Raw genomic sequence first — 57,332 nt, 5'->3', positions numbered from 1 at the left:
CGAAGCGCCGGTCGTCGTCGGACAGCACCGAGCGCTGGCCCGGCAGCCCGGGCCCCATGTAGCCCATCTCGCGCCCGCCCATCGCGTTCGGCTGGCCGGTCAGCGAGAACGGCCCGCTGCCAGGCCGGCAGATCGTGCCCGTCGCGAGATGCAGGTTGCAGATCGCGTTGGTGTTCCACACGCCGTGCGTGCTCTGGTTGAGCCCCATCGTCCAGCAGCTCATCCATTCCTGCGCGTCGCCGATCCATTGCGCGGCCGTGCGGATGTCGGCTTCGGCGAGGCCAGTGATCTCGGCGACGCGTTCGGGCGTGTAGTCGGCGAGGAACGCGGGCATCGCGTCCCAGCCTTCGGTGTACGCATCGATGAACGCGGCATCGATGCGGCCGTTCGCATGCAGCAGGTGCAGCAATCCGTTCGTCAGCGCGAGATCGGTGCCCGGCCGGATCTGCAGGAACAGGCCGGCCTTGTCGGCGGTGCCGGTGCGGCGCGGATCGACGACGATCAGCTTCGCGCCGGCCTTCACGCGATCCATCATCCGCAGGAACAGGATCGGGTGGCAGTCGGCCATGTTCGCGCCGATCACGACGAACAGGTTCGCGCGATCGAAGTCCTGGTACGAGCCGGGCGGGCCGTCCGCGCCGAGCGACTGCTTGTAGCCGGTGCCCGCGCTCGCCATGCACAGGCGCGAGTTCGACTCGATGTTGTTGGTGCCGACGAAGCCCTTCGCGAGCTTGTTCACCAGGTATTGCGCCTCGATCGACATCTGCCCCGACACGTAGAACGACAGCGCGTCGGGACCGTGCGCGTCGAGCACCGCGCGCAGCCGCCGCGCGGTTTCGGCGATCGCGTCGCGGGCCGGCAGCGGCACGAGGTCGTCCTCGCGCGCGCGCCGCACGAACGCGCGGTCGAGCCGCCCCGAGCGGCGCAGCGCGACATGCGCCGACGAACCCTTCGTGCACAGCCGTCCGAAGTTGGCCGGATGGTCGGAGTCGCCCGATACCTTGACGACTTCGTCATCCTCGACGTGCAGCACCATCCCGCAGCCGACGCCGCAGTACGGGCACACGCTCTTGACGGGGGTGGCGCTCATGCGTGCTCCGGGGCGTTCAGGCGGCGATCCACACGAAACCGTCCTCGACCCGCGACGGATACGCGCTCACCGATTTCTCGGGCGCTTCGAGGCATTCGCCGGTCCGCAGGTCGAAATGCTGCTTGTACAGCGGCGACGCGACCACCACGCGCTCGCCGAGGCTGCCGATCAGCCCGCGCGACATCACCGCCGCCTGCGACACCGGGTCGACGTTGTCGATCGCGAACACGCCGCCTTCCTCGGCATGCGCGACGTGAAACACGGCGACCTGCTCGCCGTTGACGAGCGCGCACACGCCGGTGTTCGGCACGATGTCGTCGAGCGGGCACACGCGGGTCCAGGACAGGGGATGACGATCGTTCATGATGGGCTCCTTGGAAAAGACGCTGGTGTCGGCCGAAGTCACACGGTGGCGGGTTCGGCGACGACGGGAATCGCAACGGGCTTGCCGCCCGCGCGCTCGGCGAGCGTGGCAGGCCGGATCTGCCCGCGCGTCTCGACGAATGCGATGGTCGTGTCCGGCGCGTCGCTGTTCACGAAGTGGCGGAAGCGCTTGCGCGTGTCCGGATCGGTGACGGCCTTCTTCCATTCGCATTCGTAGGTGTCGACCACGTGCTGCATGTCGGCTTCGAGTTCGGCCGCGATCCCAAGCGTGTCGCGCACGACGACGTCGGCCAGGTAGTCGAGCCCGCCTTCGAGGTTGTCGCGCCACACGCTGGTGCGCTGCAGCCGGTCGGCGGTGCGCACGTAGAACATCAGGAAGCGGTCGATGTAGCGGATCAGCGTGGCGCGGTCGAGGTCGGACGCGAGCAGCTCCGCGTGGCGCGGCTTCATCCCGCCGTTGCCGCACACGTACAGGTTCCAGCCCTTCTCGGTCGCGATGATCCCGACGTCCTTGCCTTGCGCTTCCGCGCACTCGCGCGTGCAGCCCGACACGCCGAACTTGATCTTGTGCGGCGCGCGCAGGCCCTTGTAGCGGTTCTCGAGGTCGATCGCGAGGCCGACCGAATCGTCGACCCCGTAGCGGCACCACGTCGAGCCGACGCACGACTTCACGGTACGAAGCGCCTTGCCGTACGCATGCCCCGATTCGAAGCCGGCCGCGATCAGTTCCTCCCATATCGACGGCAGCTGCTCGACGCGCGCGCCGAACAGGTCGACGCGCTGGCCGCCGGTGATCTTCGTGTAGAGCCCGTACTTCTTCGCGACCTGGCCCACCGCGATCAGCCCTTCCGGCGTCACCTCGCCGCCCGGCATGCGCGGCACGACCGAGTAGGTGCCGTCGCGCTGGATGTTCGCGAGATAGTAGTCGTTTGAATCCTGCAGCCCCGCATGCTCCTTCTTCAGCACGAACTCGTTGAAGCACGACGCGAGGATGCCCGCCACCGCCGGCTTGCACACGTCGCAGCCGAGCCCGTGGCCGTGCTTCGCGAGCAGTGTGTCGAAGGTCGTGATGCGCTCGACGCGGATCAGGTGGAACAGCTCCTGGCGCGAATACGGGAAGTGCTCGCACAGATGGTTGTTGACCGCGAGGCCCTGCTTCTTCATCTCGGCCTTCATGATCTGCGTGACGAGCGGTACGCAGCCGCCGCACGACGTGCCCGCGCCCGTGCACGACTTCAGTGCGCCCAGGCTCGTCGCGCCGTCGGCCACCGCCGCGCAGATCTGCGACTTCGACACGTTGTTGCACGAGCAGATCTGCGCGCCTTCCGGCAATGCGTCGACGCCGATCGCGGGCTTCGCCGCGCCGTCCGACGACGGCAGGATCAGGAATTCCGGCGACTCGGGCAGCTCGATGCGGTTCAGCATCATCTGCAGCAGCGTGCCGTATTCGGCCGCGTCGCCGACCATCACCGCGCCGTGCAGGAACTTGCCGCAGTCCGACACCACCAGCTTCTTGTAGACCTGGCGGCGCTCGTCCGCGTACTGGTAGGTGCGGCTGCCGGCCGTCGCGCCGTGCGCGTCGCCGATGCTCGCGACGTCGACGCCCATCAGCTTCAGCTTGGTGCTCATGTCGGCACCGGCGAATGCGGCGTCGGCCGCTTCTTCCGGGGCGCCGCCGAGCTGCTTCGCGACCACGCGCGCCATGTCGTAGCCCGGTGCGACGAGCCCGTACACCATCCCGTTCCAGGCCGCGCATTCGCCGATCGCGTAGATGTCGGCGTCGCTCGTGCGGCACGCGTCGTCGATCGCGACGCCGCCGCGCGGACCGATTTCGAGGCCGCACGCTCGCGCCAGTTCGTCGCGTGCGCGGATGCCGGCCGAGAACACGATCATGTCGGCATCGAGATGCGAACCGTCGGCAAACGCCATCCGGTGCGTGCCTTCCTCGCCGTCGACGATTTCGAGCGTGTTCTTGCCCGTATGCACGGTCACGCCGAGCGCCTCGATCTTCGCGCGCAGCATCCGGCCGCCGCCGTCGTCGACCTGCACCGCCATCAGCCGCGGCGCGAATTCGACGACGTGCGTGTCGAGCCCCATGTCGCGCAGCGCCTTCGCGCATTCGAGGCCGAGCAGCCCGCCGCCGATCACCACGCCGCGCTTCGCGTGCGTGCCGCACGCCTGCATCGCTTCGAGATCCTCGATCGTCCGGTACACGAAGCAGCCCGCGCGATCGCGCCCCGGCACCGGCGGCACGAACGGACGCGAGCCCGTCGCGAGCACCAGCTTCTCGTATGCGAGCGTTTCGCCGGACGCGAGCGTGACCGTGTGCGCGTCGCGATCGATCGACGCGACGCACGCGTTCAGGCGCAGGTCGAACTGCGGATGCCGTTCGAAGAAGCCGGGCTCGACGAGCGACAGGTCGTCGGCCGACTTGCCCGCGAAGAATTCCGACAGGTGCACGCGGTCGTACGCCGGACGCGGTTCCTCGCCGAGCACCGTGACCTGCAGCGCGCCCGCCGCGCCGGCTTGCGCGGCGACGCATTCGAGGAGCTTGTGGCCGACCATCCCGTGGCCGATGACGATGAGTTTCATGATGACGTTTCCTTCGGTCGATCAGTTCGCGGCGCCGGCGGCGGCGAGCGCGCGGTCGCGCAGCTCGGCCTCGCGTGCCTTGTGTTCCTCGCTGAAGCGCACGGCCATCGCGCACAGCGCGGTCGCGGTGACGGCGAGCCCGAGCAGGCTCAGCGTGTGCTGCACGTCGCCGACGCCCTTCAGCAGGAACGCCGCGGCCACCGCGCCGACGTTGCCGCCCGCGCCGACGATCCCGGCGACGCCGCCGAGCGCCTTGCGGTCGATGAACGGCACCAGCGCATAGGTCGCGCCGCAGGCCATGTGCGTGAAGAGGCCGAAGGTCAGCATCGCGACGAGCGCCATGCCGATGCCCTGCGCATGCGAGAACCAGACCAGCCCGAGCCCTTCGCCGACGATCAGCGCGCACAGCAGCGTCGCGCGCACGTCGAGGCTGCGGCGCGCGGCGATCTTGTCCGACAGCCAGCCGCCGAGCGCGCGGGCGAACAGCGCGAGCAGCCCGAACATCCCGACCGCGAAGCCGGCGTCCTTCAGCGATAAATTGAAGTGATCGACGTAGTACAGCGCGGCGATGTTGTGGATGAACACCTCGACGCCGAAGCACGCGCCGTACGTGACGAACAGCATCCACACGCGATAGTTGCCGCACGCGGCGAAGAAGCTCGCCCAGCCGCCCTTCTTGCCGCTGTCGACCGTCACGCCCTGCTTGCGCAGCGCGACGAAGTCGCCTTGCGGGCAGTCCTGCGTGAAGCGCCAGTACGCCCAGGCCATCGCGAGCATCGCGACGCCCGGCACGACGAGCGCGATGCGCCACGACGTGTCGTCGCCGAAGCCGAGCATCAGGCCGGCCGCGACGAGCAGCGGCATCATCGCCTGCGTCGCGCCCGCGCCCGCGTTGCCCCAGCCGGCGGTGGTCGCGTTCGCGGTGCCGACCACGTTCGGCGCGAACATCACCGACGTGTGGTACTGCGTGATCACGAAGCCCGCGCCGATCGCGCCGATGCCGAGCCGGCAGATCAGGAACGTCACATAGTCGTGCGAGAACGACACCGCGAACACCGGAATCGCGCCGAGCACGAGCAGCCCGACATACACGCGGCGCGGGCCGAAGCGGTCGCACATCGGGCCGACCAGCAGCCGCACGGCGATCGTCGCGGCCACCGCGGCGATGTTGATGTTCGCGACCTGTGCCGCGGTGAGGTGGAACTCGCGCGCAATCAGCGGCATCAGCGGCGCGCATGCGAACCACGCGAAGAAGCATACGAAGAACGCCATCCACGTCATGTGGAACGCGCGCATCGGCGCGGTGCGGAAGCTGAAGAGATCGATACGGGTAGCTTTGTCGGTCATGTCATCCGCCAAACGAAAAACGGCGTCCTGCACACCCGGTCTCGTCGAGACCCGATGTGTAGGACGCCGTTGCCCATGAAGCCCGTTGCCGGGCGCGTCGGTAATCGGTACTGCGGACGAATCGTCGTTGATTCGCCCGAGCCAGCTTACGCAAGCGCCGTGCCATATCCGCCCGAATCGCAGTTGCAGCCCCGCCGCACAAGGCTCGCCGGCCGTTGCACGCATCGCTGCACGACGCCGCGCATGATGCGTCGGGATGCAGCGAGGCACAGATACGGTGCGCTGCAGCACTGTCGCCGTGCGACATCGCGGTGCGCGTGGATGGGGCCGCGATGCACGCCGATGCGGCATCGCGTGCGCCGCGGCCCCGCGGTCGCATGCGGGCCGGCGTCTGTCGTGGCGGTCGCGCCGTGTGTATCGCCGCGCTTATTGCCGCACTTGTCGCCATGCCTGTTGCGATGCTCGCCGCCCGGTTCAATCAGGTTGGCCCGGATATTGCTGATTCCGGACCACACCGGCAACGGCGCCGGTGGGCAGTCCCCGCAAGTCGGGCCCGCCGTTGCAGGCGGGCGCAACAGATCAGGACAACGACGTCCCCCCGTGCCCGGCACGGCCGGATGTCGCGATCGCGTCGACCGCCCGCCGCCGCCGCAAGCAACAACGCGTTATCGATCGCCGCACGCACGCGGCACTGGAACACGACATGACGACTGGAAAAGTCACGCTGCTGGGCGCCGGGCCCGGCGATCCCGATCTCCTCACCCTGAAGGCCGTGAAGGCGCTGGCGGCCGCCGACGTGCTGCTGCTCGACGATCTCGTCGCGCCCGGCATCGTCGAACTCGCGCCGCACGCGCGCGTGATCCGCGTCGGCAAGCGCGGCGGTTGCCGCTCCACGCCGCAGGCGTTCATCGAGAAACTGATGCGCCGCTACGCGCTGCGCGGCGCGCACGTCGTGCGCGTCAAGGGTGGCGACGCGCTGCTGTTCGGCCGCGCCGGCGAGGAACTCGCGACGCTGCGCGCCGCCGCGATTCCCGTCGACATCGTCAACGGCATCTCGTCGGGCTTCGCGGCCGCCGCGAGCCTCGGCATCTCGCTCACGCACCGCGAGCACTGCCAGGGCGTCACGTTCGTCACCGCACACCGCCAGGACCACGGCGAACCCGACTGGGCGGCGCTCGCGGCGACCGGCACCACGCTCGCGATCTACATGGGCATGAGCCGCGTCGACAGCATCGCGGCGGGCCTGCTCGCCGCCTTGCCCGCGTCGACGCCGGCCGCCGCCGTGCAGTGGGCCGGCACGCCGCACGAGCGCCGCTGGACCGGCACGCTCGGCGGCCTCGCGCGCGGCGTCGCGGCGGCCGGGCTCGGCAGCCCGGCCGTGATGCTGGTCGGCGCGGCAATCGGCGAAGCCGCCGTGCAGCGCACCGATGTCGCCGGCGAGGCGCTCCTGTCGCGGGCGGCGTAGCATGGGTCACGTCACGCGGCACCGTCCGCACGCCCGTTCCGCTCACCGCGGCCGCGTTCGCGCCGGCTGCCGGGGATGCATGCGCGAGGTTCCGGGTACATCGACTTCCGCCCGCACCCCGCAACCCCCGCTCAACCCTTGTACCGAAGCCGGTCCGTCCCCGTTCGCGTCATGAGTTCGTCCGCCCCGCCCGCACGCCTGCGCGTGCTGCTCGTCACCGACACCGACAAGCCGATCGGCGAACTCGGCGACGCGCTCGCGCGCCTCGGCTACGAGATGCTCAACGACGTCGCAACGCCCGCGCGCCTGCCCGCGGCCGTCGAGGAGCAGCGCCCCGACGTCGTGATCATCGATACCGATTCGCCGTCGCGCGACACGCTCGAGCAACTGGCCGTGATGCACGCGACTGCGCCGCGCCCCGTGCTGATGTTCAGCCACGACGCCGACCAGGCGCTGATTCACGCGGCGGTCGGCGCCGGCGTCAGCGCGTATCTCGTCGAGGGCCTGTCGGCCGAGCGCCTCGCGCCGATCCTCGAAGTCGCGCTTGCGCGCTTCTCGCACGACGATGCGCTGCGCCGCCGGCTCGCCGACGTCGAGCGCGAGCTCGCCGAACGCAAGCTGATCGATCGCGCGAAGCGCCTGCTGATGGATCAGCGCAGGCTGTCCGAGCACGATGCGTATGCGTTGCTGCGCAAGCGCGCGATGGACCAGGGCCTGCGCATCGTCGACGTCGCGCGGCAACTGCTCGATGCGACCCAACCGTCATGAATGCCATGAACCCTTCGCCTCCCGCCGCGCCGGAACGCGCGCATCTTCGTCTCGGGTTCGTCGCGCTGAGCGACGCGGCCCCGCTGATCGTCGCGCAGCAGCTGAATCTCGGCGCGCGCCACGGCCTGACGCTGGAACTGAGCCGCCAGCCGTCCTGGGCCGCCGTGCGCGACAAGCTGCTGAGCGGCGAACTCGACGCCGCGCACGCGCTGTACGGGCTCGTGTGCGGGCTGCAGCTCGGCATCGGCGGCCCGCAGGCCGACATGGCCGCGCTGATGGTGCTGAACCGCAACGGCCAGGCGATCACGTTCGCCCGCGGCCTCGCCGACGCCTACCGCGCAAGCGGCGACGTCCGCGCGGCGCTCGCGACGCTCGGCCGCAAGCCGCTGCTCGCGCAGACCTTCCCGACCGGCACGCATGCGATGTGGCTGAACCACTGGCTCGCGTCGCACGGCATCGATCCGCTGCGCGACGTGCGCAGCGTCGTGATTCCGCCGCCCGAGATGGTCGCGGCGCTCGCGAGCGGCGAACTCGACGGCTTCTGCGCGGGCGAGCCGTGGCACGCGGTGGCCGAAGCGTGCGGCGCCGGCCGGACCGTCGCCGTCACCAGCGAGATCTGGCCCGATCATCCGGAGAAGGTGCTCGCGGCCCGGCGCGATTTCGTCGCGCTGTATCCGGCCACCGCGCGCGCGCTGATCCGCACGCTCGTCGATGCGTGCGCGTGGCTCGACAGCGCCGCGCACCGTCGCGACGCGGCCGGCTGGCTCGCGTCGCCCGATGCGCTCGGCGTGCCGGCCCGGCTGATCGCGCCGCGCCTGCTCGGCGACTACGGCCCCGGGCCGTTCGCGCAGCCGCCGCTGCCGATCCGCTTCCACGACGGCGGCGCCGTGAACCGGCCGGATCCGCAGGAAGGCCGGTGGTTCTTGTTGCAATACCGCCGCTGGGGCATGCTCGAGGGCACGCACGACGACGTGGCGATCGCCGCGGCGATCGCGCAGACGGCGTTGTATGATGCTGCGATCGCCGAAGGCGGTGCGGCGGACCGGTGATCCCGGCACGGGATGCCGGGGCCCTCGCGCAGCACCATGCCGCGCCCCGCGGAATGCCTGACGCGATGCGCCGGTCCGCTCCGGCTCGCCGCGCCGCATGGACGCGTTTGCATCCCGCCGCCAGTCCGTCCCCGTCCAGAATCGATGCCGAAACGAACGCGCACGCCGCTCGACGTGCTGCTCACCGAAATTCGCGCGTGCCGCGCCTGCGAAGCCGACCTGCCGCTCGGCCCGCGCCCCGTCGTGCGCGCCCATCGCGACGCCCGCATCCTGATCGTCGGGCAGGCGCCCGGCGCACGCGTCCATGCGAGCGGCATCCCGTGGGACGATGCCAGCGGCAAGCGGCTGCGCGACTGGCTCGGTGTCGACGCCGACACGTTCTACGACGAGACCCGCTTCGCGATCGTGCCGATGGGTTTCTGCTACCCCGGCCGCGGCGCGAGCGGCGACAACCCGCCGCGTCCTGAATGCGCACCACTGTGGATCGACCGGCTGCTCGCCGAATTGCCGTCGATCCGGCTGACGCTGCTGATCGGCCAGTACGCGCAGCGGCATTTCCTGCGCGACACGCGCAAGGCGAAGCTGACCGACACCGTGCAGGCGTGGCGCGACTACGGCCCCGACGTGCTGCCGCTGCCGCATCCGTCGCCGCGCAACCAGGCATGGTTCAAGCACCATCCGTGGTTCGATGCCGAGGTCGTGCCGGAACTGCGGCGGCGCGTCGCGCCGCTGATCGCCGGCTGACGGAAACCGGCCGCGCCCCTGCTCCCTGTCGCGACGAACCGGAACGACATCGACTTTGTTCGGCCGCCTGATTGCGGTGTCGCCGGGCCGGGCGGAGTGTGTCCCCGCCCGTCCGGCCTGCGCGGATCGGCCCGCGGATTCCGGCCGCGCCCGGTTCGCTGTACCATCGCGGCTCAACCGCGTCACCAACAGCAGAATCCTTCATGCCCTCCACCGCCCCGCCGCGCCTGTACGGGATGCCCGAACGCAGCGATCGGCTCGATTTCTACATCCGCGACCAGGCGTCGCGCCAGGCGATCACCGAGCCGCACCGGCACGCGTATTTCCAGATCCAGTTCAACCTCGGCGGCGACACCGAGCAGCGGATCGGCGGCGTCACGCGGCCGTTTCCGCGCGGCGCGCTCGCGTTCGTGCTGCCGCACCGCGAGCACCTGATTCCGCATCCGGAAGGCGCGCACTTCATCGTCATCAACTTCAGCCAGGCGTTCCTGCGCGCCGATCTCGACGTCGATCCGCTCGATCTCGAGGATGTCCCCGCGCAGCGCTTTCCGGAGCTGACGCCGTTCCGCTTCCAGGAACATCTCGACTTCATCCTGACCGGCGACGCGTTCGACGAGGCGCGGCGCCTCGCGCTGTGCATGCTCGATGCCGACCGCGTGCGCACCTTCGGCTCGACCACGTTGCTGCGCGGCTACCTGCTGCAGCTGATCGGCCTCGTCTGCACGCAGTACGCGGGCGCGCTCGACAAGCTCGCGCAGCGTGGCGCCCAGCGCGCGGGCCGGCGCGACGCCCTCGCTCGCGTGCTGCGCCACGTGCGCGCGAACCTGACCCGCGAGGACCTGACGCTCGCGGCCACCGCCGAGGCCGCGTTCCTGTCGCCGAACTACCTCGCGCACCTGGTGCGCAAGGAAACCGGCAGCACCTTCACCGATCTCGTGACCGAGCGCCGGATCGCGCTCGCGCAGTCGCTGCTCGCGCATACGAGCCGGCGCATCGCCGACATCGCGCGCTCGGTCGGCTTCCGCGACGAAGGGTATTTCGCGCGGCGCTTCCGCGCACGGGTCGGCGTGTCGCCGAAGGCGTACCGGGATGCCAACGCCGCGCTGCCGGACGCCGACGCAGCGCCGACGGCCGGCGACGCGTAGATTTGTCCGGTTAAAGCGCAGTTGCGTCGCATCCCGGCGCGCGTGCGTCGGGTATCGTTCCATGCATGCCGGCCCGCGGCGCATTGCGCGGGCAACGGCATCCGTCTATTCATCGAACGAGGTCATCCGATGTCCGCATACGTCATCGACGCTTCCGAGCGTCCTTCCGTCGAAGTCGAACAGTCGTCCGCGCGCTTTCCGGTGCGCCGCGTGTTCTGCGTCGGCCGCAACTACGCCGACCACGCACGCGAAATGGGCGCCGATCCCGACCGTGAACCGCCGTTCTTTTTCACGAAGCCGGCCGACGCGATCGTCCCGGCCGCCGGCACCGTCCCGTATCCGCCCCTGACTGGCGACCTCCATCATGAAATCGAGCTGGTCGTCGCGATCGGCAAGGACGGCCGGTCGATCGACCCGGCCGATGCGCTGTCGCACGTGTGGGGCTACGGCGTCGGCGTCGACCTCACGCGCCGCGACCTGCAGGCCGAAGCGAAGAAGCTGAGCCGGCCGTGGGACTGGGCGAAGGGCTTCGACGCGTCGGGCCCCGTGACCGCGCTGCGCGCGGCGACCGCGACCGGCCATCCGGCAAGCGGCCGGATCTGGCTCGCGGTCAATGGCGAAACGCGCCAGCAAGGCGATCTCGCCGACATGATCTGGGCCGTGCCGGACGTGATCGCGTACGTGTCGCGCTCGGTCGAGCTGAAGGCCGGCGACCTGATCTTCACCGGCACGCCGGCCGGCGTCGGCGCGCTGCAGCCGGGCGACCGCGTGACGGGTGGTGTCGACGGCATCGCGACGTTCGAGTTCGTGATGGGGGCGAAGCCGTAAGGCATCGTGCGGGCGCATGCGATGCGCAGTCGGTCCGACGGCTGTCGGGTCGCTCCTTGCCGATCCGGGCAGCGATCGCATCGCGCCGGATCGGCGTGCCGATCCTATCCTGTCGATCAAGCGCCCCGTTCGCGGGCGTCGAAGATTCGTACGCACACCGCGGCCGCCAGCGCGATCGCCGTGGACAGCAACATCATGACCAGCGGCGCACGACCGGCGTTGCCGACAGTCAGCACCGCCCCCGTCAACGACGACAGCGCGGCCCCGCCCGCGATCGTCATCGCGCCGGCTAGCCCCGATGCACTGCCGGCCAGTTCCGGCCGCACCGACATCGCGCCTGCATGTGCGCCCGGATTCGACAGCCCGTTGCCGATGCCGATCAGCACGCACGGCCCGAACCATGCGATCGCGTGCGTCGCACCGCCGAACCACAGCGCGAGCGCGATCGCCGGCCCCATGCAAGCGACGATGCGTCCGTACAGGATCGTCGTGGCGAGCGGATAGCGGTGCGCGTAACGCGCGGCCAGAAAGCTGCCGCATACGAAGCCGGCCGTGATCGTCCCCATGTAGAAGCCGATTTCCGCGGGCGAAATGCGGAACACCGTTTGCGCGGCGAGTGGCGCGCCGGCCAGGAACGCGTAGAACGCACCGGTCGAAAACGCCATGCAAAGCGCATAGGCCCAGAAGCGTCGCGCACGCAGCAGCGCGGGATACGCGCGAAGCTGCTGGGCAAGCGTCGTGGCGCGCTTCGTATGGGTCTCCGCGAGATCGAACGCGCACCAGCCGAGCAGCACGATGCCGGCCGCGCCAAGCAGCCAGAAGCTCGGGCGCCAGCCGACTGTCTGATCGAGCACGCCACCGAGCGTCGGGCCGATCATCGGCGCGAACGCGGCCGCCATCGCCGCATAGCCGATCCGGCTCGCCGCACGCGCGCCGCCCCCGGTGTCGCGCAGCGTCGCCATCGACACCGGATAGACCGACGTAATCGCCGCCTGCATCAGCCGGCAGGCAAGGAACCCGCGGATATCGGTCGCCATCGCGCAGCCGAGCGACCCGAGCGTGAAGATGCCGAGGCTCGTCAGCATGATCGGCCTCCGCCCGAACCGGTCCGACAGCGGCCCCATCACGAACTCGAGCGACGCGGCAACCGCCGCGTAGCCGCCGAGCGACAGCGCGACGAGCGCATAGTCGGCGCGCAGGTCGCGCGCGATCGCAGGCAGCGACGGCAGGAACAGGCTCAACGGCAGCACCGAGAACGCGCACAGCAGGATCAGCGTTGCGTGTCGCGGTGCGGCTGGTTCGGAAGCGATCGGCAGGTTTGGATGCAAGCAGGTGCCCTCCGCGCACGCGTCGGGTGGACGTGCGCAATGCAAAAAGACGTTCTTCGTGGATTTCCGGGGGAGGTCGTTTGTCGACCCTGAACTGCCCTTCGGGCCCGCGTACCCTTAACGGCGGCTTCCAAGGGTGGATTCAACCGCCCGACGCGGTCGGCCGTAGCCGACCCTCTGCAGTCTATCGTCACCGAGGGCTTGCGATGGCCGTTCGCAACCCTGGAACGGCCGTTCGCGTGTCGTCTCTGTCAATTCCGCCATTTTTTGTTCTATATCTGACGATCACCTTGAATTCCTACGAACTTGTTGTACCTTTATCCCTAGACCATTGACCTAAACGCTACCCTAACAGTACGGACTCAATAAACCTTTCCGGAGGGTTTATGAAGCTCGCGCTACGCGCTACGTCCATAATTGTGTCGGCGTCAATTGCTATCGCGGGAATAGCGCAACCTGCTTTCTCCGATTCTACATCCTCCCAATCCAATGAAACAAGCGATGGCAAGACTGCTCTATTGCGCGTTACTGTTGTCGACCCCGTCGCACTGCAGAGCGCGAGCTTCGGTGTCGGACAGAAGATTATAGGTGAAGCGGCGATCGAAAAGGCCGAGGCATTTGGTGCGATTAAAAAGTCTACCTTCGCCACATATCTCGCACGAAACAATGTCGTTTCTTTTTGGAAATCCGACCTTGCACAAAAAGGCAGCGATATCTTCAACAACGAGATGCTGCAGAATCTTTCGGCTACCAAGCCTGACGTTGTCAACAAACTAAAGAAAACTTACCCAAAGTTGTTTAATGGTACGTCGTTTAATAACGATCTGCCTTCGCGTACATGGACAACGTCGCCTTTATCCCTAACCAAGACGATACCTCAAGCTGACGGCGGCCGCTCCGTGACGGAACTAACGCTGCTCGAGTCGAATGATCCTCGGGCACAGACACTTACCGCAATCGCGAAACGGAATGGCATGCTCAGCGCTGACGCGAATGCTGCGATCGCGGCTCTGTCGACTCAGCCGCCAGCACCGAGCTCTCCGGTGCATGTCTACTATGTGCGTGTGCCCGCGACAGAGGCGCACGATTGGGTTAGCGCAATTAATAAAGAAGCGGGCGCCAATGCTGCGGTACAGATCACTAATCCACTTGATATTTTTGTCATTCATCCGGCCGAAACCACTCCATCAGCGCAACCCACTCCATTTCAGTTCGCAAAGAAGACCGCATCACATCTAAAATCGATATTCGACCACCCTCCTGTAATGGGGTTCGACAAGCGACCCGTCTTAATCATCCTGGACGACGCATTTCCGTCGCAACAGGCGTGGGAGGATTCGAAGAAATTTTTTTCCGACGCAGTGGATAAAATTTATACGACCTATGCAAGCAAAGATGACTCACAATGGCTGACTCCATTCAAAAACATCCCTGATGCGCAGAATGAGCCAGCTAAAATCGATGCCCCTCGAAATCTCATTGGATGCGAGGCAGGGCTCGCAACCGCAACATGTAAATTTCACGCTAAATCTATAGAACAAGCATTGAGTAATCTACAGACCATCGAGACACCGGATAAGCAACCGGTCCGCGTTGTATGGCTGCCTTTGCTTAACAGTCAAAAAGGTTCGTTTGCGCAGATTGCCAAGGTCTTTCGAATTGCAGAAACAGTAACCGGCATGAATCAGCTTGGATATGGCAATATCAGAAAGTATTCACCAACCGGATTTGCGTGGCTACAAGAGGATCTTAAGAGCCTCCAAGATAATCTCCAAAACAGCTACCCAGATTCGGTTAATGACTGGCGCGCTCCAACGCCAATTTTGGCAGCAGTGACGAATTTCGCTCAATGGTATAGCCACGCCACTACCACGCCCGTTTTTATAAATTTTTCGTGGACATTCGACGCAAAAATCGATGGTCCACGTCCCGAGAGTGGGTTTTACAAGACGGCTCTCATCGTTGCAGCCGGAAATCCATGCACACAAAAAGCAAATTGTAATGGATATACGGAGGACATAAACGGCGTAGGAGACTATGATTTTTTGAGGACATTTATTAGCTACCCCAATCGATATATTTTCGCGGCTAACGTCGATGCTTCTGGCAATGCGACGTGTGCGTCGGCTCAACCCCGACCCCAATCAGGTGTTTTCGCGTTTCCTGGAAACATACCTGGCGACTGTGGCAGTAGTTTTTCCGCACCCCGTGTAGCATGGCTTCTCGCGGCGAGAGAGGCTTACAGAAAACTTGATGCATCCTATAGCGACGAGGTTGGCAAATGGTTTCCATTTGTTTATAAATTGTGGTTCGAAAAAAGAAATATGAAAGCCTGCAAAAATCCCACAGATCTTAGTTGCGCCGTGCTTGATATTGACAGCCTTTTTTCTGACATTGATCCTTTATAAAAATTAGGGGTTTAAAATGAAAAGAATAGTGACTACGGTATGCGCTGCTGGATTCGCATCAGGCCTTTTATCCGGCTGCCCGGATAGGAATAATATAACCACCCTGAACCCAGTTCTTCTATCCCAATGCATTAACTCAGCTCTATTTTCGAAAGACCAAATCGTCTTTATGGGCCCCGTAACATATGACGTAGGTGATGTTTGAAAAAAAAATGGCAGCGGCAGTGACGTAACTTACGATCCAACCTTTTCTTACGCCAGCATCTTAAGTGATGCAACAGGGGTCAAGCCTGAAATTATTACAGGTCAAAAAACCACATGCTCCGCATCGCAAAATATGGAAACAAAAGGAAGCTTTTCTCTTGGTGGAGGCGCCACCATCTTAACGGCCCTTCCAATTTCCGCGAGTGCTGCAGCCGGCTTGGAGAATGGGAAGGTCACGAAGATAACATTTGATAGCATGGAAATCGATCAAGTCAAGATGCCGCAGGACTACATCAATATGTATGCGTCTATTCCATCTGGAAGGCCGGAGCGCACTAACGTCAAAGGTGGAAGTTATTATTGGGCCTATGCTATGGTAAAGGTCACTAACTATGCGGTGACCGCGACGTACACATCGAGCAAAGATGCGACATTGGGAGCAAGCGCGACGATACCCGCGTCTGCTGGGCTATCCGGAAATCTAAACACACAGGTTTCCGTTACCAAAACCGGTCATAACCAATACCAATACTCGGTTCCTGGAACCGTCTATATCGCTGCAATAATGAGACCATTTGGACCAGGCGGACTCCCTCAGTCTGGCTCACAAAGCTATTCCGACGCCAAGGAGATTTACGCAGAATCGATCGGTGAGCGCGGGAGATGAACCTTATGTCGTTCATGTACATCGTGGAGAAGGATCAATTGAGCACGCGTCGCACTCCGACTCGGGTGCACGACTAACTTTTAGATGCCCGCTCGAAGCTTCGCATTCTGTACGAGCGGGCCTACCACCGTCGGCAGCAAGGGTTCTCGTTCACGCGGACAATTCGCATGTAGCCATCCTCTGAGCCGAAACAGCGACGGCACGACCGTCGTGGATAGCTCGCCGAAGGCAACCCATCAATTTGGGCATTCGCGCAAGGCAGTGCAAACCAGCACGCTCTCGCGGGCGCTATAAATTAATGAAAAAAGGACATCTCGCTGCCGGACAAATCTGGTATCTAAATGTCAGCCATGGCTGAAATATGTGCTCGACTCGTCAGTGAGGTTCCGGAGTATTTCGGCCGTCCTAACGACTGATTTCTCCTCTCACTGAATGACAAGTCTTGGACGAATACTGCCCAATTAGCCGTCAATTCATAAAGCAGTCGCTCGAAGAACCTCCCCCGAAGATGCCACCGATCGCGGTCGAGTTCCGCATTCGCAAGCCCGGTCCCCCACCAGCACTCACTGGCGCAGCCCGAACACGCCGTGCCACAGAGCGCTGAAAAAGTCCGTATGCGCGTGTTCGTCACTCCTTCGTGCGTCGCTCTTTGACGCCTGCTCCGATGCCTCCTGTGTCGCCCTCTCGTCGCCTTGCGGCATCTGCTGATCACGCTGCCCGTCCCGCGATGCGTCCGGCTGGCGAGACGCATGCAGCTCGACCACGCTGCCGGCAATGCGCTCGGCGAGTTGAACATCGCAATCACGGCCGAGCAGAACACCGAAGACGACGTCGCGATTGTGCCCTTGCTCGGCGAAGCGCATCGCCAATGCCACGAACCGCGCATATTCCGCTTCGCGCTCTGCCTTCAGGCGTTCCTCTTCTTCGCGAAGCCGTGCATGACGGAGCATTTCCTCTGCGTAAACGGTGTCATAGACGCGGCGCAGCTTCGGGTCCGAGAGAATCGCGTATGCTTCCTTGATCTCCTGAAATCGCGCATGCGCGTCCGCTTCGCACCCGACGTTGCGGTCGGGATGCGCTTTCATCGCTGCTTTCCGGTAGCCGCGCTTGATTTCCTCGTCGGTGGCGTTCTCGCGCACACCGAGCAATTCATACATTGTCGTCATGGTGCGTCGGGATGAAAGTCGGATCGCGTTGATCGTAGCATGTCGCCGCGGCGCCCATCCGTCGGGTTGAGCATTCACCAGGTTCTGAACACCCTGAGTGCAGGTCAGGGGCACCGCCTTCGAGCGGCTATCGAAACACAGCCGCCACCCAGGTTCGTCGCAGTCGACGAGCCAATCCGTTCAACCCTGCCTCTTCGTGAAGCGCTCCCGTTTTGTATCTCCATGCTGGAACAACGGTGCGTACTCGTGCAATTCTCGTGGCGAGATGTCGAAGGCGCGACGGAATGCACGAGTAAAGCTTGATGCATCATTGAAGCCCAACCCCGAGGCAACGTCCTGTACCTCCACATGGGGAAAGCGCACCAGTTCATCGGCCGCCATTCGCAGCCTGCGGTTACGGATATAAGCGGCCAAGCCCCCTTCATGCTCGAATATGCGGTACACGCTGGCGCGTGAGAGATTAAGCGACGCCAACACGCTGTCGGGCGACAGATTCGGATCATGCAGATTTGCCTCGACGTGCCGCCGCACTTGCCCGTATACAGCAGCGCGGACCGCCGCGCGGGCATTGCCGGCAAGACCCGCCTGGCGGCAGAAGGCTGCAACGATCAACTCTACCGCCGTGAGCAAGGACCGATGCGCTTCATCCTTGCTCAGTCCGACGATGGTCTTATTGAGCGCCACCACATGCTCGATCAGCATGCGCGTCAGCGGATCGGTGGCGTGAATCCAGCGGCCATGCAGCGAGGCCGCATCGGGGAATGACTTTTCCACCAGTGCGCGTGGCACAAACAGGAGAAGTATCCGGCTATGAAAACTCCGGATCGTGCACGGCTGATCCATGTCCAGGGCGAGGATACTTGGCACGTGCGGCGCGTCGGACCGTGGTTTGCCGCCCAGGAACTGCCCCGGCGACCCTTCAAGATATATGCTGAACGAGACGTCCCGCACGCTCTCGGTCGAAACCCGACCCAACGATCGCACGGCCAGGTTCGGCCCCGTGCGAAAGTCGAAGATACTCAGATTGTCGATCGTGTAACGGGACATCGATGCATCGAACGTATCCTCGGCTTGCTTCGACGAAGGCAATATGTCGTAGACGGGACTCATGCGCTCTTGCCAGGCCAGCAAGCTTCGACGGGCGTCGCCGTGAACGCTGAAACTGCTGTGCACGATGCCGGGCGCGAGCACCGGCTGCTCCGGCGGCAACAACAGGCGGGCTGGCGGTATCGCAGTGTGTAATGGGTCGTCGTTCAATGCGGCGCTCTTCGCTGATTTTCGTCCGGCTTTGATCTGCCCAGCACTCCTGAACGCCATATCGATCCAATCGCTCGCCCGGAACGCGCTAGTGCAGCATGGGAAGCATACCAGTAGGTGCTTTGCCGTAGCACACGGCGCGTCCCCTCCCGCTTCTTCAGCATCACGCAATCGTTTGCGAATCGCGATTTCACCACCTGCGCGAAGGCGAGCCTGATCGCTCGTGCTTCCGGCAATTCGACCGGGCCCAGCGCATCCGATAGAAGTTCCGATTTTTTGAGACGGAGTGTCAAGCCGACCCGACCGCCCTTTCTAGAATTCTCGGGGCCGCATGTCCGCGGGTGCTTGCCTGTTTCAGGCGGCCATAGGCTGTCGAATCCGGCCACGCGATAGTTGTCGAAGGCCGCCAGTAAGGCATGCGTCAACGGCTTCGAGTTGCAGAGCCCGAAGCGGGCCGCTGCCGGTCAACAACATCCTTGGGGAATCACCGATGGAATCGGAGCACTCCACCATGTCTCGCTCGCGGATGCCCACCGCAGGGGCGCCGACGCGAGTCGACATTGTGCTGTCCAACGGATTTGCACTGCACGACGTCGCGGCGATCATCGAGATTTTTCATAAAGCAAGTGCGCTGACGACAGCTCGTCCGTCCGGCGAGGCGCGCTATGACGTATCGCTGGTGTCCGCTGCCGGCGGCAGAATTGCCGCCTCTTCATCGGTCTTCGTCTGGACGGAAAGCATCGATTCGCGGCAGCGCGTGGAAGGCAAGCAGATCATGTTCGTCGCCGGTGGAGCGGCTGCTGATCCGGCCTGTCGCGACAAGCGGCTGATCGATTGGCTGCGCCGCCAGCATCCACTATGCGAAACCGTTCATCCGATCGCAAACGGAAAGCTTCTTCTGGATGCGGCCGGTCTTCCGAGCGGATTTCGTGCCGCCAACGACACACCCGAGATGCATGCCGCCAGATCGCCTGGCGGCGAGCCTGATGCCATTCGCATTGCGTTGCGCGTGGTCGAAGACGATTTGGGCGGCGAGCTCGCGCGGCAAGTGTCCGGATCTCTGGCGATGCCGGCGCCTGCACCGTCGGATGCGTTCGTTGCGGCGAGCCACGCGCCACGTGTGAGCGAGCAGATCACAGCATCCGCGCGCTGGCTGGAGGCGAACGTCGACCGGCCCGTCTCGATCGATGCCGCGGCGCAAGTCGCGGCCATGAGCGAGCGCAACTTCCTGAGAAGGTTCAAGAGCGAGATCGGCATGACGCCATCCGACTACCTGCAACGCGCGCGCTTGAACATGAGCTGCAGGATGCTGGTGGAATCGAGCTTGCCGGTCGACAAGGTCGCGCGTCGCTGCGGCATCAACAGTGGCGCCCAACTGGCGAGGCTGTTCCGGAAATACCTGTCGACAACGCCGACTGAATATCGCATGCGTAACGATGCGACTGCTGGCATGGCGTGAGTGCAACGTACATCGGCCGACGTGCGCTCGATTCCGGTGCCACGCGTTGCGCGTCGTCGCGATCAGGGGCGCCCATGAAGCGCGTCGCAACCTGTTCGCCGTTTCCGGTCAAGCCGTCGCATGCGCTGCATCGTCTACATGACGAATCGACGGAGCGCCGCCGCTCTTCCCCGCGCCCCCGTCGACACCCTACCGCGCCCGCACCGACACGAACTTGCGTGCGTTCTCGCGCTGAATCAGCACGGCGATCACGCCGCCTTTCGCTTCGAGCGCCTGCACGTCGTCCGGCGTTTCGAGCAGCGTGTCGTTGAGTTCGAGCACGACGTCGCCGGGCCGGATGCCCGCATTCGCGGCCGGCCCGTGCACCGCATCCACCATCATCCCGACCGCGAGCCCGGTCGAACGCCGTTCGGCGTCGCTCAGCGGATGCATCGTCAGCCCGAGCCGATCGCCGGAGTCTGCCGGCCGCGCGGCGGCCATCGCCACGCCGGCGGCACCGGCCGCGCCGACCGTGCCCGCGCTGCCCGCACTGCTGCCCGTCGCGGCCGCGTTGTCGATCGCGTCGCCGGCCCCCGCTCCAGCTCCCGCTCCCGTGACCGTCAGCATCATCGGCGTGCGGTTGCGGATCAGCCGCAGCGGCGCCTTTCCGCCGGGCGGCAACGCGGCGGCCAGGTCGTTCAGCTCGGCCGACCGTCCGATCGGCTTGCCGCCGAACTTCACGATCACGTCACCGGGCTTCACGCCGGCCGCGGCGGCGGGCGAACCGGCATCGACGCCGTTGACGAGCGCGCCCGCCGGACGTGGCAGGCCGAACGCCGCGGCCAGCCCGACGCCGACATCCTGCACGTCGACGCCCAGCGCATTGCCGGACGACGTGCGCTGCGCCGCCTGCGCATTGGCCCGCATCTGCGCCTGCACCTGCGCACGCACCTTGATGGCGAGCGCGATCGGAATCGCGAACGTCGTGCTCGCATAGCGGTCGGCGTCCGTATAGACCTGCACCGCGATGCCGATCACGTCGCCCGCGCGATTGAACACGGGGCCGCCCGAGTTGTCGGGGTTCACCGCGATATCGGTCTGGAAGAACGGAAACGCGCTGCCGTCCGGCAGCGCATGCGACGTCGCGCTGACGATGCCGGCCGTGACCGTGTTGCCGGAGCCGTCCGGCGCGCCGATCGTCATCACCGGTTCGCCGGCACGCACCCGCGACGAATCGCCGATATGCACGACCGGCAGCTTTGTCGCGTCGATGTGCAGCACGGCGACGTCGCTCTGCGGATCGACGGTCAACACCGTCGCCTTCAACTCTCGACGATCGGCCAGTCGCACCGTCACGTCGGTCGCATCGGCGACGACATGCGCGGAAGTCAGGATCACGCCGTCGGCGCCGACGATGAAGCCCGAGCCGATGCCCGCGATCGCGCGCGGCGACGTGTCAGGCGCAGGCGCCTGCGCGCCTTGCGCGGGCGGCAGCGGCGCGCCGCGGCGGAAGAACGCGGCAAGCGGATCGTCGGGATCGAGGTACACGAAGGACGGCCCGCCGGCCTGCTGGTCGGTCGCCGCGGTCATGATGGTCACGATCGCCGGCCCGTAGCGGTCGACGATCGCCGAGAAGTCGACCGGCATCGAGTAAGACCGCGCGGCGGGCCTGTTCTTCATCACCGGTGGCGTGGCGGGCGGCGCGACGGTCCCGGCATCGGCCGGCGGCGACGCCAAAACCAGGGCGAATACGCCCCCGATCAACGCGGTGCGAAGCACGGCGCGAGCAAGCGTCTGGCGAACCACAGTGCACCTCCCCCGGGCAGTCGCAGCGCCGACCCGCGCGAGACGCGCGGACGCCCGACAAGCACCGGTACACCCCTCCATTTATAGTCCACGCCACCTCCGGAACATACGAATCGAAACCCGCATGCCGGGTGATCGGGCAGCGGCGGAACCGCGACAGCGTTCGTTCCGGACAAAGTTCGCGGTTCGTCAATCGGAACATTCCCCCGACGCGGCGGCGAGGCGCGACGCAATGCGTCCCGCGCTACCAGGCCAGCGCCAGAAAATTGCGCACCACCGCCGACGGATCGTCGCGCCGCGACGCAATCGCGAGCCTCGCGCGCAGCCCGTTGCCCGCGACCGGCCGATACACGACGCCCGCGACCTGCACCTGCGTGATCGCCTTCGGCACGATCGACACGCCGAGCCCGGCCGCGACGAGCGTCACCGCCGAAGCGATTTGCGGCGCGGGCTGCGCCATGCGCGGCTGAAAGCCGGCGGCATTGCACGCGGCGACGATGTCGTCGAACAGCGCGCTGCCCGCTTCGCGCGGCACCTGCACGAACGCCTCGTCGGCCAGCTCCGCCAGATCGATCCGACGCCGCTGCGCGAGCCGATGCGCGACCGGCAGCGCGATGAACATCGGCTCCTCGTCCCAGTCCGCAGCCAGCAACGTGTCCGCGATGCGGCGCTCCGGACGCACGATCGCGACGTCGAGCCGCCCGGCCGCCAGCGCGTCGAGCAGCACGCCGGAGGTCGCCTCCAGCAACGTCAGATCCGTATCGGGAAACGCCTCGCGAAAGCGGCGAATCAGGTCCGCCACTTTCGAATTGAAGGCCGCCGTCCCGGTGAACCCGACCCGCAATTGCCCGATCTCCCCGCGCGCCGCCCGTCTTGCCGCCCGCGCCGCGCGCTCCGCGTCGTCGAGCACGCGCCGTGCCTCTTCCGCGAACACCTCTCCGGCCACGGTCAGTTCGGCGCCGCGTGCGGTCCGCTTGAACAACGCCACGCCGAGTTCGTTCTCGAGCGCCTTGATCTGCTGGCTCAGCGGCGGCTGTCCCATGCCGAGCGTTTCCGCGGCCTTCGTGAAGTTGGACGTGGCCGCCACGGCCAGAAAGTATCGGAGATGCCGAAGTTCCATGCGTTGATGTGATCCCGGGGTAGATGGAAGCGGCTTTCGAGCCAGTCGCAAAACGTATCGCTACGGTTCATTTCATATATTGGACATATACATGAGCGTGCGCAAGAATTCGGGCATTCCCTGACCCATCGGGCACCTGTCATGTCCACTCCCGCAATGTCACCCGCCACGAATCGCGCCGCGAACGCCGCGCCGGATGCGCTGCCTGCCGGCGTGTCGCCGCGCTCGGCAGCCTACAAGCGCATCGCGCTCGCGCTGTTCCTCGCCGGCTTTTCCACCTTCTCGCTGCTGTACTGCGTGCAGCCGCTGCTGCCCGCGTTCGCACGCGAGTTCAACATCGGCGCGGCGTCGAGCTCGCTGTCCCTGTCGCTGTCGACCGGGCTGCTGGCGGTTTCCATCCTGTGCGCCGGCGCGCTGTCCGAACGCGTCGGACGACGCGGGCTGATGTTCGCGTCGATGACGCTGGCCGCGCTGTTCAACCTGCTCGCCGCGATTTCGCCGAACTGGAACCTGCTGCTGCTCTGGCGCGCGCTCGAAGGGTTCGCGCTCGGCGGCGTTCCGGCGGTGGCGATGGCCTATCTCGCCGAGGAAATCGCCGCCGACGGGCTGGGCCTGGCGATGGGGCTTTACGTCGGCGGCACCGCGTTCGGCGGCATGATCGGGCGGATCGGGATGAGCGCGCTCGAAGAGTATTTCTCGTGGCGCACCGCGATGCTGACGATCGGCGTGGTCGACCTCGTCGCGGCGGTCGCGTTCGTGATGCTGCTGCCGCAGTCGCGACGCTTCGTGAAGCGCACCGACCTGACGCTGCGTCACCATCTGCGGCTGTGGAACGCGCAGCTGCATCACGCGCGGCTGCCGTTCGTGTTCGCGATCGGCTTCCTCGTGATGGGCGCGTTCGTGACCGTCTACAACTACGCCGGGTTCCGGCTGACGGCCGCGCCGTTCAACCTGAGTGCGACCGCCTGCGGGCTGATTTTCGGCGCGTACCTGTTCGGGATGGTGTCTTCGTCGAGCGCCGGTGCGCTCGCCGATCGTCTCGGGCGCGCGCCCGTCCTCGTCAGCGGCATGCTCGTGTTCGCGGCCGGCCTCGCGCTGACGCTGTCGCATTCGCTCGTCGCGATCATCGTCGGGATCGTGCTGATCACGATCGGCTTCTTCGTCGCCCATGCGGTCGCGAGCGGCTGGGTCGGGCATCTCGCCGGTTCCGCGAAGGGGCACGCCGCGTCGCTCTACCTGCTGGCCTATTACCTCGGGTCGAGCGTGCTGGGCTCGATAGGCGGCTCGTTCTGGCAACACGGTGCGTGGAGCGCGGTCGTCGCGTATGTCGCGGTGCTGCTCGTGCTCGGCCTTGCAGCGGCGCACCGGATCATGCGCGCGGAACGCGTGCGGTAAGCGCCGGCTCGCCCGCTGCGCCTCCCGGCGATTTGCGGCGGATCTGTGGCGGATTTGTGGCAGAGATTCGCGGCGATGCGACTGCGCCTCACTCGCCCGCGACCCGATGCGCGATCGTCGACAGCGTCCGCAGCATCGGCGCGAACGCATCGGCCGACGTATTGCCGAACCCGAGCACGAGCCCGTTGGCCGGCGACGTCGCGTGAATCGAGAACCCCGACAGCGGGAACGGCCCGATCCCGTGCGCGCGCGCCGCTTCGACGATCGCGCGGTCGCGATAACGGGCCGGCAGCCGCAACGCCAGATGCAGCCCGCACGGCCCGCCCTCGACCTGATGCGGCACGGTGAACGCGTCGTCCAGCGCGGCGAGCAGCGAGCGCCGCCGGTCGCGATACAGCCGTCGCATCCGCCCGAGATGGCGCCCGTACTCCCCCGTCTCGATGAAATCGGCGAGCGCGAGCTGCACGTGGCGCGTCCCGCCGCGCAGCATCTCCGGCAACGCTGGCCGCACTGCGGCGAGCAGCGCGTCGGGCAACACGAGAAAGCCGATCCGCAAGGCCGGAAACATCGTCTTGCTGAACGAGCCGAGATAGACGACCGGCGAATCGGCCGCGAGCCCGTGCAACGCGCCGATCGGCTCGCCGGTATGCCGAAACTCGCTGTCGTAATCGTCCTCGATGATCCACGCGCGATGCCGGCGTGCGGCGTCGATGAGCGCGAGCCGGCGCGAGATCGACAGCACCGCGCCGGTCGGGAACTGGTTCGACGGCGTGGTGTAGACGAGCCGGGGCGTCCGTTCGCGCCAGTCCGTGTCTGCCGCGCGCAGCCCCTCCGCGTCGACCGGCATCGGCACGACGTCGAGATCGGCCGCCTGCATCGCGGTGCGCGCACCGCGATAGCCGGGCTCCTCGACCCAGACCGTGTCGCCGGGGTTCGTCAGCAACTGCGCGCACAGCGCGATCGCGCCCTGCGCGCCTTCGGTGATCACGATCTGCTCCGGATCGCAGCGCACGCCGCGCGTCACGGCCAGGTGGCGCGCGATCGACTCGCGCAGCGCGCGTTCGCCGAGCGGGTCGCCATACGCGAGCAGGTCGCGGCCGGCGCGGCGCAGCGCGCGGTCGATCGCATGCCGCCACGCATCCACCGGGAAATGCGACAGCGCGGGCACGCCCGGCCGGAAGCCTTCCGACTCGCCGGCGCCGATCAGGCTCGGGCGAATCCGGCCGAGCCGCTGCGCGACGGCCGGCGGTGCGACCCGCCGGCGCGGCGTGGCCGGCCGCGACAGGCCGACCACGCGCGTGCCGCGGCGATCGGATTGCAGGAAGCCTTCGGCGACGAGTTGCTCGTAGACGGCCGCCGTCGTGTTGCGCGACACGCCGAGCGTCTCGGCCAGCGCGCGCGTGCCGGGCAGCCGCGTGCCGGCCGGCATTGCACCGCCGAGAATCGCGTCGCGCACGCGGCGCAGCAGTTGCCGCTGCAACGAAGGCGCGCCGGCCGTGCGCGCGAGCGGCGCGTCGAGCGGCAACAGCGGTGCGTCGCCGGAAGGAAAAGCAGTCGTCATCGGGATATCGCAGTGTGGAAGCCTCGGGGCATCGCGCGTCGAGCGCGGCGCCGGCATGGCACCGGCGCGGCGCGTTCATGGCGCGTTCATGGCGCGTTCGTGGCGCGTTCGTGGCACCTCGGCAGCACCTTCGTGGCACCATAAATTTGCTGTCGGCTGGCGCTTCTCATGGTACCTCGCCGGGACTACGATCGTCTGCATGCCGGCATGTCGCCGGCCGCCAACCGAAGCGAGATCGACCTTGTCCACGCTCACCAACGACTTCCAGCAGCCCATCGGCCACCCCGTTCCCGACTGGTCCGCGCGCCCTCGCCCGGAGCGCATCGTGCTCGAGGGCCGCTACTGCCGCCTCGAACCGCTCGACGCCGACCGCCATGCCGCCGACCTGTACGCCGCGTACGCGCAGGCGCCGGACGGCAGCGACTGGACCTATCTCGCGCACGGGCCGTACGCCGACGAGTCGAGCTACCGCGACTACGCGCGCGGCGCGGCGGCCAGCGCCGATCCGCTGCACTACACGGTGATCGACCGCGCGACGAACCGCGCGGTCGGCACGCTCGCGCTGATGCGCATCGACCCGGCCAACGGCGTGATCGAGGTCGGTTCCGTCACCTTCTCGCCGCTGCTGAAGCGCACGCCGATTTCGACCGAAGCGCAGTACCTGCTGATGAAGTACGCGTTCGACACGCTCGGCTACCGGCGCTACGAATGGAAGTGCGACGACCTCAACGAACCGTCGCGCAAGGCGGCCGCGCGGCTCGGCTTCCGTTACGAAGGCACGTTCCGGCAGGCGATCATCTACAAGGGCCGCAACCGCGACACGGCATGGTTCTCGATCGTCGACGGCGAATGGCCGGACGTGCGCGCCGCGTTCGAAGCCTGGCTCGCGCCGGAGAACTTCGACGCCAGCGGTACGCAGCGCGAGACGCTCGTCGCGATCCGCCACGCGCGGGCGCGTGCGCGCGACGCGGCCGGCCGCGCGAACGACGCGACGCGCGTCACGGTCCGGCCGCTCGTGGCCGCCGACGAAGCCGCGTGGCGCCCGCTGTGGCAGGGCTACCAGACTTTCTACGAGACCGCGCTGAGCGACGCCGTGTTCGCGACGACATGGGCGCGCCTGATGGATCCCGCCGAACCGATGTTCGCGCTCGGCGCCTTCGACGCGTCGGGTACGCTGGTCGGCATCGTGCACGCGATCTATCACCGCTCGTGCTGGACCGAAGGGCCGTACTGCTATCTGCAGGACCTGTTCACGGCCGCGGACGCCCGCGGGCAAGGCGCGGGCGGCGCACTGATCGAAGCCGTGTACGAGCGGGCCCGCGAAGCCGGCGCAAGCCGCGTGTACTGGCTCACGCACGAAACCAACACGACCGCCCGCGCGCTGTACGACAAGCTCGCGAACAACGCGGGGTTCATCCAGTACCGGAAGGATCTCAAGTAACGCGAGAGTGCAACTGGTCGCTCAGCCCGGGGCATCGACCGGATCCGTCGCCTCGCCGCGGGCTGGTGCCGCGCGACACGCGGCGCCAGCCGCAGGCGGCACCGACGCGGGGTGGATCATCTCGTCGCCGTTGACCGGCACCGGCCGCCGCACCGGCCGGTACACCGGTTCGCCCGGCTCGATCGCCTGCCCGGAGATCGCGCAGCGGCCCGCCTGCAACGCGACGCGCAAGCGCCAGCGTTGCTCGCCGTAATGGCAGCGCCCGCTTTCGCTCCAGCGCACCAGCAGGCCGTCGTCGCCCGCTTCCAGAACCGACACGAACAGTTGCGGCCGCAACGGTGAAACGCCCGGTGCGACAGGCTCCGAAGACGGCACGCGATCGGCACGCTCCGATGGCCGGGCCATCCTGACGTCTGCCGGTAACGGCATCGCGTCCCGCTCGTCGGCTACCAGCATGTGGTACGACACGTACTCGCAGATGGGGCATTCGATAACGTTTGGCATGCTTGACGACATTCCGTGAAGATTGAGACGAGCCGCGCTCGGCCGTTCGCACGGCAGCAACGACCGATTCGGTCATGCCCCCGCTTCCGGTGCAACCACCATGCACGCATGGCGATCGGACATTGCCGCAGATGATACAAATTGAAGTTAACTTCAAGTAAAGGGGAAACATGCGCAACGATGCGTTTCGCTGATCGCCACAATGGACCGCAACGACCGCGGCTACGGCTATGGCGACCCCGACCGAACCGCGCGTCTCGCGTTTCGTCTCAAACGGCTGAGACGAATGTCCCGGCGTCTCACCTACCGCGCCCCGTCGCAATCGCAGCAAATTTCGCATGTGATTCGCTCGGTTCCGGCTGATGTCAACGCAAGGCGGCCTGCTGCATCGCACACCGCCCGCCCGACGCCTTCGCCACCCGAGCGCCGATTCAAGCTGGCCCCGTTCCTGCATGTCGGTCGCTCGCGCAATCGCGCGACGGACGAACCGGCCCTTGGCCGCGCGTCCGACGACAACCTGACGGAGACAGCAACGTGAGTACACCGGCATCGAACCCCGCTCCCAGCATGAAGGCCGCCGTCTGGCATGGCCGCCACGACATCCGCGTCGAAGAAGTTCCCGTTCCGGCGCATCCGCCGGCCGGCTGGGTCCAGATCCGCGTGCACTGGTGCGGGATCTGCGGCTCCGACCTGCACGAGTACGTCGCCGGGCCCGTGTTCATTCCCGTCGACGCACCGCACCCGCTGACGGGCCTGAAGGGCCAGTGCATCCTCGGCCACGAGTTCAGCGGCGAGATCGCGGCGCTCGGCGCGGGCGTGACGGGCTTCGCGGTCGGCGAGCGCGTGACGGCCGACGCGTGCCAGCATTGCGGCACCTGCTGGTATTGCCGGCACGGGCTGTACAACATCTGCGAGAACCTCGCGTTCACCGGGCTGATGAACAACGGCGCGTTCGCCGAATTCGTGAACGTGCCGGCCGAGCTGCTGTACAAGCTGCCCGACAACTTCCCGACGGAGGCCGGCGCGCTGATCGAGCCGCTCGCGGTCGGGCTGCATGCGGTGAAGAAGGCCGGCAACATCGTCGGCCAGACCGTCGTCGTGGTCGGCGCCGGCACGATCGGCCTGTGCACGATCATGTGCGCGAAGGCCGCGGGCGCCGGACGCGTGATCGCGCTGGAAATGTCGGCCGCGCGCAAGCAGAAGGCGCTGGAGGTCGGCGCGACGGTCGTGATCGATCCGAAGGCGTCCGACGCGGTCGCGGAAGTCAAGGCGCTGACGGGCGGCTACGGCGCCGACGTGTCGTTCGAGTGCATCGGGCACACGGCCACCGCGCAGCTCGCGATCGACGTGATCCGCAAGGCCGGCAAGTCGGTGATGGTCGGCATCTTCGAGGAGCCGACCTCGTTCAACTTCTTCGACATCGTGTCGACCGAGAAGGAAGTGATCGGCTCGCTCGCGTACAACGGCGAATTCGCGGACGTGATCCGCTTCATCGCGGACGGCCGCATCGACGTGCAGCCGCTGATCACCGGCCGGATCACGCTCGGCGACATCGTCACGCACGGCTTCGAGGAGCTGGTCAACCACAAGGACCGGAACGTGAAGATCATCGTCCAGCCCGCGGCCGCCTGACGAACCGTTGACAGGACGATGACGGCCGCGCGGCGGCCGGAAGCGGCACCGAACGGTCCCGGGGCGGCCCCGGTGCATCCCGGGCGCGGCCCGCCGCCGGCCGCCGCGTGTTGCTGCCCGTTTTCGGTGCGTGCACAACCGCGGCGGGTGCGGCGCGCGGGGTCGGACTTCGATATACTCGAAGCGACATCAACGCCCCGCGCGCCACCCGCGCGCTCGCTTCCGTGAAACCACGAGCCGGCCTGATCCTCGAACTCTTCGTCAACCTGCTGCTGCCTTGGGTCGCATACCGGGTCGCGCATCCGTATTTCGGCGAAACCGGCGCGCTGTACGCGTCGGCGATTCCGCCCATCGTCTGGTCCGTCGTCGAATTCATCCGCTCGCGCCGCATCGATGCGGTGGCCGCCATCGTGCTGCTCGGTATCGCGCTGTCGATCGCCGGCATGGCGCTCGGCGGCAGCGCGCGCACGCTGCTGATGCGCGAATCGCTCGCGTCCGGCACGATCGGCGTCGTGTTCCTGCTGTCGTTGTTCCGCGATCGTCCGCTGATCTTCTACCTCGCGCGCGCGACGGTGGCCCGCGAGATGGCCGGCGGCGCCGCGCGTTTCGAGACGGTCTGGGCCGAGCAGCCGGGGCTGCGCCAGATGCTGCGCCTGATGACCTTCGTGTGGGGCGCCTGCATGACGCTGGAGATGCTGCTGCGCCTGTGGATGGTCGTCACCTGGCCGGTCGAGCGCGTGCTCGTCGTGTCGCCGATCATGGGCTACACGGTGTTCGGCACGCTGCTGCTGTGGACCTTCTGGTACCGGCGGCGGATGCGCGAGCGCAACAGCGTCGACATCCCGACCCGCGACGGCGTCACCGAGATCGCCGGCCGCTGAGCGCCCGCCCCGTCCGCCCCGCGCGGCCGGCCCGGCGGCCGTCACGGCCGCTGGGGTATGATGCGCGGCTCTCGTTCGCCCCCTGCATCGCCCCATGTCTCTCTCGCTTCTCCCGTGTGCCACGATCTGGCTCGCACTGTTCGCGGCCGCCGCGTTCGCGTGGCAGCGCCCGCTGCATGGCCTGAGCATCGCCGTTGCCGCGCTCGGCTATGCCGGCGCGCTGGCGTTCGGCAAGCTCGAACCGATCGTGCTCGCGCCGCTCGCGCTGCTCGCGGCCGCCGCCTGGGGCGTCGCGCCGGGCCGCCCGCTCGCGATGCGGATCGTCGCGCACGTCGTGTTTGCCGCGCTCGCGATCGCGCTGAGCCTGCACCTGCTTCCCGGCTTCCACAATCCGCGCGTGATCGAGCCGACGCGTTTCACGCCGGATGCCGTGCCGTTCACGATGTACCTGAATTTCGACAAGCCGCTCGTCGGCCTGTGGCTGCTGTGGGCGCTGCCGTGGGTGGCGCCGGACGTCCCGCCGGCACGCGCGCTGCGCACCGGCGCCGTGGCGGCCGTCGCGACGGCGGCGGCCTGCCTGGCCGGCGCGCTCGCGTTCGGCATGGTCGGCTGGGCGCCGAAATGGCCGGCGTCGGGCTGGATGTGGCTCGTCAACAACGTGCTGCTCGTCACGCTCGCCGAGGAAGCGCTGTTCCGCGGCTACGTGCAAGGCGGGCTCACGCGCGTGCTCGGCCGGTTCGGCTGGGGGCCGTGGGCCGCGCTCGCGATCGGCGCGGGGCTGTTCGGCGCCGCGCACGCGGCCGGCGGCTGGCCCTGGATCGTGCTCGGCACGGTGGCCGGCATCGGCTACGGCCTCGCATGGCGGCGCGGCGGCCTGCTCGCATCCGCGCTCGCGCATGCGGGGCTGAACGTGATCCACTTCGCGCTGTTCACCTACCCGATGCTCGCCGCCGCACGCTGAACGCCGCACGCGGCGGCATCCCGCCGGTTTCGCGCGGTCGAACTCAGTTGAAGCCGGCTACCGCGTGCGGCACGTAAGGGCCTTCGAGCGTCGCGATTTCATCGTCCGTCAGCTTCAGCTGCAGCGCGCCGAGCGCATCGTCCAGATGATGCGGCTTCGAGATGCCGACGATCGGCGCGGTGACGCCGCGCTTGTGCGCGACCCATGCGAGCGCGACCTGCGCACGCGGCACGTTGCGTGCGGCGGCGATCGCCGCGACGGCCTCGACGACCGCGCGATCGGCACCGGCCGTCGCGTCGTACATCCTCTGACCGACCTCGTCGCTCTGCTGCCGGCCGGACGACTCGTCCCAGTTGCGCGTCAGCCGGCCGCGCGCGAGCGGGCTCCACGGAATCACCGCGATGCCTTCGGCCTCGCACAGCGGCAGCATTTCCCGTTCTTCCTCGCGATACAGCAGGTTCAGGTGGTTCTGCATGCTGACGAAGCGGGTCCAGCCGTTCTGCTTCGACGTATACAGCGCCTTCGCGAACTGCCACGCGAACATCGACGACGCACCGATGTAGCGCGCCTTGCCGGCCTTCACGACGTCGTGCAGCGCCTCGAGCGTCTCCTCGATCGGCGTGCCGTAGTCCCAGCGGTGGATCTGGTACAGGTCGACGTAGTCGGTGCCGAGCCGCTTCAGGCTCTGGTCGATGTCCGTCATGATCGCCTTGCGCGACAATCCCGCGCCGTTCGGCCCGGGGCGCATCCGGTAGAACACCTTGGTCGCGATCACGACGTCGTCGCGCTTCGCGAAGTCGCGCAACGCACGGCCGACGATCTCCTCGGACGTGCCGTCCGAATACATGTTCGCGGTATCGAAGAAATTGATGCCGGACTCGATCGCGCGCTGGATGATCGGGCGGCTTTCCGCTTCCGGCAGCGTCCACGGGTGGGTGCCGCGCGACGGCTCGCCGAACGTCATGCAGCCCAGCACCAGCTTCGACACGTCCATCCCGGTCGACCCGAATTTCACGTATTCCATCGCTCGCCTCGTCATTGAAGTGGGGTTGCGGCCGGATGCGCGGCCCGGTTCGGTGCACCGGGTACGAACGCCGTGCACTGCATCGGCCAGACGTCGCATGGTATCGCGCAGCGCGCGAACGCGTAGTCGACGCGACGGCCTGCTGCGGCCGGGTCGCCCAGGAACGCCGACGCGCCGGAACCGCAGCCCAATCCCACTCGAGCAAGGCTTCGACGGCGCACACCGACGCGCCACGCAGCATCCATGGTCAGAATACGTGGTGCCGCGCCGGCTGCCGCTCGACGAACGAACGGATTACTCGCGAACGACGAACGGCTTACTTGATCTGGTCGGCGAGCGGCTGCAGGAATTCGGAGAAGCCGGTCAGCATGATCTGCACGCCGATGCACAGCAGCAGGAATGCCGACACGCGCTTCGCGACCTTGGTGCCTTCGGTGCCGAGATAGCGGGAGAGCAGCGCGGCACGGCTGTAGGTCAGCCAGATCACGACCGCGACGAGCGCCGACACCGAGATCGACACGATGCTCGACAGCATGAATTCCGACAGCTTGTGCGTGCGGTTCGCGTTCAGCGCGATCGCGGTGGCGATCGAGCCGGGGCCGACGGTCAGCGGCACGGTCAGCGGGAAGAACGCGCGGGTCATGATCGCGTTCGCATCGATCGGCTTGATCGGCGTATCGCCGCCGCCCGCCGGCCCGTCCGGCTCGTTCAGCATCTGCCAGCCCGCGACGGCGACCGCGAAGCCGCCGCCGATCCGCAGCGCTTCCATCGAGATCCCGAAGAAATGCAGCACCGGCGTGCCGGCGAAGAACGCGACCAGCAACACGATGAACGCGTTGAACGCCACCTTCTTCGCGAGCAGGTTGCGCTCGTGCTCGGTCAGCGCCTCGGTGCGTTCGAGAAACAGGAACGCGATGCCGATCGGATTGATGATGCCGATCAGGCCGGTAAAGCCGAACAGGATCTCGGAGATAAGGCGATTGACGATCATCGGGTGCGAAGAAGCGGTCGGGGCTGGGCCGGCGGCGCGCCGGGGGTCACGCATTGTAGAGCAAGCGCCCGCGCCCGAGACGCAAATCGCGCCCCGGGCCCGGCGGCCCGCGCCGCCGCCTTATTCGGCGCCCGGCTCCCAGGCCGGCGGCCGCTTCGCGAAGAACGCGGCGAAGCCCTCCTTCGCTTCCGGCGTCGCCCGCACGCGGGAGATCGTCTGCGCGGTGAACGCCGCGCGTTCGTCCGACGGCGGGTACTCGCCGATCGCGTCGAAAAAGCGCTTGATCTCCATCAGTGCGTTCGGGCCGTTGCGGCTCAGCTCGGCGAGCGTCTTGTCGAGTGCGGCGTCGAGCGCGTCGAGCGGCACGGCCTGGTGGATCAGCCCGATCGCGGCGGCTTCGGCGGCCGCGAGTTGCGTCGCGGTCAGCGCGAGCCGGCGCGCCTGGCGCTGACCGACCGCCTCGACCAGATACGGGCCGATCACCGACGGCAGGATCCCGAAGCGGGCCTCGCTGACCGAAAAGCGCGCGTGATCGCTCGCGATCACGATGTCGCAGGCCGCGCACAGGCCGACGCCGCCGCCGAACGCGTGGCCCTGCACGCGCGCGACCGTCGGCTTCGGGCACTGCCGGATCGCTCGCATCATCGCGGCGAACCGCTCGGCGTCGCGCAGGTTCGCGGCCGCGTCGTTCGCGCTCGCGCGCTGCATCCACTGCAGGTCGGCGCCCGCGCAGAACGCGCGACCGTCCGAGCGCAGCACGATCGCGCGCACGTCGTCGCGCCGGCCGAGCGTCGTGAACGCGTCGGTCAGCTCGGCGATCATCGTCTCGTCGAACGCGTTGAGCACGTCGCCGCGCTGCAGCGCGACAGTCGCGATGCCGCGCGCATCGACGCCAACGGCCAGGGTTTTCAATCCATCCATCGAACAGGTTTCCTCGGGGTAGAAACAGGGAACGGCGAAACTCAGGCGGCCTGCCGGCGGTCGATCACGCGCCGGGCCTTGCCGGTCGCGCTCGCGGGAATGCCGCCCGCGGCGAGCACCGTCACCCCGGCCGACACGCCGATCATCGTCTTGATCCGGTGCTGCAGCTCGCGCGCGATCGCCGCGCGCTCGGCGTCGGTCACGCACGCGACGGCCTCGGAGCGCAGCTCGACCGCGAGATCCAGCCGGTCCATGTGGCCGTCGCGCGAAAGCGTGATCTGGAACTGCCCCGACAGCTTCGTCTGCGCGACGACGATTTCCTCGATCTGGCTCGGGAACACGTTCACGCCGCGCACGATCAGCATGTCGTCGGAGCGGCCCGTGATCTTCGCGAGCCGGCGCATCGTGCGCGCGGTCGGCGGCAGCAGCGCGGTGAGGTCGCGCGTGCGGTAGCGGATCATCGGCATCGCCTCCTTCGTCAGCGACGTGAACACGAGCTCGCCCTCGCTGCCGTCCGGCAGCACTTCGCCGGTCACGGGGTCGATGATCTCCGGATAGAAATGGTCTTCCCAGATCACCGGGCCGTCCTTCGTCTCGACGCATTCGCACGCGACGCCCGGGCCCATCACTTCCGACAGCCCGTAGATGTCGAGCGCGTCGATGCCCACGCGCGTCTCCACTTCGTCGCGCAGCGCCTGCGTCCACGGCTCCGCGCCGAAGATGCCGATCTTCAGCGACGACTCGGCCGGGTCCATGCCCTGCCGCACCATCTCGTCGATCAGGTTCAGCATGTACGACGGCGTGACGAGGATGATCTTCGGCTCGAAATCGCGGATCAGCTGCACCTGCTTTTCAGTCTGCCCGCCCGACATCGGCACGACCATGCAGCCGAGCCGCTCCGCGCCGTAGTGAATCCCGAGGCCGCCCGTGAAGAGCCCGTAGCCGAATGCGTTGTGCAGCGTGTCGCCCGGGCGGCCGCCGGCCGCGCGGATCGAACGCGCGGTCACGTTCGCCCACGTGTCGATGTCGCGCGCGGTGTAGCCGACCACGGTCGGCTTGCCGGTCGTGCCGCTCGACGCATGCACGCGCACGACCTGCTCGCGGGGCACTGCGAAGAGGCCGAACGGATAGTTGTCGCGCAGGTCGTGCTTGGTCGAGAACGGGAATTTCGCGAGATCGGCGAGCGTCTTCAGGTCGTCCGGATGCACGCCCGCCGCGTCGAACGTGCGGCGATAGTGCGGGACGTTGTCGTACGCGTGGCGCAGCGACCACTTGAGGCGCTCGAGCTGCAGCGCCTGCAGTTCGTCGCGGCTGGCGGTCTCGATCGGCTCGAGGGCGGCGGCGGGGTGCGTCGGGTGAGTCATCGGGGTGCTCCTCCAGTGGAGTGATGTCGTTATCGTGATCGGGGTGACGGGGCCGGCGGCTAGCGGAACGTGCGGCCGGCCGCGTGCAGCGCGGCGATGCGCGGCGACACGCGATAGCGGTCCTCGCCGTAGCTCGCCGCCAGGTTCGACAGCACGCGAAACACGCGACCGATGCCGATCGCATCGGCCCACGCGAGCGGGCCGCACGGGTAGTTCACGCCCTTCTCCATCGCGAGATCGAGATCGGCGGGCGAGCACACGCCCTGGTTCACCGTGTCGGCCGCCTCGTTCGCGAGCATCGCGACGGTGCGCATCGCGACCATGCCCGGCACGTCGGCGATGCCGACGACGCGAAAACCCGCTTGCTGGAACAGCCCGACCGCATCCGCATAGGCAGCGTCGCTGCACTGCAGCGCGCGCGTCAGCGCGACGAGCCCGGCCTGCGCGTAATCGCGCGCGAGATCGACGAGCACGAGGTCGGCCACGCCGGTTTGCGCGGCGCGCATGGTCGCGGTGCGGCCGTCGGTCAGCGCGATCGACGCGCGGCCGGCCACGGCGAGCAGTTCGTCGGCATGCGCGCCGTTCTGCCGCGCGAGCGCGATGCGTTCGACAACGCGGGCATGCAGCGCGGCGGCCGGGCCGTCCTGCGCGAACAGCACGACGTCGGCCGGCGCATCGCACGGCGGTTCGAACTCGGGCGCGGGCGGCGTCGCGCCGTCCGCATACGAATAGAAGCCGCGGCCCGACTTGCGCCCGAGGAAGCCCGCGTTCACGAGTTCCTGCTGGATCAGCGACGGCGTATAGCGCGGATCGTTGAAGTACGCGCGGAACACCGACTCGGTCACGGCGAAGTTCACGTCGTGGCCGATCAGGTCCATCAGCTCGAACGGCCCCATCCGGAAGCCGCCGGCGTCACGCATCACCGCATCGATCGAGGCCGGCGTGCCGCCCTGCTCGTTCAGCACGCGCAGCGCCTCCGCGTAATACGGCCGCGCGACGCGATTCACGATGAAGCCGGGCGTCGACTTCGCCAGCACCGGCCGCTTGCCCCACGCGGCGGCCGTGTCGTAGAGCGCCTGTGCGACGTCCGGTGCGGTCGCGAGCCCGCTGACCACCTCGACGAGCGCCATCAGCGGCGCCGGATTGAAGAAATGCAGGCCGGCCACGCGCTGCGGCGCACGCAGCCCGGCCGCGATCGACGTGATCGAGATCGACGACGTGTTGGTCGCCAGCACGCAGCTGTCGTCGACATGGCGTTCGAGCGTCGCGAAGATCTCGCGCTTCACGTCGAGCCGCTCGGCCGCCGCCTCGACGATCAGCGCGGCGCCCGTGAAGTCGGCCAGCGCGCGCACCGCGCGAATCCGGCTGCCGGCCGCGTCGGCCTGGGCCGGTTCCATCCGGCCCTTTTCCGCGAGCCGTGCGAACTGCGCGCGGATGCCGGCCAGCGCCTTGTCGCATGCGGCTTCGTTCAGGTCGTACAGCAGCACCGCATGACCGGCCGCCGCGGCCACCTGCGCGATGCCCGCGCCCATCGCGCCCGCGCCGATCACGCCGACGACCGCCGACGGCGCCAGCGCGCCCGAATTCACCGAATGTGCAGAAGAAACAGCCATCGCTTGCGATCCGTCATGAAGTGGAAGTGCGAGCGATTATAAACCGACCGGTCGGTAAATTTATGTCAGGGCGAGCCCGAATTTGTCGTGCAAGAGACCGTTACGAAAAGCGCAAGAACAAAAAATCGAACGATCGGGGCACTTTTTTGAAACCGAAAGGTCAATGAAAGCGTCCGATTATGAGATAGTGTCCCCCGAACGCCTGATAAAATTCGACAAATCGCCGGATTTCAGGGGGAAACCGCGTGTCACGCCGCTGCCGTCCACCGCCTGCCGTCCTTTCGGGGTCGGACTCGCGCCACCCGCCTGTCGTGACGTACCCGCGCCCCGCCCTCGGCACCCGGTCGCATCGAACCGTTTCATCCAGCGACGGGCTTCGGCCCGCCCGCGCCCCTCGCCGCTTCACGGCGGCGAATCCAGGGCAGCACGGCTCCGCGCTGCCGCCCATCAGCATCATCGTCCACGTTCGGCGGATCATCCGGCCGGGCTTCGTCAACCCGTGACGGCGCGTCGCGCGCCGCCACTCGCATAGGAAACCGTCCATGCCGCTCTCGTCCAACCAGCTCCCGCGCTGGACCCTCGTCGCCCCGCTTGCCGCGTGGCTGGTACTCGCGCTGTCGCGCGTCGTGCCGGCCGAAGGCCTCGTCATCGCCGTGTTCGCCGCCGCCCTCGCCGGCGCCGTGTTCGCCGCCGTCCACCATGCCGAAGTCGTCGCGCACCGCGTCGGCGAGCCGTTCGGCACGCTCGTGCTGGCGGTCGCCGTGACCGTCATCGAGGTCGCGCTGATCGTGTCGGTGATGCTCGGCGCCGGCCCCGAGAAATCGGGCCTCGCGCGCGATACCGTGTTCGCCGCGGTGATGATCATCTGCAACGGCATCGTCGGCCTGTGCCTGCTGGTCGGGGCGTGGAAGCATGGCGAGCAGGATTTCCAGGGGCGCGGCGCGAGCAAGGCGCTCGCGGTGCTCGCGTCGCTGTCGGTGCTGTCGCTCGTGATGCCGAACTACCTGAACGCCGCGCCGGGCCCGTTCTTTTCGAAATCGCAGCTTGCGTTCGCCGGCGTGTCGTCGCTCGTGCTGTACGGCGCATTCGTATTCGTGCAAACCGTGCGCCACCGCGACTACTTCCTCACCGAGCACGACAGCGCGAACGAATCAGTGCATGCGGCGCCGCCGAGCGGCCGAACCGCGCTGATCAGCCTCGTACTGCTGTTCGTGAGCCTCGTCGCGGTCGTGCTGCTCGCGAAGCTGCTGTCGCCTGCCGTCGAGCATGCGGTGATGAAGCTCGGCGCGCCGGAAGCGGCGGTCGGTATCGTGATCGCCGCGCTGGTGCTGCTGCCCGAAGGGCTCGCGGCCGTCACCGCCGCGCGGGCGAATCGCCTGCAGACCAGCATGAACCTCGCGCTCGGTTCGGCGCTCGCGAGCATCGGGCTCACGATCCCGACCGTCGCGGCCGTGTTCATCTGGGTCGGCCAGCCGCTCACGCTCGGCATCGGCGCGATGGAAACCGTGCTGCTGTCGCTGACGCTGCTCGTCAGCACGCTGACGCTCAGCCAGGGACGCACGACGGTGCTGCACGGCGTCGTGCATCTGTCGCTGTTCGCGGCGTACCTGTTCCTGTCGGTCACGCACTGATGCAAACGGCGCGGGGCCCGGCGGATCCTCTCCGCCGGGGCCCGCGCGCCGCTCACCTTCCTCCGCTCCACCTTCCTCCGCTCCACCTTCCTCCGCTCCACCTTCCTCCGCTCCACCTTCCTCCGCTCCACCTTCCTCCGCTCCACCTTCCTTCGCTTCACCTTCTTCGCTTCACACCGCCGCTACCGGACCGGAATCACCAGATGCTGGCCGGCCAGGATCAGGTTCGGGTTCGCGAGGTTGTTGCGACGCTGGATCTCGCGATAGCGCTGGCCGCTGCCGAGCTTGCTCGCCGCGATCAGGTCCAGCGTGTCGCCGGCCTTCACCACGTACGTATGCTCGCCGGACGCGGCCGCGGTCGTCATCGTCTGGTCGCTGACGAAGTACTTGCGCAGCAGGTCCAGATACTGCGGCGACTGCTTGAGCTTCGCGATCGCGGCGTTCAGGTAGATCAGCAGGTCCTGGTCGTCGGCGCGCACGCCGATCTTGTACGCGATGTTCGAGCCGTCGAGCTTGGTCACCGCGAACTTCAGGTCGGTCCCCTTGATCGAGCTGACCGCGAACGGATAGTCGTAGACGAACGCGTCGACCGCACGGCCGTCGAGGCTCTTCGCGATGAATGCCGGATCGGAATCGTCGATCTCGACGAAACGGACGTTCGGATACTGGCGCGTGACGAACGCACGCACGTCCGGGTCGCCCTTCAGGATGCCGACCGTCTTGCCGGCCAGATCGTCCGCCGAGCGGATCGCTGAGCCTTGCCGCACGATCAGCGAATAGCCGAAATCGTCGACGTACGGCACCGAGTAGACGACGCCCGCCGGCGTGTTGTCCGGGAACGTCAGCCCGTCCATCGCGACGTCGACGACATGATTGCCCTTCGCATCGGTGTCGAGCAGTTGCTTCGGCACGCCCGGATACGTGTCGACTTCGTGACGCGTATCGACGACGATCGGCTTGCCGCCGCGCGAGAACGACGGATCGGCGAACAGCAGCCGCGCGAATTCGACGTTGAAGCCGTGCGGCGCGCCCTTGTCCTCGCCGAAGAACGGCTCGCTCGGGTTCTGCACCGAGACCCGCACGATGCCGTTTTCCGCGATCGATTTCAGCGTGTCGGCCTGCGGCGTGAAGCCGGCCGGCAGCACGTTGCCCGACCCCGAAGGCGGCGCGGGCTGGCCTGCGCCGGCCGACTGCGCGGAGGTCGCGCCAGGCGCCGCGTCGTGCGCGGGAATCAGTGTCGATAGGCCGCCCTGGTGGACGATCCATACGCCGACGAGCACCACCAGGAACACGACTGCACCGAGAAGTTTTTTCATGGTTGCGTGCCTGCGGAAAGTTATTGTTGTTTCGACGGCAATGCGGCGGCCCGTGCCGCATCGGGGCCGGGCACGGGGGTGCCGTTCATCACCGCCTGCTGTTGCGCCTGCTTGACCTCGGGGTTGTCCAGCAGCGACGTCTCCATTTCGGAGAACGCCTTGTTCACCGAGCGCATCACCGAATCGACGGCCACGTCGGTCTTGATCTGCTCGAACGTATCGGCCGTCTGCCGGCCCGCGAGCTTGTTCATGTGCTGCGCCGCCTGCGACATGTCCCACATCGCCTTCGCGCGGTCGATCGCCGATGCGAAATTCTTCAGCTCGACCTGCACCTGCTTGTAGCGGCCTTCGCGGAACGCGAGCAGCTGCTTCATCGTGTCGAGCTGCGCGCGAAAGCGTGGCGCGTCGTCCGGATACTGCTTCTCGAACAGCTCGGTCTTGTCCTCGAAGTTCTTCACTTCGGTGCGGAACGCGGTGATGCTGTCCGCGAATTTCTGCGCCGCGTGGCGCTTTTCCGCGAGCTGGTTGATCAGCGTCTCGATCGGATTCGCCTGTGCTTCCTCGACGATCATCTTCACCTTCTGGTTCGCGAACTTCATCGCGACGACCGGCGCGAAATAGATCGCCCCGAGGCCGATCACGGCCGCGGTGACCAGCGCGATCACCCCCTTCAGGATGAACAGCGCGGCCGGTGCCGCGATCGCGACGCCGGCGATGATGATCGCCCATTTGATCAGCCTTGCCTTGCCACTCCCCGAACTGCCGTTTGCTTCATTCGAAAGCTGCGACATGAGTTTCTCTCCTTGAACCTCGAACTGAACTGCGTGCGTGTGCTACGTCATGCTCAATCGAAATGCTTCGGACTCCAGTGGCGCCGCGCGCGCGGGGCGGTCGGCGCCACGATGCGTGGACGCGTGGCGGCGGCGTCACGAGACACCGGTGCAGGCGTCATGCGCGATACGGTATTCGGGTGCGGCGGGCTGGCGCGCGACACGGCGGCGCCGATCGGCACCGTTCATCGGCGCGGCCAGCGCGCGAACGGGAAAGTGTACCGACGCACGGTACGAAACGGGATGACGGATACGTGACGCGACGGGCGTCGGGAGGATCGTGGTTCCGGCGGGCCGGTGGCTGCGGCGCCGGGATTCCGGTACGAGTGCGTGAAGGCTCATCGTTGTTCTTGTGCGCGTCGCTGATGCGGGAACGCGCGGCCAGCGCGCCCCGCTCCAAATGCACGCACGTATCCTGCGCCGACCGGCATGCAGCGTCAAGCGATCGGCGCGGTGCGTTGCCTTTCGCGAGCGCAAGCGTGCACGACGCGTCAGCTTTCGGAACGGTAAGGATGTTGCCGACGCAGCGATTCGCCGCGCTCGGTCCGACTGCCTCTAAACGACGCCGCCGTCCGTCCCTTCCGTCAGAAACTGCTCGACCATCGCGTTGAACACCGGCAGCGCCGGATTGTCGTTGTCCGCGCGCCACGCGAGATACAGCTCCGCCGCGACGTCGACGTCCGCAAGCGGCCGGAACACCACGCCGTCCACATGCAGCTCGCGCGCCGACGCCGGCACCAGCGCCGCACCCAGCCCGGCGCGCACCAGACCGAGGATCGTATGCGTCTGCCCAACGTAATGCAGGTAGTTCGGCAAGCGCCCGGCGCCGGCGAACATCCCTGAGATCATGTCGTGGAAGTACTTGCCTTCGTTCGGCGAATACGCGATGAACGGCTGGCGGTCGAGCTGGTCCGGGCCGATCCGCTCGTACGCGGCCAGCGGCGCGCCCTGCGCGACCGCGACGAGCATCGGCTCGCGTTGCACGAGCCGGTATTCGAGCGGATGGCGCGCCGCGCGCTGGCGCACGAAGCCCGCATCGAGCATGCGCGACGCCAGCGCGTCGATCTGCACCGTCGACACCATTTCACGCAGTTCGACGTCGACGTCGGGCAGCGCGTGCGCCGCATGCGCGAGCAGCGCCGGAATCATCCGGTACGCGCTGACGGCCGTGAAGCCGAGCGTGATGCGGCCGGCCCCGCCATGCGCGACGCGCTGCGCGGCCTGTTCGGCCCGCGCGGAAAACTCGAGGATGTGCCGTGCGTCGCGCAAGAAGCGCTCGCCGGCCGCGGTCAGCCTGACCTGCCGGCTGCTGCGTTCGAGCAGCGCGATGCCGAGCGCGTGCTCGAGCAACTGGATCTGCCGGCTGAGCGGCGGCTGCGTCATGAAGAGCCGCCTGGCCGCGCGCCCGAAATGCAGTTCCTCGGCCACGGCGACGAAGCAGCGAAGCTGGTTCAGTTCAATCATTCAAATCTTGAATCAATTGATAGCGTCTTGATGTTAGACCGATATCGATTCGATTCCTATACTCGGTTGCACCTGATGCGCGGCCCGCGCCGCGCACGCCGACCGAGACCCTCATGACCATCGACCTTCTGCTCACCCAGCCGCTTCCCGACACCATCGACGCCGAACTGTCCGCCCGCTACGCGGTGCATCGGCTGTATGCGGCCGACCAGCCCGACGCGCTGCTCGATCGCGTCGCATCGCGCATCCGCGGCGTCGTCACGGGCGGCGCGAACGGGTTGCCGGCCGCGTTGATGGCGCGGCTGAGCGCGCTCGAGATCATCGCGATCAACGGCATCGGCACCGACGCCGTCGATCTCGAGCTCGCCCGCGCACGCGGCATTCACGTGACGACGACGCCCGACGTGCTGACCGACGACGTCGCCGACATGGCGCTGGGGCTGATCCTGATGACGCTGCGCGACCTCGGCGCCGGCGAGCGCATCGTGCGCGCCGGCCGCTGGGGCAAGGCGGCGCAGCCGCTCGCGACGCAGGTGACGGGCAAGCGGCTCGGCATCGTCGGCCTTGGCCGCGTAGGACGTGCGATCGCGCAGCGCGCGCAGGCGTTCCGGATGCCGGTCAGCTATTTCGGCCCGCGCGAACACCGCGACAGCGGCTATCGCTACGTGCCCGACCTCGCCGCGCTCGCGCGCGACAGCGACGTGCTCGTGCTCGCGGCGTCCGCCGATCACGGCAACGTGCTCGTGACCGCCGACGTGCTCGCCGCGCTCGGCAGCAAAGGATTCCTGATCAACGTCGCGCGCGGCAAGCTCGTCGACGAAGCCGCGCTCGTGCGCGCGCTCGCAGACGGCACGATCGCCGGCGCGGGGCTCGACGTGTTCGCCGACGAACCGCGCGTGCCGGCCGCGCTGCTCGAACTCGAGCGCGTCGTCGTGCAGCCGCACCGCGCGAGCGCCACGCACGAGACACGCGAACGAATGGGCCGGATCGTGCTCGCCAACCTCGCCGCGTGCTTCGCGGGCCAGCGGCCGCCGACGAGCGTTACAGGCTGACCGCCGCACGCCCCTCCCCGACCAAGACAACATCCAATGAAACGCCTCCGCACGACGGAGGCCAGGAGACTCGCATGCCCAATCGATCCAGCGGCGGCGCAGCCGTCGCCGCCTCTTCCACCTCTCCCGCCTCATCCGCCGCGTCGCGCACGATCGGCCGCGTCCGTTACACGGTCCTCGCGCTGATCTTCGCCGTCACCGTCGTCAACTATGCGGACCGCGCGACGATGTCGATCGCCGGTACCGGCGTCGCGCACGCCCTCGGTCTCACGCCCATGCAGCTCGGCATCGTGTTTTCGGCGTTCGCGTGGGCCTATGCGCTCGGCCAGATCCCGGGCGGCTGGCTGCTCGACCGTTTCGGCGCGCGCCGCGTGTATGGCCTGAGCTTGCTGCTGTGGTCGATCTTCACGATGCTGCAGGGCACGGTCGGCTGGTTCGCCGTGCAGGGGGCGGCCGCGACGCTCGCGCTGTTCGCGATGCGCTTCATGCTCGGCCTCGTCGAATCGCCGGCGTTCCCGGCCAATTCGCGGATCGTCGCGTGCTGGTTTCCGACCGCGGAGCGCGGCACCGCATCCGCACTGTTCAACTCCGCGCAGTACATGGCCGTCGTGCTGTTCACGCCCGCGATGGCGTGGCTCACGCATGCGCTCGGTTGGGAACACGTGTTCCTGTGGATGGGGATGCTCGGTGTCGCGCTGTCGGCGCTCTGGTTCGCGTGGTATCGCGAGCCGCACGGCCATCCGCGCGTGAGCGACGCCGAGCGCGACTACCTGCGCGCGCACGGTGCGCTCGTCGATCTCGAAGCGAACCGCGTCCGCGAGCGCTCGCGCCTATCGTGGCGCGACGCGTCGCAGCTGTTCCGCCACCGCAACCTGTGGGCGATCTACATCGGCCAGTACTGCATCACCGCGCTCACCTACTTCTTCATCACGTGGTTCCCGATCTACCTGATCAAGGGGCGCGGGATGACGATCATGGAAGCCGGCTGGGTGGCCGCGCTGCCGGCGCTCTGCGGCTTCACGGGCGGCGTGCTCGGCGGCGTGCTGTCGGACTGGCTGATCCGGCGCGGCGTGCATCCGTCGCGCGCCCGCAAGACGCCGTTCGTCGTCGGGATGGCGCTGGCGACGCTGCTCGTGCTCGCGAACGGCGCGTCGTCGAATGCCGTCGTGATCGCGCTGATGACGATCGCGTTCTTCGGCAAGGGGCTCGCGGCGGTCGGCTGGGCCGTGCTCGCCGACACCGCGCCCGAAGGGATGGTCGGCCTGAGCGGCGGCGTGTTCAACGGTCTCGGCAACCTCGCGGGGATCGTCACGCCGCTCGTGATCGGCTACTTCGTCGCGCACACGGGCTCGTTCGCGGGCGCACTGTGGTTCGTCGCCGCGCACGGGCTGCTCGGCATCGCCGCCTACGCGTGGCTCGCCGGCCGCTTCGAACGGATTCGCGTCACGCCGGACGCGTGATACCGGGCGCCGCCGGGCGTGCGACCGGCGGCATCAGGCGCGCTGGCGGCTGCCCGGCATCGGCTCGACCGCAAGCCGGTCGAGTTCGCGCAGGTCGTTCTCCAGCGCGGGCGTGAGCGTCGTGCGCAGATGGTCGAGGAAGGTGCGGATCTTCGCATCGAGATAGCGCCGCGTCGCATAGACCGCGTACACGCTGACGGTCTGCAACCGATACTCGGGCAGCACGCGGATCAGGCGCCCCGCGCGCAGGTCGTCGAGCACCGTATACAGCGCGACGCACGCGATGCCGCGCCCCGCCCGCACCGCGACGCACAGCGCATCCGGCACGTTGACCTGGAACGGTGCCGGCTGCAGTTCGTAGACCGTCTCCTCGCCGTCGTCGCGCTCGAGCCGCCACTCGCTGGCCGGCGATGCCGGCGTATCGAGGCGCAGGCACACGTGGTTCGGCAGGTCGTCGGGCGTCTTCGGCGTGCCGTGCCGCGCGAGATATTCGCGCGATGCGACCAGCACGCTGCAACTGGTGCCGCAGGTCTGCGCGACGTAGCCGGAATCGGGCAGCTGCGACGCGGTCACGATCGACACGTCGTAGCCTTCCTCGACGAGGTTCGGCATCCGTTGCGCGAGCGTCAACTCGACCGACACGTCCGGGTTGTCTTCCTGGTAGCGCACGATCGACGACACGACATGACTCTGCCCGAGCCCCGTCATCGCATGGATCCGCATCTTGCCGCTCGGCCGCAGCAGCGCGTTGCGGGCCTCGGCGTTCGCGTAGTCGAATTCGGCGAGGATCGATTTCGCACGCTCGAAGTAGCGCTCGCCGCTTTCGGTGAGGCCGAGATGGCGCGTCGTGCGATGCAGCAGGCGCGTCTGTACGTGGGCTTCGAGGTTCGACACCGCGCGCGACACCTGCGCGGTGGTCGCATCGATTTCTTTGGCGACCGCGGTGAAACTGCCGGCTTCGACAACGCGCACGAACAGGCGCATGTTTTCGAGCATGTCCATTGAATTGGCTTGGGGAGTGTCGGTGGGGAAACGTCGGCGGCGCTCGCGTCAGACGGGAATCGGGGCGTGCGCGCGAACCACGCGCAAGCGATCACCATGCCGGGGAACGGGCGGGAGAGCGGGCATCGCGTGCGTGGTTGTGGCGTATCGGGGGAATTCGGTGGCCCGAATTGTACGCCGCTGCAGACAAATTTGCGCGGTCGCAGGGCCGTCAGGCTTTCATCCGATGAAAGGTTCCTGCAAGACGGATGCGGCGCGCGCAGGCAACGCGTTGATGCAGCGCGACAATTTATATCACGACGCGATATAATTCTCGACGTCCTCGCGCTGCGTCATGCGCATCGTCATGTTTACCGCTCAATCGTCCATGTCGTCAGGCTCCTCCCCGTCGCGCCGCACCTTCCGCCAATGGCTGCACAGCTTCATTCCCCATCCGATGACGCTCGGCTGGCGCGAGCGCATGCGCTCGTGCGCGGGCGCGCTCGTCGGGATCGCGACGGTCGGCGTCACGATGCGGCTGCTGCCCGGCGTGCCGGGCCTCGTGCCGCTGCTCGTCGCGCCGATGGGCGCGTCGGCCGTGCTGCTGTTCGCGGTGCCCGCGAGTCCGCTCGCGCAGCCCTGGTCGATCATCGGCGGCAATCTGGTGGCGGCGACCGTCGGCGTCGCCTGCGCGCAGTGGATCGCCGATCCGATCACGGCCGCCGCGGTCGCGGTCGCCCTCGCGATCGGCGGCATGTTCGCGCTGCGCTGCGTGCACCCGCCGTCGGGCGCGGTCGCGCTGACGGCCGTGCTCGGCGGCCCGGCGATCCACGCGCTCGGCTTGCGCTTCGTGGTCGAGCCGATCGCACTGCAATCGGCGATCCTGCTGTCGGCCGCGCTCGTGTACCACGCGCTGACGGGCCACCGCTATCCGCACGGCGGCGTGCGCCACGACGCGAAGCCGCAAGGCGGCAGCGCCGCGCCGGCACGCGGCGGCTTCACGCGCGCCGATCTCGACGCCGTGCTGAAGCGCCGCGGCGAATGGCTCGACGTCGACCCGGACGACCTCGAAATGCTGCTGCGCGAAACCGAGATGCAAGCCTATGCGCGCACGTTCGGCCGGCTCACGTGCGCCGACCTGATGACGAAGAACGCGATCGAAGTCGCGCCGTCGACGTCGGTCACGGCCGCGCTGACGCTGCTCGACCGCCATCGCGTGAAGGCGCTGCCCGTCGTGGACGGCAGCGATCGCCTGGTCGGCATCGTCACGCGCGCCGACCTCACGCGCCCATTGCGCCGCCCGGTCCCGCTGTGGCGGCGGCTGGCCGCGCGGCTGCCGCAATCGTTCGGCGGCCGGCCGCCCAGCGTCGCGACCGTGATGACCCGCGACGTCGCATCCGTGCCGCAGACCATGTCGATCACCGCGCTGGTGCCGCTGTTTACGCATTCGGGCCATCACCACATCCCGGTCGTCGACGCATCGCGCCGGCTCGTCGGCATCATCACGCAGACGGATCTCGTCACCGGCCTGTACCGCCAGACGCAGATGCTCGAGGCAGCGTAACGCGGACGCTCAACGGGCCGACGACAGCGCAATGTATCCATTTCGCCGAAATTCGGCCATTTATATCATATTGTGATATATTTCGCGTTACCGAAACTGCTGCCCGACCGACCGCAATGACCGATACCCGACGCGCGCTGACCAAAAGCGATTTCCAGCAACTGTCCGAGTTCCGCTACCAGATGCGCCGTTTCGAGCGCTTCTCCGAACGCGCCGCGCAAAGCGAAGGCGTGACGCCGCTGCAGTACCTGCTGCTGCTGCACATCAAGGGCTATCCGCACCGCGAATGGGCCACCATCGGCGAACTCGCGGAACGCCTGCAGGCGCAGCATCACGGCGTCGTTGCGCTGGTGACGCGCTGCGAGGCGCTCGGGCTCGTGAAGCGCAAGACGAGCGAAGCGGACCGCCGGCAGGTCGAGGTCCACCTCGAGGAAGCCGGCGAGACGCTGCTCGCCCACCTCGCGGCCATGCATCGCGCGGAACTGAAATCGCTCAAGGGCACGTTCCAAGTTCCGCAGATCAATAACTGACCCTGGCTTTACCGACCTATCCTCACGCCGATGAACGCACCACACAAACGCGACTTCTCGACCAACGAACGCCTGCCCAGGATCGCGTTGCTCGCTGCCGGGATCGGCTTGCTCGGCACGCTGGCGGCGTTCGTGCTGTCGAGCCTGATCCACCTGTTCACGAACCTGTTCTTCTTCCAGCAGTTTTCGTTCGCCGACCGTTCGCCCGCGCACCACACGCTCGGCGCATGGGTGATCGTCGTGCCGGTGATCGGCGGGCTGATCGTCGGGCTGATGGCGCGCTTCGGTTCGGAGAAGATCCGCGGCCACGGCATTCCCGAAGCGATCGAGGCGATCCTGTTCGGCAAGAGCCGCATGTCGCCGAAGGTCGCGATCCTCAAGCCGCTGTCGTCGGGTGTCGTGATCGGCAGCGGCGGCCCGTTCGGCGCCGAAGGCCCGATCATCATGACGGGCGGCGCGCTCGGCTCGCTGATCGCGCAATGCGTGCACGTGACCGCCGCCGAGCGCAAGACGCTGCTCGTCGCGGGCGCGGCCGCCGGCATGACCGCCGTGTTCGGCACGCCGGTCGCCGCCGTGCTGCTCGCGGTCGAACTGCTGCTGTTCGAATGGCGTCCGCGCAGTTTCCTGCCGGTCGCGCTCGCCTGCGCGGTCGCCGGTTTCGCCCGCGCCGTGTTGTTCGGAGTCGACCCGCTGTTTGCGCTGACCACGGCGCCGCCGACGCCCGTCGCGCTGCTGTCGTGCATCGTCGCGGGCCTGCTGTCGGGTGCGCTCGCGTGCGGCCTGTCGGCCGCGCTGTACCGCGTCGAGGACACCTTCGCGAAGCTGCCGGTGCACTGGATGTGGTGGCCGGCGCTCGGCGCGATCGTGATCGGCATCGGCGGCTGGCTCGAGCCGCGCGCGCTCGGCGTCGGCTACGACGTGATCGGCGACCTGCTGCACCAGCACATCGCGCTGAAGATCGCACTCGCACTGTTGACCGTGAAGGCCGTGATGTGGGTGATCGCGCTCGGCTCCGGCACGTCCGGCGGTGTACTCGCCCCGCTGCTGATGCTCGGCGCGGGCCTCGGCACCGTGCTGTCGCCGGTGCTGCCCGGCGGCGATCCGGCGCTGTGGCCGCTCGTCTGCATGGCCGCGACGCTCGGCGCCACGCTCGGTGCGCCGCTGACCGCGATCGTGTTCGCGTTCGGCCTCACGCACGACGCGAACGCGCTGCTGCCGCTGCTCGCGGCGACGCTCGTCGCGCACGGCTTCGCGACCGTCGTGATGAAGCGTTCGATCATGACGGAAAAGATCGCGCGCCGCGGTTACCACATCTACCGGGAATACGGCGTCGATCCGCTCGAACGCCATGACGTGGCCGAGGTGATGACGCCGGCCGACGATCTCGTCTCGATCGACGGCGCCACGACGCTCGACGCCGTCGAGTCGCAGTACTTCGGCGCGAAGCAGACGCACCGTGCGTACCCCGTCGTGCAGAACGGCCGCCTGCTCGGTCTCGTCGATCGCGCGACGCTCGACGCGCAGCGTGCGCAAGCCGGTCCCGGCGCGGCGCTCGCGAACGCATTCATCGATCGTGCGCCGCCCGTCGCGCACGCGCACGAAACGTGCCGCGTGGTCGCGTCGCGGCTCGCGATGCTCGGCCTCGAACGCCTGCCGGTCGTCGACGATCCGCAATCGCTGCGCATCATCGGCATCGTGTCGCGCAGCGATCTCGTCAAGCCCGCGCTCCAGCACTTCGACGACGAACACAAGCGCGAACGCTTCCGCCCGGTCGTACCGGTCAACCTGCGCGACGCCGGTGCGCGCAAGGCCAGCTGATACGTACCGCGCGCTTCACCGTCCCCCGCCGTTCCGGATCGGCGCGCACCCTGCGCGCCGGTTCGCATTCCGCCGCGTCGGCGTTTAAACTTGGTTGACAATTCATCGGACGAAAGTTTGTCATCATGGTGCTCATGCGACGGGGCCACCCTTTCAGCCATTCCACTTCGTCATCCAATAAAGAAGCGTCGCGGCGCGACATCCGGATACATGCAGCACGCCGCGGCCGTCAATCCGCCACACCACAGGGCAGCGAGCCGACCTCACGACGCATGACGTCGTCGCCGCGTCCCCGCCTCCACGCGGGCCGTGCGCGACCCATGCCGCATCGCAACAGAACGGACAGCATCCGGATTGTCGTTTGGCAAGCGTGTTAACAACTTGTTTCGGAATCGCCGGAACCGCATTTGTCCGATGCAATCTCACAAGAACGCAGTTCAAGTTCTGCTGCGCATCCCGCTCAATCAATCACGACTCGAGGGAGATAAAACGTGAACGTGAAATACTTACCGCTCATCGCATTGACCGTGGCAATTTCCGCACACGCAGCCGATCCGGCCATGCAGAACGTGGGGCAAAGCCAGAAGTCCGCGGAGGACGTGTCGGCGTGCATCGCAAAGACCTGGGCCGACAAGTCGCAGCAACAGGTGGTCACGCAGAACGTGCTCGCCAACGGCCTCGCGACCGATGTCTACGTACCGGGCCAGCAACCGCCGAACGGCGCGGCCGCGATGGTTCGTCCGGCGTCGAAGCCGGGCGCGAAGACGTGGGTCGGCATGCGTGGCGACGCCGCTTCCGCGGGCGACATCAACGCCTGCCTGTAAGCTCCGCGCCGGACGGCAGCGCGCCGTCCGAATACGAGAAAGCCCCGCTTCGGCGGGGCTTTCTGCTTTCAGCGCGCCGGCCGCGCGCATGCGCTGCGGCCGGTGCTCATGCGCTTACAGGTAGCTGCAGACGTAGTCGAGCGTCTCGAGCACTTCGATGTCGAAGCGGCTCTTGCCCGGCACCGAGAACGACTCGCCGGCGCCGTAGGTTTGCCATTCGCTGCTGCCGTCGAGCTTCACGCGGCACTTGCCGGCCTGCACTTCCATCAATTCGGGCGCGTCCGTGCCGAAGTTGAGCGCGCACGGCAGGATCACGCCGAGCGTCTTGCGCGTGCCGTCCGGGAAGAGCACGGTATGCGACACGCACTTGCCGTCGAAATAGACGTTCGCGCGCTTGACGACCGATACGTTGTCGAATTGGGTTGCACTGGTCATGTGATGCCTCTGATTGCTGGATGCCGGATGGCGTGTTGTCGGAAGCCGGCCGGAACGGCGGGCCGGCCGCTATGATACCGGCTCGCGGCGAGCGCGCCGCGAGCGGGAATGGTCCGCGGTGCGCGGCAGATGTTCAGGATCACTACGCGATGCATTGCCCGACTCATCGGAGCCCCTTGCGCCGCGCGGAATCGCGCAGGCAGTCGAGCAGCATCGACGCGGCCGGCGTGAGCGGGCTGTCGCGACGCGTGACGACCTGCACGGACACGCCGGGCAGCCGCTCGCGGATCGGCAGCACCGCGAGCTGGTCGCGCGCCCACTCGCCCTGCAGCAGCTGTTCGGGCATCGACGCGATCAGGTCGCAGCCCGTCATCAGGCTGTGCGCGAGCCCGAAGCTCGGGCATTCGACGACCCGCTGCGGCACCGGCAGCCCGTACGCGACGAACGAGTTGAACAGCACCTGGGTCGAGCTTTCCGGCGACGGATTCATCAGCCAGTCGGCCTCGACGAGATCGGCCAGCGACGTGGCCGATGCGAGCGGATGCCCCTTGCGCGCGACGATCAGCGATCGGCTCGCATAGAGTTCCGCGTGGTCGAACTCGGCCGCCAGCAGTTCGGGCACGACGACGGCGACCGCGAAATCGAGCGAGCCGTCGTGCAGCCGCGGCAGCGCGACGCCGGGAAACCCTTCGATCAGATTGACGCGCGCGACCGGAAAGCGCCGCCGGAACGCGCGAAACGCGTCGGGCAGGATCGTCACCGCCGCGGCCGGCGTGATCGCCGCCGCGACCGAGCCCGTCATCGCGCCCTGCGCCTGCTCGATATCGTCGCGCGCCCGCTGCATCTCGGCGACGATCAGCCGCGCGCGCACCTGCAGCTGCTGGCCGAACGCGGTGAGTTGCACGCCGCGCGCGGTGCGCACGACGAGCGACACGCCGAGCGCGATCTCCAGCTCCTTGACCGCCTTCGTCAGCGCCGCCGGCGACACGTTCAGGCGCCGCGCGGCCGCGCGGATGCTCCCTTCGTCCGCGACGGTGACGAACGCTTTCAGCTGATGGTATTTCATGGCGGCATGCGTGATTCGTGGAAACCCGACGCCCGGCCACGCGCAGCGGATCAGGGTATTCCCGAGCGGCAACCGGTGGTGAGCACCAAAGCAATTTAGCAGCTTCTGGTACCCGACAGAAATTTATATGCTTGGCCGTCATATGTGCGTCAAACGCCCACCGGCCCCACCTGCCTCACCTGCTCCACAGGAGACACCATGCTGCAAGCCGTGAACCCCGTCATCCCCGGCATCTCCGCGATCGCTCCCGACCTGATCGACGTGCGCCGCCGCATCCACGCGCATCCGGAGCTCGCGTTCGAGGAAACGCTGACCAGCGATCTCGTCGCCGAGTTGCTCACGGGGTGGGGCTATGAAGTGCATCGCGGCATCGGCAAGACGGGCGTCGTCGGCGTGCTGCGCGAAGGACAAGGCACGCGCACCGTCGGCCTGCGCGCCGACATGGACGCGCTGCCGCTCGCCGAAGCCACCGGCCTGCCGTACGCGAGCCGCCACGCAAACAAGATGCATGCATGCGGTCATGACGGCCACACCGCGATGCTGCTGTGCGCGGCGCGCCACCTCGCCGCCACGCGCCAGTTCTCCGGCACGCTGAACCTGATCTTCCAGCCGGCCGAGGAAAACTTCGGCGGCGCGAAATCGATGATGGACGACGGCCTGTTCGAGCGCTTCCCGTGCGACGCGATCTTCGCGATCCACAACATGCCGGGCCGCGCCGCCGGCGACATGGCGTTCCGCGCCGGTGCCGCGATGGCGTCGGCCGACCGCGTGACGATCACGCTGCGCGGCGTCGGCGGACACGGCGCGATGCCGCACTTCGCGCGCGACCCGATGTCGGCCGCGGGCAGCATCATGGTCGCGCTGCAGACGATCGTCGCGCGCGAGGTCGATGCGCAGCATGCGGCCGTGATCACCGTCGGCAGCGTGCAGGCCGGCGAGACTTTCAACATCATTCCGGAAACCGTCGTGATGAAGCTGTCGGTGCGCGCGCTGGACGCCGACGTGCGCGCGCTGCTCGCACGCCGGATCGAGGCGCTCGCGAAGGGCCAGGCGGAAAGCTTCGGCATCACGGCGGAAGTCGACTACGACTACGGCTATCCGGTCCTCGTGAACCACCCCGAACCGACCGCATTCGCGGCCGACATCGCCCGCCAGATGCTCGGCGCCGATCGCGTGGAAACCGAAGCCGCGCCGCTGATGGGCAGCGAGGACTTCGCCTACATGCTCGAAGCACGCCCCGGCTGCTATGCGTTCATCGGCAACGGCATCGGCAGCAAGGGCGGCTGCATGGTGCACAACCCCGGCTACGACTTCAACGACGACATCCTCGCGATCGGCGCGAGTTACTGGGTCCGCGTCGCCGAAGCCTGGCTCGCGGCCTGACGGCCCTTCATCACGCAGTTCCGCGCCTTAGCAGGGGAACCTCATGGAAACGTCCGCCCTTCCGTTCGCCGGCTCGCCGGCCGATGCCCGCGCCGCCGCGAAGAAACGCCGCCTGATCGCGGCCGCCGCGGTCGGCAACGCGCTCGAGTTCTACGACTTCACGGTCTACAGCTTCTTCGCGATCCTGATCGGCAAGCTGTTCTTCCCGGTGCATTCGTCGTTCGGGCAATTGATGCTCGCGGTCGCGAGCTTCGGCGTCGGCTTCGTCACACGCCCGCTCGGCGGCCTCGTGATCGGCATGTACGCCGACCGCGCCGGCCGCAAGAAGGCGATGATCCTGACGCTGTTGCTGATGGCGCTCGGCACCGCGACGATCGCGATCGCGCCGACCTTCGCGCAGATCGGCCTCGCCGCGCCGCTGCTGCTCGTGCTTGCGCGCCTGTTGCAAGGGTTTGCATCGGGTGGCGAAGTCGGCGCGTCAACGACGCTGCTGCTCGAACAGGCGCCGCAGCATCGCCGCGGCTTCTACGCATCGTTCCAGTTCTCGAGCCAGGGGCTCGCGGCGCTCGCCGGGGCGCTCACCGGCGTCGCGCTGACGTCGACGCTCAACGCCGCGCAGCTCGAGAGCTGGGGCTGGCGCGTGCCGTTCATCATCGGCACGCTGTTCGTGCCGCTCGGCTACTGGCTGCGCCGCACCGTCGAGGAAGTGCCGGCCGCCACGCCGGCCGCCGCGCACGACGAACCCGTCGCGTCGCTGCCGCTCGCCGACGTGCTGCGCCATCACGGCAAGGCCGTGTTCGCCGGTCTCGGCGTGACGATCGGCGGCACGTCGATCCACTACATCATCGTGTTCTACATGGCGATCTACGGCGTGCAGGTGCTGCATCTGCCGACCTGGCTGTCGATGACGGCCGGCTGCGTCGCCGGCGCGATCCTGATGCTCGTGACGCCGATCGGCGGGCACCTGTCCGATGTGTTCGGCCGCAACCGGATCGTCTGGTGGACGCGCATCGTGCTGATGGCCGCGATCTATCCCGCGTTCATCGCGCTGAACCGCTGGCCGGGCGCCGCGTCGCTGCTGTCGATCATCGCCGCGCTGTCGATCGTGCACGCGATCAACATCGGCGCGACGGGTGCGATGCTCGGCGAGCTGTTTCCGCGGGCGGTGCGGGCGACTGGCGGCGCGCTCGTGTACAGCGTGGGCGTCGCGATCTTCGGCGGCTTCGCGCAGTTCTTCGTCACGTGGCTGATCGCGGCGACCGGCAATCCGAATGCGCCCGCGTGGTATGCGATCGGCTGCGGCGTGCTCACGCTGCTCGCGATTCGCTGCATGGACGAGAAGGCCGGGAAGGCGCTCGATTGAGCGGTGGCGGCGCGGGACGTGCGACACGTCATTGACGCAGCGAACGCGCATCGTGCATGATCGCTCCATGCACGACGCCACGCTCACCCTGTCGACGACCACGCGCACGACCGCCTTCGGCGGGCCCGTGCGGCGAGTGCGCGCAAGGTCGTAGCGCCCTTCACCGATTTCCACAGGCCCCGCCGGTTCCGGACGGGGTCTCGTCGTTTCTCCGTCCGTATCGGCCACTCAGGAGAAACGCGATGTCCGAAGCCCCTTCCCCGAAACGTGCGCTGCTCGTCGTCGACATGCAAGTCGGGTTGTTCCATGGCCCCGATCGTCCGCATGACGGCGAACGCGTGCTGGCCAACGTCAACCGGCTGATTCGCCGCGCGCATGAAGCCGGCGCGCCCGTGTTCGCCGTGCGCCACACCGGCCCGGCGGGTTCGCCGATCGCGCCCGATGCGCCGCTCGCCGCATTGCTGCCGGCGCTCGCGATCGATACGGCACGCGACATCGTGTTCGACAAGACCCGGCCGAGTTGTTTCGCGGGCACACGGCTCGCCGAATGGCTGCACGCGGCCGGGATCGGCGAGATCGTGATTGCGGGGATGAAGACGCAGTACTGCATCGACACGGCGTGCCGCGCGGCCGCCGATCTCGGCTTTCGCGCCGTGCTCGTCGCCGATGCGCATACCTGCATGGATACGCCCGCGTTGCTGGCCGAGCGGATCGTCGCGCATCACAATGCGACGCTCGGCGGGCCGTTCGCGACGTTGACGACGACCGAGGCGTGCGGGTTCTGACCGGCAACGCATACGGCACGCCGCACGCCGGCCCCCGTAAACGCAACAAGGCACGGGCCACCCTCACCCGTGCCTTGCGTGCGCGCCCCCCCGCTCAGAACGTATGCATCATCCCCACATACGCGCCCGTCTGCGACTCGCCCGTCATCGGGCTCGTGCCCGACGTCGCATCGCGCGGCGACGCGAGCAGCGAGAAGTTCGAATTCCCGCCGTTGCGCACGTACGCGACGGTGCCGTACAGGAACGTCCGCTTCGACAGGTTGTACGTCGTGCCGAGCACGTACATGATCGCGTGGCCCGACGGATCGTGCGCCGCGTCGCCGCCGCCATCGCCAACCTTCACGTAATACCCGCCGCCCGTCACCGCCCACTGCGGCGTGGCCGTGTAGGTCGCGCCGAGCCAGTAGTGATCGGCGCGATCGGCGACGCCCGCCGGGCTGTCCGGCGCCTGGTAGTGCGTATACGCGCCCTGGATCTTGAACTTCGACACCTTCACGTTCGCGCCGACGAAATACTCGCGCGACGCGGTGAAGATGTTGCTGAACTTGCCGTTGTTGTCGCGCAGCTCGTCGTAGAGGCCGCGCACGTCGAGCACCGGCGAGTGATACGAGATCATGATCCCGTCCGAGCGGCCGAAGTCGTCGGCCGCGCCGTAGTTGAAGCCGCGCGACTGGTTGCCGAACGCATACTGCGCCTGCACGTCGAAGCCGCCGATCACCGGGCTGTGATATTCGATGTTGTTGCTGCTCTGCTGCCAGTTGCGGCCGCGCACGAGCGATGCAGACGAAAACGCCTGCTGCACGAACGGATCGAATTCCCACACGCCGTCGCTGTCGATGAACAGGTTGCGGCCGGCCTGCAGCTGGCCCCACGTGTCGCTCTTCAGGCCGACATACGCGCGGCGCGACCACATGCGTCCGCCGCCCGTCGTGCCGTTCATCACCTGGAACGCGGTTTCCAGGTTGAAGACCGTCGACATCCCGCCGCCGAGATCCTCGAAGCCCTTCAGGCCGAACATGCTGGTGCCCCAGTCGCCGCCTTCCGCGCTCCAGCGCGTCGAACTGCCGCCGGGCGTCGCGATGTGGTTCAGGTATTCGACGCCGCCGTCGATCCGGCCGTACAGCGTCACGCTCGTCTGCGCGAACGCGGCCGCCGGTGCGGCGGCCACGATCAGCCATGCGAAATGTTTGAGTCGCAAAATGATGCCCCCCCCTCGAAGTCTCGACCGTCCGGCACACGCCCCATGCGCGCACCGGCGTTGCCGTTTACCCGCGATCGATCGAAAAACGCCCGGGGCCCGCCGCGCAAAGCGCGAGCAGGCCGCCCGAGATCGCGATGTTCTTGTAGAAATGAATCATGTTGTCGATCTGCTCGCCGCCCGACATCGTCCAGTAGTGATGGCCGATGAAGCCGGTGCCGATCGTATACAGCGCAAGCAGCAACGCGAGCGGCCGCGTCTGGAAACCGACGAGGAGCGCGATGCCGGCGAACAGCTCCATCACGACGGCGATCGCCGCCGAAATGATCGGCGCCGGCGCGCCCTCGCTTCCCATGAACGCGATCGTGCCGGAGAAGTCGACGATCTTCTTCCAGCCGAACATCACGAACAGGATCACGAGCAGGATCCGGGACAACAGCAGCAGCACATCGCGCTGGGACGCGAGAAACGGTTGATTCGGTGTCATGGTGTGATCAACGAAAGCGGTGCGCGAACCGCGCGCACCGGATTGCCAACG

General features: G+C 67.4%; 50 protein-coding genes (1 of these 50 running past the window's edge). 26 read left to right on the top strand and 24 right to left on the bottom strand.

From position 1 onward, the window contains the following. The 4 genes in view from U4Z64_RS01245 to U4Z64_RS01230 are tightly spaced (at most 38 nt apart) and all read right to left on the bottom strand, a layout consistent with a single transcriptional unit that may run on beyond the window. Positions 1–1,090, bottom strand: partial view of a bifunctional nitrate reductase/sulfite reductase flavoprotein subunit alpha gene (locus tag U4Z64_RS01245; RefSeq protein WP_321819001.1) — the 5' portion only. 3,098 nt of this gene lie to the left of the window's left edge; only the first 1,090 of its 4,188 coding nucleotides appear in the window; its start codon is at positions 1,088–1,090; its stop codon lies beyond the left edge, outside the window. Positions 1,091–1,106: 16 nt separating this feature from the next. Then, a complete protein-coding gene (gene nirD, locus U4Z64_RS01240; protein WP_044843338.1) occupies positions 1,107–1,454 on the bottom strand; it encodes a nitrite reductase small subunit NirD in 348 nt (115 codons plus the stop codon). 38 nt (positions 1,455–1,492) lie between these two features. After that, complete coding sequence (nirB, locus tag U4Z64_RS01235) at positions 1,493–4,066, bottom strand: nitrite reductase large subunit NirB (RefSeq protein WP_321819000.1); 2,574 nt, start codon at positions 4,064–4,066, stop codon at positions 1,493–1,495. A gap of 21 nt (positions 4,067–4,087) precedes the next feature. Next, positions 4,088–5,413 (bottom strand): MFS transporter, encoded by a 1,326-nt coding sequence (locus tag U4Z64_RS01230; protein WP_321818999.1) that lies wholly within the window; start codon positions 5,411–5,413, stop codon positions 4,088–4,090. Between the two features lie 703 nt (positions 5,414–6,116). On the opposite strand from U4Z64_RS01230, the gene cobA reads away from it, so the two are divergent. From cobA to U4Z64_RS01200, 6 genes are all read left to right on the top strand, one after another. Continuing rightward, the gene (gene cobA / locus U4Z64_RS01225; RefSeq protein ID WP_321818998.1) at positions 6,117–6,878 is read left to right on the top strand and encodes a uroporphyrinogen-III C-methyltransferase; all 762 of its coding nucleotides are present in this window, start codon (positions 6,117–6,119) and stop codon (positions 6,876–6,878) included. A 171-nt stretch (positions 6,879–7,049) separates the two neighbouring features. Beyond that, complete coding sequence (locus U4Z64_RS01220; RefSeq protein ID WP_044843334.1) at positions 7,050–7,646, top strand: ANTAR domain-containing response regulator; 597 nt, start codon at positions 7,050–7,052, stop codon at positions 7,644–7,646. Between the two features lie 5 nt (positions 7,647–7,651). Beyond that, on the top strand, positions 7,652–8,695 hold the full coding sequence (locus U4Z64_RS01215; protein WP_321818997.1) for a CmpA/NrtA family ABC transporter substrate-binding protein: 1,044 nt from the start codon (positions 7,652–7,654) through the stop codon (positions 8,693–8,695). A 144-nt stretch (positions 8,696–8,839) separates the two neighbouring features. Continuing rightward, the gene (locus U4Z64_RS01210) at positions 8,840–9,439 is read left to right on the top strand and encodes a uracil-DNA glycosylase family protein (RefSeq protein WP_321818996.1); all 600 of its coding nucleotides are present in this window, start codon (positions 8,840–8,842) and stop codon (positions 9,437–9,439) included. 203 nt (positions 9,440–9,642) lie between these two features. After that, a complete protein-coding gene (locus tag U4Z64_RS01205) occupies positions 9,643–10,584 on the top strand; it encodes a helix-turn-helix transcriptional regulator (protein WP_044843331.1) in 942 nt (313 codons plus the stop codon). Positions 10,585–10,713: 129 nt separating this feature from the next. After that, positions 10,714–11,412, top strand: coding sequence for a fumarylacetoacetate hydrolase family protein (locus U4Z64_RS01200; protein ID WP_044843330.1), 699 nt, complete (start codon positions 10,714–10,716; stop codon positions 11,410–11,412). Between the two features lie 116 nt (positions 11,413–11,528). Here U4Z64_RS01200 and U4Z64_RS01195 read toward each other — a convergent pair whose 3' ends face one another. After that, complete coding sequence (locus U4Z64_RS01195) at positions 11,529–12,740, bottom strand: MFS transporter (RefSeq protein WP_321818995.1); 1,212 nt, start codon at positions 12,738–12,740, stop codon at positions 11,529–11,531. Between the two features lie 386 nt (positions 12,741–13,126). Here U4Z64_RS01195 and U4Z64_RS01190 point away from each other — a divergent pair, with 386 nt between their 5' ends. Continuing rightward, the gene (locus U4Z64_RS01190) at positions 13,127–15,148 is read left to right on the top strand and encodes a hypothetical protein (protein ID WP_321818994.1); all 2,022 of its coding nucleotides are present in this window, start codon (positions 13,127–13,129) and stop codon (positions 15,146–15,148) included. A gap of 337 nt (positions 15,149–15,485) precedes the next feature. Beyond that, the gene (locus tag U4Z64_RS01185) at positions 15,486–16,019 is read left to right on the top strand and encodes a hypothetical protein (protein WP_321818993.1); all 534 of its coding nucleotides are present in this window, start codon (positions 15,486–15,488) and stop codon (positions 16,017–16,019) included. Between the two features lie 563 nt (positions 16,020–16,582). Here U4Z64_RS01185 and U4Z64_RS01180 read toward each other — a convergent pair. Together U4Z64_RS01180 and U4Z64_RS01175 are read right to left on the bottom strand one after the other, a co-directional pair. Further along, a complete protein-coding gene (locus U4Z64_RS01180) occupies positions 16,583–17,185 on the bottom strand; it encodes a J domain-containing protein (protein WP_321818992.1) in 603 nt (200 codons plus the stop codon). A gap of 180 nt (positions 17,186–17,365) precedes the next feature. After that, positions 17,366–18,442: a helix-turn-helix domain-containing protein gene (locus tag U4Z64_RS01175; protein WP_321818991.1), complete on the bottom strand. Its 1,077-nt coding sequence runs from the start codon at positions 18,440–18,442 to the stop codon at positions 17,366–17,368. A 490-nt stretch (positions 18,443–18,932) separates the two neighbouring features. Between U4Z64_RS01175 and U4Z64_RS01170 the strand changes: the two genes are divergently transcribed. Beyond that, the gene (locus U4Z64_RS01170; RefSeq protein WP_321818990.1) at positions 18,933–19,901 is read left to right on the top strand and encodes a GlxA family transcriptional regulator; all 969 of its coding nucleotides are present in this window, start codon (positions 18,933–18,935) and stop codon (positions 19,899–19,901) included. Positions 19,902–20,090: 189 nt separating this feature from the next. On the opposite strand, the gene U4Z64_RS01165 is transcribed toward U4Z64_RS01170, so the two are convergent. Together U4Z64_RS01165 and U4Z64_RS01160 are read right to left on the bottom strand one after the other, a co-directional pair. Next, entirely contained in the window at positions 20,091–21,686 is a 1,596-nt protein-coding gene (locus tag U4Z64_RS01165; protein WP_321818989.1) for a trypsin-like peptidase domain-containing protein, read from the bottom strand. A 244-nt stretch (positions 21,687–21,930) separates the two neighbouring features. After that, complete coding sequence (locus U4Z64_RS01160; RefSeq protein ID WP_321818988.1) at positions 21,931–22,806, bottom strand: LysR family transcriptional regulator; 876 nt, start codon at positions 22,804–22,806, stop codon at positions 21,931–21,933. Positions 22,807–22,947: 141 nt separating this feature from the next. Here U4Z64_RS01160 and U4Z64_RS01155 point away from each other — a divergent pair, with 141 nt between their 5' ends. Beyond that, positions 22,948–24,201 (top strand): MFS transporter, encoded by a 1,254-nt coding sequence (locus U4Z64_RS01155; RefSeq protein ID WP_124667950.1) that lies wholly within the window; start codon positions 22,948–22,950, stop codon positions 24,199–24,201. An 88-nt stretch (positions 24,202–24,289) separates the two neighbouring features. Here U4Z64_RS01155 and U4Z64_RS01150 read toward each other — a convergent pair whose 3' ends face one another. Continuing rightward, positions 24,290–25,762, bottom strand: coding sequence for a PLP-dependent aminotransferase family protein (locus U4Z64_RS01150; protein WP_321818987.1), 1,473 nt, complete (start codon positions 25,760–25,762; stop codon positions 24,290–24,292). 241 nt (positions 25,763–26,003) lie between these two features. Here U4Z64_RS01150 and U4Z64_RS01145 point away from each other — a divergent pair, with 241 nt between their 5' ends. Further along, the gene (locus U4Z64_RS01145) at positions 26,004–27,203 is read left to right on the top strand and encodes a GNAT family N-acetyltransferase (RefSeq protein WP_124892120.1); all 1,200 of its coding nucleotides are present in this window, start codon (positions 26,004–26,006) and stop codon (positions 27,201–27,203) included. A gap of 21 nt (positions 27,204–27,224) precedes the next feature. On the opposite strand, the gene U4Z64_RS01140 is transcribed toward U4Z64_RS01145, so the two are convergent. Next, positions 27,225–27,707 carry a DUF3331 domain-containing protein gene (locus U4Z64_RS01140; protein WP_321818986.1) on the bottom strand — a complete coding sequence of 161 codons (483 nt, stop codon included), beginning with the start codon at positions 27,705–27,707 and terminating at the stop codon, positions 27,225–27,227. 202 nt (positions 27,708–27,909) lie between these two features. Between U4Z64_RS01140 and U4Z64_RS01135 the strand changes: the two genes are divergently transcribed. The 4 genes from U4Z64_RS01135 to U4Z64_RS01120 all read left to right on the top strand — a co-directional run bounded on the left by U4Z64_RS01135 (position 27,910) and on the right by U4Z64_RS01120 (position 31,181). Further along, on the top strand, positions 27,910–28,245 hold the full coding sequence (locus U4Z64_RS01135; protein WP_321818985.1) for a hypothetical protein: 336 nt from the start codon (positions 27,910–27,912) through the stop codon (positions 28,243–28,245). Between the two features lie 29 nt (positions 28,246–28,274). Continuing rightward, on the top strand, positions 28,275–29,339 hold the full coding sequence (locus U4Z64_RS01130) for a 2,3-butanediol dehydrogenase (RefSeq protein WP_044843313.1): 1,065 nt from the start codon (positions 28,275–28,277) through the stop codon (positions 29,337–29,339). A 224-nt stretch (positions 29,340–29,563) separates the two neighbouring features. Continuing rightward, positions 29,564–30,220 carry a VC0807 family protein gene (locus U4Z64_RS01125; protein ID WP_321795932.1) on the top strand — a complete coding sequence of 219 codons (657 nt, stop codon included), beginning with the start codon at positions 29,564–29,566 and terminating at the stop codon, positions 30,218–30,220. Positions 30,221–30,314: 94 nt separating this feature from the next. Beyond that, entirely contained in the window at positions 30,315–31,181 is an 867-nt protein-coding gene (locus U4Z64_RS01120; RefSeq protein WP_321809463.1) for a CPBP family intramembrane glutamic endopeptidase, read from the top strand. 43 nt (positions 31,182–31,224) lie between these two features. Here U4Z64_RS01120 and U4Z64_RS01115 read toward each other — a convergent pair whose 3' ends face one another. The 5 genes from U4Z64_RS01115 to U4Z64_RS01095 all read right to left on the bottom strand — a co-directional run bounded on the left by U4Z64_RS01115 (position 31,225) and on the right by U4Z64_RS01095 (position 37,094). Next, the gene (locus tag U4Z64_RS01115) at positions 31,225–32,205 is read right to left on the bottom strand and encodes an aldo/keto reductase (RefSeq protein ID WP_321818984.1); all 981 of its coding nucleotides are present in this window, start codon (positions 32,203–32,205) and stop codon (positions 31,225–31,227) included. A gap of 316 nt (positions 32,206–32,521) precedes the next feature. Beyond that, the gene (locus U4Z64_RS01110; protein WP_044843309.1) at positions 32,522–33,196 is read right to left on the bottom strand and encodes a MarC family protein; all 675 of its coding nucleotides are present in this window, start codon (positions 33,194–33,196) and stop codon (positions 32,522–32,524) included. A gap of 120 nt (positions 33,197–33,316) precedes the next feature. Then, entirely contained in the window at positions 33,317–34,117 is an 801-nt protein-coding gene (locus tag U4Z64_RS01105) for an enoyl-CoA hydratase-related protein (protein ID WP_321818983.1), read from the bottom strand. Between the two features lie 41 nt (positions 34,118–34,158). Further along, on the bottom strand, positions 34,159–35,481 hold the full coding sequence (gene paaK / locus U4Z64_RS01100; protein ID WP_321818982.1) for a phenylacetate--CoA ligase PaaK: 1,323 nt from the start codon (positions 35,479–35,481) through the stop codon (positions 34,159–34,161). A 59-nt stretch (positions 35,482–35,540) separates the two neighbouring features. Continuing rightward, positions 35,541–37,094, bottom strand: coding sequence for a 3-hydroxyacyl-CoA dehydrogenase (locus tag U4Z64_RS01095; protein WP_321818981.1), 1,554 nt, complete (start codon positions 37,092–37,094; stop codon positions 35,541–35,543). A gap of 542 nt (positions 37,095–37,636) precedes the next feature. On the opposite strand from U4Z64_RS01095, the gene U4Z64_RS01090 reads away from it, so the two are divergent. Next, positions 37,637–38,725: an ionic transporter y4hA gene (locus U4Z64_RS01090; RefSeq protein ID WP_321795945.1), complete on the top strand. Its 1,089-nt coding sequence runs from the start codon at positions 37,637–37,639 to the stop codon at positions 38,723–38,725. A gap of 182 nt (positions 38,726–38,907) precedes the next feature. Here U4Z64_RS01090 and U4Z64_RS01085 read toward each other — a convergent pair whose 3' ends face one another. Both U4Z64_RS01085 and U4Z64_RS01080 read right to left on the bottom strand, forming a co-directional pair. Next, positions 38,908–40,041 carry a LysM peptidoglycan-binding domain-containing protein gene (locus U4Z64_RS01085; RefSeq protein ID WP_321818980.1) on the bottom strand — a complete coding sequence of 378 codons (1,134 nt, stop codon included), beginning with the start codon at positions 40,039–40,041 and terminating at the stop codon, positions 38,908–38,910. Between the two features lie 20 nt (positions 40,042–40,061). Continuing rightward, positions 40,062–40,832, bottom strand: a complete 771-nt coding sequence (locus U4Z64_RS01080) for a hypothetical protein (RefSeq protein ID WP_321818979.1) — start codon at positions 40,830–40,832, stop codon at positions 40,062–40,064. Positions 40,833–40,844: 12 nt separating this feature from the next. Between U4Z64_RS01080 and U4Z64_RS01075 the strand changes: the two genes are divergently transcribed. Beyond that, positions 40,845–41,129 (top strand): hypothetical protein, encoded by a 285-nt coding sequence (locus tag U4Z64_RS01075; protein WP_321818978.1) that lies wholly within the window; start codon positions 40,845–40,847, stop codon positions 41,127–41,129. A gap of 297 nt (positions 41,130–41,426) precedes the next feature. On the opposite strand, the gene U4Z64_RS01070 is transcribed toward U4Z64_RS01075, so the two are convergent. Continuing rightward, the gene (locus tag U4Z64_RS01070) at positions 41,427–42,335 is read right to left on the bottom strand and encodes a LysR substrate-binding domain-containing protein (RefSeq protein WP_044843301.1); all 909 of its coding nucleotides are present in this window, start codon (positions 42,333–42,335) and stop codon (positions 41,427–41,429) included. 113 nt (positions 42,336–42,448) lie between these two features. Here U4Z64_RS01070 and U4Z64_RS01065 point away from each other — a divergent pair, with 113 nt between their 5' ends. Both U4Z64_RS01065 and U4Z64_RS01060 read left to right on the top strand, forming a co-directional pair. Further along, positions 42,449–43,387, top strand: coding sequence for a 2-hydroxyacid dehydrogenase (locus U4Z64_RS01065; RefSeq protein WP_044843300.1), 939 nt, complete (start codon positions 42,449–42,451; stop codon positions 43,385–43,387). Between the two features lie 74 nt (positions 43,388–43,461). Continuing rightward, on the top strand, positions 43,462–44,847 hold the full coding sequence (locus tag U4Z64_RS01060; RefSeq protein WP_321818977.1) for an MFS transporter: 1,386 nt from the start codon (positions 43,462–43,464) through the stop codon (positions 44,845–44,847). A gap of 33 nt (positions 44,848–44,880) precedes the next feature. On the opposite strand, the gene U4Z64_RS01055 is transcribed toward U4Z64_RS01060, so the two are convergent. After that, the gene (locus U4Z64_RS01055; protein WP_044843298.1) at positions 44,881–45,849 is read right to left on the bottom strand and encodes a LysR family transcriptional regulator; all 969 of its coding nucleotides are present in this window, start codon (positions 45,847–45,849) and stop codon (positions 44,881–44,883) included. 367 nt (positions 45,850–46,216) lie between these two features. On the opposite strand from U4Z64_RS01055, the gene U4Z64_RS01050 reads away from it, so the two are divergent. From U4Z64_RS01050 to U4Z64_RS01035, 4 genes are all read left to right on the top strand, one after another. Further along, a complete protein-coding gene (locus U4Z64_RS01050; RefSeq protein ID WP_321818976.1) occupies positions 46,217–47,392 on the top strand; it encodes an HPP family protein in 1,176 nt (391 codons plus the stop codon). Between the two features lie 116 nt (positions 47,393–47,508). Next, entirely contained in the window at positions 47,509–47,922 is a 414-nt protein-coding gene (locus U4Z64_RS01045; protein WP_124484609.1) for a MarR family winged helix-turn-helix transcriptional regulator, read from the top strand. 30 nt (positions 47,923–47,952) lie between these two features. Beyond that, positions 47,953–49,740: a chloride channel protein gene (locus tag U4Z64_RS01040; protein WP_321818975.1), complete on the top strand. Its 1,788-nt coding sequence runs from the start codon at positions 47,953–47,955 to the stop codon at positions 49,738–49,740. Positions 49,741–50,231: 491 nt separating this feature from the next. Then, positions 50,232–50,564 (top strand): hypothetical protein, encoded by a 333-nt coding sequence (locus tag U4Z64_RS01035; protein WP_185643516.1) that lies wholly within the window; start codon positions 50,232–50,234, stop codon positions 50,562–50,564. Positions 50,565–50,678: 114 nt separating this feature from the next. Here U4Z64_RS01035 and U4Z64_RS01030 read toward each other — a convergent pair whose 3' ends face one another. Together U4Z64_RS01030 and U4Z64_RS01025 are read right to left on the bottom strand one after the other, a co-directional pair. After that, positions 50,679–50,999 (bottom strand): pyrimidine/purine nucleoside phosphorylase, encoded by a 321-nt coding sequence (locus U4Z64_RS01030; protein ID WP_006478890.1) that lies wholly within the window; start codon positions 50,997–50,999, stop codon positions 50,679–50,681. A gap of 163 nt (positions 51,000–51,162) precedes the next feature. Beyond that, entirely contained in the window at positions 51,163–52,065 is a 903-nt protein-coding gene (locus tag U4Z64_RS01025; protein WP_044843294.1) for a LysR substrate-binding domain-containing protein, read from the bottom strand. A 198-nt stretch (positions 52,066–52,263) separates the two neighbouring features. Between U4Z64_RS01025 and U4Z64_RS01020 the strand changes: the two genes are divergently transcribed. From U4Z64_RS01020 to U4Z64_RS01010, 3 genes are all read left to right on the top strand, one after another. Continuing rightward, positions 52,264–53,448, top strand: coding sequence for a M20 aminoacylase family protein (locus tag U4Z64_RS01020; protein ID WP_321818974.1), 1,185 nt, complete (start codon positions 52,264–52,266; stop codon positions 53,446–53,448). A 43-nt stretch (positions 53,449–53,491) separates the two neighbouring features. Next, positions 53,492–54,811 (top strand): MFS transporter, encoded by a 1,320-nt coding sequence (locus U4Z64_RS01015; RefSeq protein WP_044843292.1) that lies wholly within the window; start codon positions 53,492–53,494, stop codon positions 54,809–54,811. A gap of 242 nt (positions 54,812–55,053) precedes the next feature. Further along, positions 55,054–55,596, top strand: a complete 543-nt coding sequence (locus U4Z64_RS01010) for an isochorismatase family protein (RefSeq protein WP_321818973.1) — start codon at positions 55,054–55,056, stop codon at positions 55,594–55,596. A gap of 94 nt (positions 55,597–55,690) precedes the next feature. On the opposite strand, the gene U4Z64_RS01005 is transcribed toward U4Z64_RS01010, so the two are convergent. Both U4Z64_RS01005 and U4Z64_RS01000 read right to left on the bottom strand, forming a co-directional pair. Further along, positions 55,691–56,794, bottom strand: a complete 1,104-nt coding sequence (locus U4Z64_RS01005; protein WP_321818972.1) for a porin — start codon at positions 56,792–56,794, stop codon at positions 55,691–55,693. 67 nt (positions 56,795–56,861) lie between these two features. Then, positions 56,862–57,281 carry a DoxX family protein gene (locus U4Z64_RS01000; protein WP_124572176.1) on the bottom strand — a complete coding sequence of 140 codons (420 nt, stop codon included), beginning with the start codon at positions 57,279–57,281 and terminating at the stop codon, positions 56,862–56,864. Positions 57,282–57,332 lie beyond the last annotated feature (51 nt).

The sequence above is a fragment of the Burkholderia sp. BCC1996 genome (assembly GCF_905339955.1).
GTDB lineage: Bacteria > Pseudomonadota > Gammaproteobacteria > Burkholderiales > Burkholderiaceae > Burkholderia.
This window is presented reverse-complemented; position numbering and strand designations above follow the sequence as displayed.

Excerpts from the sequence above, each read along its gene's own strand:
- nirD (WP_044843338.1), bottom strand. The coding sequence starts at position 1,454 with ATGAACGATCGTCATCCCCTGTCCTGGACCCGCGTGTGCCCGCTCGAC.
- nirB (WP_321819000.1), bottom strand. The coding sequence starts at position 4,066 with ATGAAACTCATCGTCATCGGCCACGGGATGGTCGGCCACAAGCTCCTC.
- U4Z64_RS01230 (WP_321818999.1), bottom strand. The coding sequence starts at position 5,413 with ATGACCGACAAAGCTACCCGTATCGATCTCTTCAGCTTCCGCACCGCG.
- cobA (WP_321818998.1), top strand. The coding sequence starts at position 6,117 with ATGACGACTGGAAAAGTCACGCTGCTGGGCGCCGGGCCCGGCGATCCC.
- U4Z64_RS01220 (WP_044843334.1), top strand. The coding sequence starts at position 7,050 with ATGAGTTCGTCCGCCCCGCCCGCACGCCTGCGCGTGCTGCTCGTCACC.
- U4Z64_RS01215 (WP_321818997.1), top strand. The coding sequence starts at position 7,652 with ATGAACCCTTCGCCTCCCGCCGCGCCGGAACGCGCGCATCTTCGTCTC.
- U4Z64_RS01210 (WP_321818996.1), top strand. The coding sequence starts at position 8,840 with ATGCCGAAACGAACGCGCACGCCGCTCGACGTGCTGCTCACCGAAATT.
- U4Z64_RS01205 (WP_044843331.1), top strand. The coding sequence starts at position 9,643 with ATGCCCTCCACCGCCCCGCCGCGCCTGTACGGGATGCCCGAACGCAGC.
- U4Z64_RS01200 (WP_044843330.1), top strand. The coding sequence starts at position 10,714 with ATGTCCGCATACGTCATCGACGCTTCCGAGCGTCCTTCCGTCGAAGTC.
- U4Z64_RS01190 (WP_321818994.1), top strand. The coding sequence starts at position 13,127 with ATGAAGCTCGCGCTACGCGCTACGTCCATAATTGTGTCGGCGTCAATT.
- U4Z64_RS01185 (WP_321818993.1), top strand. The coding sequence starts at position 15,486 with ATGGAAACAAAAGGAAGCTTTTCTCTTGGTGGAGGCGCCACCATCTTA.
- U4Z64_RS01180 (WP_321818992.1), bottom strand. The coding sequence starts at position 17,185 with ATGACGACAATGTATGAATTGCTCGGTGTGCGCGAGAACGCCACCGAC.
- U4Z64_RS01170 (WP_321818990.1), top strand. The coding sequence starts at position 18,933 with ATGGAATCGGAGCACTCCACCATGTCTCGCTCGCGGATGCCCACCGCA.
- U4Z64_RS01160 (WP_321818988.1), bottom strand. The coding sequence starts at position 22,806 with ATGGAACTTCGGCATCTCCGATACTTTCTGGCCGTGGCGGCCACGTCC.
- U4Z64_RS01155 (WP_124667950.1), top strand. The coding sequence starts at position 22,948 with ATGTCCACTCCCGCAATGTCACCCGCCACGAATCGCGCCGCGAACGCC.
- U4Z64_RS01150 (WP_321818987.1), bottom strand. The coding sequence starts at position 25,762 with ATGACGACTGCTTTTCCTTCCGGCGACGCACCGCTGTTGCCGCTCGAC.
- U4Z64_RS01140 (WP_321818986.1), bottom strand. The coding sequence starts at position 27,707 with ATGCCAAACGTTATCGAATGCCCCATCTGCGAGTACGTGTCGTACCAC.
- U4Z64_RS01135 (WP_321818985.1), top strand. The coding sequence starts at position 27,910 with ATGGACCGCAACGACCGCGGCTACGGCTATGGCGACCCCGACCGAACC.
- U4Z64_RS01130 (WP_044843313.1), top strand. The coding sequence starts at position 28,275 with ATGAAGGCCGCCGTCTGGCATGGCCGCCACGACATCCGCGTCGAAGAA.
- U4Z64_RS01120 (WP_321809463.1), top strand. The coding sequence starts at position 30,315 with ATGTCTCTCTCGCTTCTCCCGTGTGCCACGATCTGGCTCGCACTGTTC.
- U4Z64_RS01115 (WP_321818984.1), bottom strand. The coding sequence starts at position 32,205 with ATGGAATACGTGAAATTCGGGTCGACCGGGATGGACGTGTCGAAGCTG.
- U4Z64_RS01110 (WP_044843309.1), bottom strand. The coding sequence starts at position 33,196 with ATGATCGTCAATCGCCTTATCTCCGAGATCCTGTTCGGCTTTACCGGC.
- U4Z64_RS01105 (WP_321818983.1), bottom strand. The coding sequence starts at position 34,117 with ATGGATGGATTGAAAACCCTGGCCGTTGGCGTCGATGCGCGCGGCATC.
- paaK (WP_321818982.1), bottom strand. The coding sequence starts at position 35,481 with ATGACTCACCCGACGCACCCCGCCGCCGCCCTCGAGCCGATCGAGACC.
- U4Z64_RS01095 (WP_321818981.1), bottom strand. The coding sequence starts at position 37,094 with ATGGCTGTTTCTTCTGCACATTCGGTGAATTCGGGCGCGCTGGCGCCG.
- U4Z64_RS01090 (WP_321795945.1), top strand. The coding sequence starts at position 37,637 with ATGCCGCTCTCGTCCAACCAGCTCCCGCGCTGGACCCTCGTCGCCCCG.
- U4Z64_RS01085 (WP_321818980.1), bottom strand. The coding sequence starts at position 40,041 with ATGAAAAAACTTCTCGGTGCAGTCGTGTTCCTGGTGGTGCTCGTCGGC.
- U4Z64_RS01080 (WP_321818979.1), bottom strand. The coding sequence starts at position 40,832 with ATGTCGCAGCTTTCGAATGAAGCAAACGGCAGTTCGGGGAGTGGCAAG.
- U4Z64_RS01070 (WP_044843301.1), bottom strand. The coding sequence starts at position 42,335 with ATGATTGAACTGAACCAGCTTCGCTGCTTCGTCGCCGTGGCCGAGGAA.
- U4Z64_RS01065 (WP_044843300.1), top strand. The coding sequence starts at position 42,449 with ATGACCATCGACCTTCTGCTCACCCAGCCGCTTCCCGACACCATCGAC.
- U4Z64_RS01060 (WP_321818977.1), top strand. The coding sequence starts at position 43,462 with ATGCCCAATCGATCCAGCGGCGGCGCAGCCGTCGCCGCCTCTTCCACC.
- U4Z64_RS01055 (WP_044843298.1), bottom strand. The coding sequence starts at position 45,849 with ATGGACATGCTCGAAAACATGCGCCTGTTCGTGCGCGTTGTCGAAGCC.
- U4Z64_RS01050 (WP_321818976.1), top strand. The coding sequence starts at position 46,217 with ATGTCGTCAGGCTCCTCCCCGTCGCGCCGCACCTTCCGCCAATGGCTG.
- U4Z64_RS01045 (WP_124484609.1), top strand. The coding sequence starts at position 47,509 with ATGACCGATACCCGACGCGCGCTGACCAAAAGCGATTTCCAGCAACTG.
- U4Z64_RS01040 (WP_321818975.1), top strand. The coding sequence starts at position 47,953 with ATGAACGCACCACACAAACGCGACTTCTCGACCAACGAACGCCTGCCC.
- U4Z64_RS01030 (WP_006478890.1), bottom strand. The coding sequence starts at position 50,999 with ATGACCAGTGCAACCCAATTCGACAACGTATCGGTCGTCAAGCGCGCG.
- U4Z64_RS01025 (WP_044843294.1), bottom strand. The coding sequence starts at position 52,065 with ATGAAATACCATCAGCTGAAAGCGTTCGTCACCGTCGCGGACGAAGGG.
- U4Z64_RS01020 (WP_321818974.1), top strand. The coding sequence starts at position 52,264 with ATGCTGCAAGCCGTGAACCCCGTCATCCCCGGCATCTCCGCGATCGCT.
- U4Z64_RS01015 (WP_044843292.1), top strand. The coding sequence starts at position 53,492 with ATGGAAACGTCCGCCCTTCCGTTCGCCGGCTCGCCGGCCGATGCCCGC.
- U4Z64_RS01010 (WP_321818973.1), top strand. The coding sequence starts at position 55,054 with ATGTCCGAAGCCCCTTCCCCGAAACGTGCGCTGCTCGTCGTCGACATG.
- U4Z64_RS01000 (WP_124572176.1), bottom strand. The coding sequence starts at position 57,281 with ATGACACCGAATCAACCGTTTCTCGCGTCCCAGCGCGATGTGCTGCTG.